Source organism: Brevundimonas sp., assembly GCF_036400995.1.
GTDB lineage: Bacteria > Pseudomonadota > Alphaproteobacteria > Caulobacterales > Caulobacteraceae > Brevundimonas.
Genome location: NZ_DASWWG010000070.1, coordinates 1 through 47541, shown reverse-complemented (window position 1 = coordinate 47541; position 47541 = coordinate 1). Strand labels below are relative to the sequence as shown.

At 68.5% G+C, this 47541-nt stretch carries 48 protein-coding genes and 2 tRNA genes; 25 read left to right on the top strand and 25 right to left on the bottom strand.

Annotation, left to right across the window (positions count from 1 at the left end; genetic code table 11):
• From VGE03_RS10555 to aroA, 5 genes are all read right to left on the bottom strand, one after another.
• On the bottom strand, positions 1-80 hold an 80-nt coding region (locus VGE03_RS10555; protein ID WP_331046440.1), incomplete at its 3' end, for an MscL family protein.
• Between the two features lie 19 nt (positions 81-99).
• Positions 100-390, bottom strand: a complete 291-nt coding sequence (locus VGE03_RS10550; protein WP_105562595.1) for an integration host factor subunit beta — start codon at positions 388-390, stop codon at positions 100-102.
• A 212-nt stretch (positions 391-602) separates the two neighbouring features.
• Positions 603-2306, bottom strand: a complete 1704-nt coding sequence (gene rpsA, locus VGE03_RS10545) for a 30S ribosomal protein S1 (protein ID WP_331046435.1) — start codon at positions 2304-2306, stop codon at positions 603-605.
• 159 nt (positions 2307-2465) lie between these two features.
• Positions 2466-3116 (bottom strand): (d)CMP kinase, encoded by a 651-nt coding sequence (gene cmk / locus VGE03_RS10540; protein WP_331046434.1) that lies wholly within the window; start codon positions 3114-3116, stop codon positions 2466-2468.
• A complete protein-coding gene (aroA, locus tag VGE03_RS10535) occupies positions 3113-4417 on the bottom strand; it encodes a 3-phosphoshikimate 1-carboxyvinyltransferase (protein ID WP_331046439.1) in 1305 nt (434 codons plus the stop codon). The genes cmk and aroA overlap by 4 nt, the downstream gene beginning before the upstream one ends.
• 136 nt (positions 4418-4553) lie before the next feature.
• On the opposite strand from aroA, the gene VGE03_RS10530 reads away from it, so the two are divergent.
• The 4 genes from VGE03_RS10530 to VGE03_RS10515 all read left to right on the top strand — a co-directional run bounded on the left by VGE03_RS10530 (position 4554) and on the right by VGE03_RS10515 (position 6200).
• Entirely contained in the window at positions 4554-5015 is a 462-nt protein-coding gene (locus VGE03_RS10530) for a TIGR02300 family protein (RefSeq protein ID WP_331046433.1), read from the top strand.
• Between the two features lie 181 nt (positions 5016-5196).
• Positions 5197-5272: transfer RNA gene (locus VGE03_RS10525), tRNA-Ala, on the top strand.
• A gap of 163 nt (positions 5273-5435) precedes the next feature.
• Positions 5436-5855 (top strand): Hsp20 family protein, encoded by a 420-nt coding sequence (locus VGE03_RS10520; RefSeq protein ID WP_331046432.1) that lies wholly within the window; start codon positions 5436-5438, stop codon positions 5853-5855.
• A gap of 84 nt (positions 5856-5939) precedes the next feature.
• Positions 5940-6200: a DUF1150 domain-containing protein gene (locus VGE03_RS10515; RefSeq protein ID WP_331046431.1), complete on the top strand. Its 261-nt coding sequence runs from the start codon at positions 5940-5942 to the stop codon at positions 6198-6200.
• A gap of 145 nt (positions 6201-6345) precedes the next feature.
• Here the strand turns inward: VGE03_RS10515 and VGE03_RS10510 are convergent, their stop codons facing one another.
• From VGE03_RS10510 to VGE03_RS10465, 10 genes are all read right to left on the bottom strand, one after another.
• Positions 6346-6813: a PTS sugar transporter subunit IIA gene (locus tag VGE03_RS10510; RefSeq protein ID WP_331046430.1), complete on the bottom strand. Its 468-nt coding sequence runs from the start codon at positions 6811-6813 to the stop codon at positions 6346-6348.
• 74 nt (positions 6814-6887) lie between these two features.
• Complete coding sequence (gene hpf / locus VGE03_RS10505) at positions 6888-7553, bottom strand: ribosome hibernation-promoting factor, HPF/YfiA family (protein ID WP_331046438.1); 666 nt, start codon at positions 7551-7553, stop codon at positions 6888-6890.
• A 156-nt stretch (positions 7554-7709) separates the two neighbouring features.
• Positions 7710-9218 (bottom strand): RNA polymerase factor sigma-54, encoded by a 1509-nt coding sequence (rpoN, locus tag VGE03_RS10500; protein ID WP_331046429.1) that lies wholly within the window; start codon positions 9216-9218, stop codon positions 7710-7712.
• 146 nt (positions 9219-9364) lie between these two features.
• Positions 9365-10711, bottom strand: coding sequence for an Hsp70 family protein (locus VGE03_RS10495; protein WP_331046428.1), 1347 nt, complete (start codon positions 10709-10711; stop codon positions 9365-9367).
• Between the two features lie 59 nt (positions 10712-10770).
• Positions 10771-11124 (bottom strand): DUF2200 domain-containing protein, encoded by a 354-nt coding sequence (locus tag VGE03_RS10490; protein ID WP_331046427.1) that lies wholly within the window; start codon positions 11122-11124, stop codon positions 10771-10773.
• A gap of 74 nt (positions 11125-11198) precedes the next feature.
• The gene (lptB, locus tag VGE03_RS10485) at positions 11199-11990 is read right to left on the bottom strand and encodes an LPS export ABC transporter ATP-binding protein (RefSeq protein ID WP_331046426.1); all 792 of its coding nucleotides are present in this window, start codon (positions 11988-11990) and stop codon (positions 11199-11201) included.
• A gap of 21 nt (positions 11991-12011) precedes the next feature.
• Positions 12012-12488, bottom strand: a complete 477-nt coding sequence (locus VGE03_RS10480) for an LptA/OstA family protein (RefSeq protein ID WP_331046425.1) — start codon at positions 12486-12488, stop codon at positions 12012-12014.
• Positions 12488-13144, bottom strand: coding sequence for an LPS export ABC transporter periplasmic protein LptC (lptC, locus tag VGE03_RS10475; protein ID WP_331046424.1), 657 nt, complete (start codon positions 13142-13144; stop codon positions 12488-12490). The genes VGE03_RS10480 and lptC overlap by 1 nt, the downstream gene beginning before the upstream one ends.
• 12 nt (positions 13145-13156) lie before the next feature.
• A complete protein-coding gene (locus VGE03_RS10470) occupies positions 13157-13771 on the bottom strand; it encodes a ribonuclease D (RefSeq protein ID WP_331046423.1) in 615 nt (204 codons plus the stop codon).
• A 276-nt stretch (positions 13772-14047) separates the two neighbouring features.
• Positions 14048-14134: transfer RNA gene (locus VGE03_RS10465), tRNA-Leu, on the bottom strand.
• 180 nt (positions 14135-14314) lie between these two features.
• Between VGE03_RS10465 and VGE03_RS10460 the strand changes: the two genes are divergently transcribed.
• Positions 14315-15283, top strand: coding sequence for a complex I NDUFA9 subunit family protein (locus tag VGE03_RS10460; RefSeq protein ID WP_331046422.1), 969 nt, complete (start codon positions 14315-14317; stop codon positions 15281-15283).
• A gap of 66 nt (positions 15284-15349) precedes the next feature.
• On the opposite strand, the gene VGE03_RS10455 is transcribed toward VGE03_RS10460, so the two are convergent.
• Both VGE03_RS10455 and VGE03_RS10450 read right to left on the bottom strand, forming a co-directional pair.
• The gene (locus tag VGE03_RS10455; RefSeq protein WP_331046421.1) at positions 15350-16150 is read right to left on the bottom strand and encodes an undecaprenyl-diphosphate phosphatase; all 801 of its coding nucleotides are present in this window, start codon (positions 16148-16150) and stop codon (positions 15350-15352) included.
• A 29-nt stretch (positions 16151-16179) separates the two neighbouring features.
• Entirely contained in the window at positions 16180-17334 is a 1155-nt protein-coding gene (locus VGE03_RS10450) for a citrate/2-methylcitrate synthase (protein WP_331046420.1), read from the bottom strand.
• Positions 17335-17470: 136 nt separating this feature from the next.
• Between VGE03_RS10450 and VGE03_RS10445 the strand changes: the two genes are divergently transcribed.
• Genes VGE03_RS10445 through queG form a run of 4 tightly spaced genes read left to right on the top strand, consistent with a single transcriptional unit; the run spans position 17471 to position 21257 of the window.
• Positions 17471-18418, top strand: coding sequence for a cation diffusion facilitator family transporter (locus VGE03_RS10445; RefSeq protein WP_331046419.1), 948 nt, complete (start codon positions 17471-17473; stop codon positions 18416-18418).
• Positions 18419-18454: 36 nt separating this feature from the next.
• Positions 18455-19138 (top strand): glutathione S-transferase family protein, encoded by a 684-nt coding sequence (locus VGE03_RS10440; RefSeq protein WP_331046418.1) that lies wholly within the window; start codon positions 18455-18457, stop codon positions 19136-19138.
• Between the two features lie 16 nt (positions 19139-19154).
• On the top strand, positions 19155-20213 hold the full coding sequence (locus VGE03_RS10435) for a hypothetical protein (protein ID WP_331046417.1): 1059 nt from the start codon (positions 19155-19157) through the stop codon (positions 20211-20213).
• Between the two features lie 9 nt (positions 20214-20222).
• Positions 20223-21257 (top strand): tRNA epoxyqueuosine(34) reductase QueG, encoded by a 1035-nt coding sequence (gene queG / locus VGE03_RS10430; protein ID WP_331046416.1) that lies wholly within the window; start codon positions 20223-20225, stop codon positions 21255-21257.
• Here the strand turns inward: queG and VGE03_RS10425 are convergent.
• A complete protein-coding gene (locus tag VGE03_RS10425) occupies positions 21254-21790 on the bottom strand; it encodes an FKBP-type peptidyl-prolyl cis-trans isomerase (protein WP_331046415.1) in 537 nt (178 codons plus the stop codon). The genes queG and VGE03_RS10425 overlap by 4 nt on opposite strands.
• A complete protein-coding gene (locus VGE03_RS10420) occupies positions 21771-22973 on the bottom strand; it encodes a threonine ammonia-lyase (RefSeq protein ID WP_331046414.1) in 1203 nt (400 codons plus the stop codon). Before VGE03_RS10420 ends, VGE03_RS10425 begins: the two co-directional genes overlap by 20 nt.
• Positions 22974-23112: 139 nt before the next feature.
• On the opposite strand from VGE03_RS10420, the gene VGE03_RS10415 reads away from it, so the two are divergent.
• From VGE03_RS10415 to VGE03_RS10405, 3 genes are all read left to right on the top strand, one after another.
• Entirely contained in the window at positions 23113-23628 is a 516-nt protein-coding gene (locus VGE03_RS10415; RefSeq protein WP_331046413.1) for a hypothetical protein, read from the top strand.
• Positions 23629-23684: 56 nt separating this feature from the next.
• Positions 23685-24329 (top strand): hypothetical protein, encoded by a 645-nt coding sequence (locus tag VGE03_RS10410; RefSeq protein WP_331046412.1) that lies wholly within the window; start codon positions 23685-23687, stop codon positions 24327-24329.
• A gap of 149 nt (positions 24330-24478) precedes the next feature.
• Positions 24479-24676: a hypothetical protein gene (locus VGE03_RS10405; protein ID WP_331046411.1), complete on the top strand. Its 198-nt coding sequence runs from the start codon at positions 24479-24481 to the stop codon at positions 24674-24676.
• Positions 24677-24882: 206 nt separating this feature from the next.
• On the opposite strand, the gene VGE03_RS10400 is transcribed toward VGE03_RS10405, so the two are convergent.
• From VGE03_RS10400 to rplU, 3 genes are all read right to left on the bottom strand, one after another.
• A complete protein-coding gene (locus VGE03_RS10400; RefSeq protein WP_331046410.1) occupies positions 24883-25416 on the bottom strand; it encodes a GNAT family N-acetyltransferase in 534 nt (177 codons plus the stop codon).
• Between the two features lie 164 nt (positions 25417-25580).
• The gene (rpmA, locus tag VGE03_RS10395; RefSeq protein ID WP_331046409.1) at positions 25581-25868 is read right to left on the bottom strand and encodes a 50S ribosomal protein L27; all 288 of its coding nucleotides are present in this window, start codon (positions 25866-25868) and stop codon (positions 25581-25583) included.
• Between the two features lie 90 nt (positions 25869-25958).
• A complete protein-coding gene (rplU, locus tag VGE03_RS10390; protein ID WP_331046408.1) occupies positions 25959-26462 on the bottom strand; it encodes a 50S ribosomal protein L21 in 504 nt (167 codons plus the stop codon).
• A gap of 427 nt (positions 26463-26889) precedes the next feature.
• Between rplU and VGE03_RS10385 the strand changes: the two genes are divergently transcribed.
• The 11 genes from VGE03_RS10385 to VGE03_RS10335 all read left to right on the top strand — a co-directional run bounded on the left by VGE03_RS10385 (position 26890) and on the right by VGE03_RS10335 (position 43520).
• Positions 26890-31518: a beta strand repeat-containing protein gene (locus VGE03_RS10385; RefSeq protein WP_331046407.1), complete on the top strand. Its 4629-nt coding sequence runs from the start codon at positions 26890-26892 to the stop codon at positions 31516-31518.
• A gap of 62 nt (positions 31519-31580) precedes the next feature.
• Positions 31581-32240: a hypothetical protein gene (locus tag VGE03_RS10380; RefSeq protein ID WP_331046406.1), complete on the top strand. Its 660-nt coding sequence runs from the start codon at positions 31581-31583 to the stop codon at positions 32238-32240.
• An 82-nt stretch (positions 32241-32322) separates the two neighbouring features.
• Complete coding sequence (locus tag VGE03_RS10375) at positions 32323-33318, top strand: cation diffusion facilitator family transporter (RefSeq protein WP_331046405.1); 996 nt, start codon at positions 32323-32325, stop codon at positions 33316-33318.
• Positions 33319-33474: 156 nt separating this feature from the next.
• Positions 33475-34593, top strand: coding sequence for a GTP-binding protein (locus VGE03_RS10370; RefSeq protein ID WP_331046404.1), 1119 nt, complete (start codon positions 33475-33477; stop codon positions 34591-34593).
• Between the two features lie 81 nt (positions 34594-34674).
• Positions 34675-35391, top strand: coding sequence for a hypothetical protein (locus VGE03_RS10365; RefSeq protein ID WP_331046403.1), 717 nt, complete (start codon positions 34675-34677; stop codon positions 35389-35391).
• Positions 35392-35429: 38 nt separating this feature from the next.
• A complete protein-coding gene (locus VGE03_RS10360; RefSeq protein ID WP_331046402.1) occupies positions 35430-36392 on the top strand; it encodes a WD40 repeat domain-containing protein in 963 nt (320 codons plus the stop codon).
• Positions 36393-36814: 422 nt separating this feature from the next.
• Positions 36815-37180 (top strand): TadE/TadG family type IV pilus assembly protein, encoded by a 366-nt coding sequence (locus VGE03_RS10355; RefSeq protein ID WP_331046401.1) that lies wholly within the window; start codon positions 36815-36817, stop codon positions 37178-37180.
• Positions 37177-38793 (top strand): TadG family pilus assembly protein, encoded by a 1617-nt coding sequence (locus VGE03_RS10350; RefSeq protein WP_331046400.1) that lies wholly within the window; start codon positions 37177-37179, stop codon positions 38791-38793. The genes VGE03_RS10355 and VGE03_RS10350 overlap by 4 nt, the downstream gene beginning before the upstream one ends.
• Before the next feature lie 40 nt (positions 38794-38833).
• Complete coding sequence (gene mtgA / locus VGE03_RS10345) at positions 38834-39541, top strand: monofunctional biosynthetic peptidoglycan transglycosylase (protein ID WP_331046399.1); 708 nt, start codon at positions 38834-38836, stop codon at positions 39539-39541.
• Between the two features lie 77 nt (positions 39542-39618).
• Entirely contained in the window at positions 39619-41505 is a 1887-nt protein-coding gene (locus tag VGE03_RS10340) for a M2 family metallopeptidase (RefSeq protein ID WP_331046398.1), read from the top strand.
• Positions 41506-41642: 137 nt separating this feature from the next.
• Positions 41643-43520, top strand: coding sequence for a ubiquitin-activating E1 FCCH domain-containing protein (locus tag VGE03_RS10335; RefSeq protein ID WP_331046397.1), 1878 nt, complete (start codon positions 41643-41645; stop codon positions 43518-43520).
• Between the two features lie 238 nt (positions 43521-43758).
• Here the strand turns inward: VGE03_RS10335 and VGE03_RS10330 are convergent, their stop codons facing one another.
• Positions 43759-44670, bottom strand: a complete 912-nt coding sequence (locus tag VGE03_RS10330; protein WP_331046437.1) for an isopenicillin N synthase family dioxygenase — start codon at positions 44668-44670, stop codon at positions 43759-43761.
• A 230-nt stretch (positions 44671-44900) separates the two neighbouring features.
• Here VGE03_RS10330 and VGE03_RS10325 point away from each other — a divergent pair, with 230 nt between their 5' ends.
• Together VGE03_RS10325 and VGE03_RS10320 are read left to right on the top strand one after the other, a co-directional pair.
• The gene (locus tag VGE03_RS10325; protein ID WP_331046396.1) at positions 44901-45575 is read left to right on the top strand and encodes an OmpA family protein; all 675 of its coding nucleotides are present in this window, start codon (positions 44901-44903) and stop codon (positions 45573-45575) included.
• A gap of 214 nt (positions 45576-45789) precedes the next feature.
• Positions 45790-45960, top strand: coding sequence for a hypothetical protein (locus VGE03_RS10320; protein ID WP_331046395.1), 171 nt, complete (start codon positions 45790-45792; stop codon positions 45958-45960).
• A 7-nt stretch (positions 45961-45967) separates the two neighbouring features.
• Here the strand turns inward: VGE03_RS10320 and VGE03_RS10315 are convergent, their stop codons facing one another.
• Both VGE03_RS10315 and VGE03_RS10310 read right to left on the bottom strand, forming a co-directional pair.
• A complete protein-coding gene (locus tag VGE03_RS10315) occupies positions 45968-47272 on the bottom strand; it encodes a UDP-glucose/GDP-mannose dehydrogenase family protein (protein WP_331046394.1) in 1305 nt (434 codons plus the stop codon).
• Positions 47273-47422: 150 nt separating this feature from the next.
• Positions 47423-47541, bottom strand: a 119-nt coding sequence (locus VGE03_RS10310) for a hypothetical protein (RefSeq protein ID WP_331046436.1), incomplete at its 5' end; no start/stop codon positions are given.

The following is a 47541-nucleotide window of genomic DNA, read 5'->3' as shown; positions in this document are numbered from 1 at the left end:
GCGCCGATGATGACGCCGACCGCCAGGTCGATGACATTGCCGCGCGCGGCGAATTCACGAAACTCGGTCAGCAGGCTCATTTCAACTCAGTCTTTCGGTTCAGGCGTCGCCGGACGCGTTCAGGCGTTCGCGAAGTTCCTTGCCGCTCTTGAAGAAGGGCACGGCCTTGGCGGGCACTTCCACCGTCTCGCCGGTGCGGGGATTGCGGCCGACCCGCGCAGGGCGGCTGCGCACGGAAAAGGCGCCGAAGCCCCGAAGCTCAACCCGTCCGCCGTCGGACAGAGCCTCGGTCATCTGACCCAGGATGACGTTGACGACCCGTTCCACCTCGGCGTGGGTGAGGTGGATGTTCTCGGCCGCCAGCTTCTCGATCAGTTCAGACTTGATCATTCAGGCCCCCGCCCGTGGCTGTTTCAGATGCAGTCGCTTCCGTTCAGGTCCGCACCCTAACCGTCTGACGCCACAGGAATAAAGAGGGCGCATCAGATTAAGAGCGATTCTCAAGGGGTAGCCTCGCCATTGGCGCGGGTTCTTGCCCGTCACGCAAGAAAAAAGGCGGCTGGATTGCTCCAGCCGCCCCATTTTCTGGTCGAAGAGGACGATTAGTCCTTCGAACCGGCCTTTTCGCGAAGCGCGGCGCCCAGGATGTCGCCGAGCGAAGCGCCCGAGTCCGACGAACCGAACTGTTCGATGGCCTCGGCTTCGTCCTTCATTTCCAGCGCCTTGACCGACACCGAGACGCGGCGCGTGGCCTTGTCGATGCCCGTGATCATGGCGTCGATGCGATCGCCGACGGCGAAGCGTTCCGGACGTTGCTCGTTGCGGTCGCGCGACAGGTCCGACTTGCGGACGAAGGCCGTGACCGGCGCGTCGTCTTCACCGAACTTGACTTCGATGCCGCCCGTTTCGATCGACGTCACGGTGACGGTGATCTGCTGGCCACGCTTGTAGACGTCGCCTTCCATCGGGTCGCCGCCGAGCTGCTTGACGCCCAGCGAGACGCGTTCCTTCTCGATGTCGACGTCCAGCACCTTGGCCTTGATCGTTTCACCCTTGCGGTAACGCTGGATGGCTTCTTCGCCCGAGACGTTCCAGTCCAGGTCCGACAGGTGGACCATGCCGTCGATGTCGTTGTCCAGGCCGACGAACAGGCCGAACTCGGTGGCGTTCTTGACTTCGCCCTCGACGGTCGAACCGATCGGGTGAGCCTCGACGAAGGCTTCCCACGGGTTGTTCTGGGCTTGCTTCAGGCCCAGCGAGATGCGGCGCTTGGCGCTGTCGACGTCCAGGACGATGACTTCCACTTCCTGCGAGGTGGAGACGATCTTGCCCGGGTGGACGTTCTTCTTGGTCCAGGACATTTCCGAGACGTGGACCAGGCCTTCGACGCCGGCTTCCAGCTCAACGAACGCACCGTAGTCGGTGATGTTCGTGATGCGGCCCGTGTACTTGGCGTTGACCGGGTACTTGGCTTCGACGCCGTCCCACGGATCCGACTGCAGCTGCTTCATGCCGAGGCTGATGCGCTGGGTGTCCGGGTTGATCTTGACGATCTGGACCTTGACGGTGTCGCCGACGGCCAGGACTTGCGACGGATGCGAGACGCGCTTCCACGACATGTCGGTGACGTGCAGCAGGCCGTCGATGCCGCCCAGGTCGACGAACGCACCGTAGTCGGTGATGTTCTTGACGACGCCTTCGCGGACTTCACCCTCTTGCAGCTGGCCGACCAGCTCGGTGCGCTGTTCGGCGCGGGCTTCTTCCAGGATGGCGCGACGCGAGACGACGATGTTGCCGCGCGGACGGTCCATCTTGAGGATGGCGAAGGGTTGTTCCTTGCCCATCAGCGGAGCGACGTCGCGCACCGGACGGATGTCGACCTGCGAGCCCGGCAGGAAGGCCGAGGCGCCGCCCAGGTCGACGGTGAAGCCGCCCTTGACGCGGCCGACGATGGTGCCGTTGACCGGCTGGCCGTCGGCGAAGACGACTTCCAGGCGGGTCCAGGCTTCTTCGCGGCGAGCCTTGTCGCGGCTGATGACCGCTTCACCCAGGGCGTTCTCGACGCGCTCCAGGTAGACTTCGACGTTGTCGCCGACCTTCGGGATCACGGCGCCTTCGCCGATGCCGAATTCGCGGGCCGGGATGCGGCCTTCGGTCTTCAGACCGACGTCGATGATCAGGATGTCCTTCTCGATGCCGACGACGCGGCCGTGGACGACCTGGCCTTCGCCGAGGTCACGACCCTGCAGTTGCTGGTCGAGAAGCGCGGCGAAATCGTCGCGGGTGGGGGAAAGGGTATCGGTCATGTAACTCTGGAGTTGGAGGAAAAGGTCTTGCGCGCGACCGGATGGTCCCGCGCAAAGGGGGTTCAAAAGAGGAAATCAGGTCGTCGGGATGCGAGGCTTCAACTCAGCCAGAGCGCCCGCGGAAGCCGAGGATGGGAGCGTTGGATTTGCGAGAGCGGTCTAGAGACCGTGTTTCGCGCGCGCCGCCTCGACGATACGGCGGGCCGCATCGAAGGCGGCTTCTATATCCATATCGGTCGTATCCAGCAAGACGGCGTCGTCAGCCTGCACCATGGGAGCCGCGCCCCGTCCGGCGTCACGCTCGTCCCGCTTGATGATGTCGGCCAGCATGGCCTCGAAGGCGATGTCGTGCCCGCGCGCGGTCAGCTGCTTCCAGCGCCGGGTCGCCCGCACGTGCGGGGTCGCGGTGATGAACAGCTTGGCCTGCGCCTCCGGCGCGATGACGGTGCCGATATCGCGCCCGTCGAGCACCGCCCCGCCCGCCTGGGCGGCGAAGGCCTTCTGGAAGGCCAGCAGGGCCGCGCGAACGGCGGGATAGCCGGCGATCCGGCTCGCGGCCTCTCCTGCTTCCCCGCTGGTCAGACGATCAGTGTCGGTCAGATCGGTGGCGTCCAGCCGCAGTGCGACCGCCTCTGCGGCGGCGGCGTCGTCCAGCGAGCCGCCGGCGTCGAGCACGCCCACGCCCACGGCGCGGTACAGCAGGCCGGTGTCCAGATGCGGCAGGCCGTAGGTGGCGGCCAGTCGTGCGGCGATGGTGCCCTTGCCCGAGGCGGCGGGTCCGTCGACGGCGATGATGAGGGGAGCGGTCATTGGCCTGCCGCGATATCGGCCCCGAGGCCGTTCATCAACTCAACAAAGCCCGGGAAGCTGGTGGCGATCATATCCGGATCGTCGACCGTGACCGGTTCCTCCGCCGCAAGGCCCAGCACCAGATGGCTCATGGCGATACGGTGATCGTGGGCGGTGTGCACCGTCCCGCCGCCCTTCACCGGGCCGCCGGTGACGAGGAAGCCCTCGGGCTCCTCCTCCACCGCGACGCCGCAGGCGCGCAGGCCGTCGACCATCAGCTTGATGCGGTCGCTCTCCTTGACCCGCATCTCCCCGACGCCGCGCATGACCGTGACGCCGTCGGCGAAGGCGGCGGTGGCGGCCAGGATCGGATACTCGTCGATCATCGAGGCGGCGCGCTCTTCGGGCACGACGACGCCCTTCAGCGCCGAGTGACGGGCCGTGATGTCGCCGACCTCCTCGCCCCCGGCCATGCGGCGGTTCGCGATGGTCAGATCCGCGCCCATCTCCAGCCAGGTGTCGAACAGGCCGGTGCGCAGCGGGTTCAACATGACGCCCTCGACCGTCACCGCCGAGCCCGGGACCACCAGCCCCGCCGCCAGCGGGAAGGCGGCGGACGACGGATCGCCCGGCACGGCCACGAAGGTCCCGGTCAGCGGCTGCCCGCCCTTCAGCGTGATCGTCCAGCCCTCGCCGTTGTCCTCGACGCCGACCTCGGCCCCGAAGGCGCGCAGCATCCGTTCGGTGTGGTCCCGGCTCTTCTCGGGTTCGGTGACCGTGGTCACGCCCCCGGCGTTCAGCCCCGCCAGCAGGATGGCCGACTTGATCTGGGCCGAGGCCACCGTCTGTACATAGTCGATGCCGGTCAGCGCCCCGCCGGTCAGGCGCAGGGGCACCCGGTCCTCGTCGGCCAACCATTCGAAGGTCGCGCCCATGTTCGCCAGCGGGCCCGTGACCCGCTTCATCGGCCGCTTCCGCAGGCTCGCATCGCCGTCGAAGGTCGCCGTGATCGGATAGCCCGCCGCCGCGCCCATCAGCAGGCGCACGCCCGTTCCGGCGTTGCCGCAGTCGATGACGCTGTCCGGCGACCGGAAACCGCCGGCGCCGGTGATGCGCCAGCGCCCTTCGCCGAGCCGCTCGACCGTCGCCCCGAAGGCTTCCGCGGCGCGGGCCGTGGCCAACACATCATCGCCTTCCAGCAGGCCTTCGACCTCCGTCACGCCGCTCGCCATGGCTCCGAAGATCATCGAGCGGTGCGACATGCTCTTGTCGCCGGGCGCGCGCACGGAACCGGTCAGCGCGGGGCTGCGGCGGGCGGTCAAATGTGTGGTGTTCGTCACCCAACGGTCTCCGAAAGGGCAGGGGCGGCGCGGGTGGCGCGGAGTTGGGTTTTGACAGCGGCTCCAAGGGGTGGCAAGGGACCCGCCCGAATTCCCCCTGAACGTGAGAGGCGCCTCCGTGGCTAATCCCGAACTGGGCCAGAAGCAGGTCTGCCCGAACTGCCAGGCCAAATTCTACGACCTGAACCGTCGTCCGGCTCACTGCCCCAAGTGCGGCACCGACTTTGATCCCGAAGAAGCCCTGAAGCTGCGCAACCGCCGCGGCCGTCCGGCCGGCTACCCGGCTGACGACGAGGCCGAGGATCAGGTCAAGGACAAGAACGCCGACGGTGACGAGGACGAGGACGAAAGCACCTCGACCCCGGAAATCGACGAGGAAGGCCACGAGCCGATCCTGACGCCGGACGATGACGACGACTCCCCGACCGACCCGACCGAAGAGCCCGGCATGGGCGAGGCCGGCGACGACGACGACGTCCTGGGCGACGACGACGATGACTCGGTCCCCTTCATCGAGGACGAGGACGATGACGACTCGTTCGAGGACGAGATCGGCAAGCCCGAGAAGGACGAGGACTGACCGAATTCCGGGCGGATCGGAGCCCTCTGATCCGCCCGGAAATCACCTTTCGAACAGCGTTCGAAAAAGGTGAAAATAAAAGGCGAAAACGGGCTTGATCATCAAACGGGCCTGACATAGTTTCCGCCGCCTCGCCGGGGGCCAACACCAACACCTCGGCGGACGAAACCGGCAACGGTTCGGGGCTTTAGCTCAGTTGGTAGAGCGCTTGCATGGCATGCAAGAGGTCAGCGGTTCGACTCCGCTAAGCTCCACCATGAAGGCCTCGCGGGACACCGCGAGGCCTTCTCCAATTCCGGCCCTGCCCCCGCACTGACCGTTGCACCGGAGACGGTTGCGCCCCATCTAGGAACCGAACCGGCGCCCTGCCGATCGCGGGGGGCGTGGACGGTTCGTCAGCCTGCTTCGGGGGCCAGAAAGATGACCACGCGCACCGTCCTGTTCGACAGCCCCTTCCTGCTGGGGTTTGACCATACCCGGGCCCTGATCGACCGGGCCCAGCGCGCGGCGGCGGACAGCTATCCCCCCTACAATGTCGAGCAACGCGGCGAGCGCGCCGTGCGCATCACCCTGGCGGTGGCGGGCTTCGGTCCGGACGACCTCGTGATCACCCTCGAGGGACGCCAGCTGGTCATCGCCGGCAAGCGTGAGGACGCCGGCAAGCCCGAGCAGGCCTTCCTGCACCGCGGCATCGCGGGACGCGGCTTCGTCCGCAGCTTCGTGCTGGCCGACGGGCTGGAGATCGACGAGGCGCGACTGGAGCACGGCCTGCTGCACGTCGACATGAGCCGTCCGGATGACGTGCAGGCCATTCGCCGGATTCCCATCACGACGGGCTGAACGCCGTCGTTTTCATCGGTCGCCTCTGAAGGGACCGAACCCATACGCCCCAGTGGCGTTAGTTGAGCGTAAGGAGGCGGTCGCATGACGCCGGAACAGAAGATGACCCGCCAGGACTTCGCCCATCTGGGCGCTCCCGACCTGGTCTATGTGCGCGAAATCCGCGCGGCCGATGTGCTGGCTGACACCCCGATGACGGCCATGCAGGGCCTGTCCGTGGACCCTGACGCCACTCTCTATGCCGTCCACGGCGCCGACGGCGAGCGACTGGCCATCATGATGGACCGCGAGACCGCCTTCGCGACCGCCGTCGCGCACGAGCTGGAGCCGGTGTCGGTTCACTGAGTTCTCATTAAGGGGCGCTAACGCTCGGCTCGCGGAGCCTCGCTTCTTGAGCGCCTGTGCGCCTTGCGCGCACCAGCCTCGCGCTCAAGCAATGAGCGCCCGCGGCGCGAGCGGTAGCGCCTTCGAGGAAATGAGATGGCGGCCGTCAGGCCGCGGTGGCCGGAGCGTGATCGCGAACGAACAGGGCGCGGATCGCGTCGACGGTGTGCGCCTGACGCAGTTGCTCGCGCATTTCCGACACGCGCAGCGCGCGCGAGACCGCGGCGAGGGCCCGCAGGTGGTCAGCGCCGTCGCTGGGCGGCGCGAACAGGGCGAACAGCAGATCGACCGGGCGGTCGTCCACCGAGCCATAGGCGACGGGGGTGTCCAGACGCACGAAGACCGCCGTCACCCGGCTGACGCCCTCCAGCCGCGCGTGCGGCACCGCGACGCCCGAGCCGAGCCCGGTCGAGCCCAGGGCCTCGCGCTCCAGCAGGGCCTCAAGGACCCGCGCTTCCGGCAGGCCGAGCGTCTGCGCCGCGACCTCAGCCACGGTATGAAGAGCCTGGCGCTTTGACGACGCGCCGCTGCGCAGGACGACACCGCCGTCCGCCAGCAAATCACCGATGTCCATTGGAACCCCGACTCTACTCGATCATCCCCGGTGGGCGGGCGCCCTTTAGAACACCCGCCCCCTCGTGGGAAGCACTATGACGTATGACCGTTTACCGAACCGTGTGCGGCGAGCGACACAGCCTTACGATCGGGGTCGATCCAGCCCACGTTGCCGTCAGGACGGCGGTAGACCACGGAGATGCCGCCATGGGCGGCGTTGCGGAACACCACGACCGGGTAGCCGGTCATGTCGAGTTCGGCGACCGCGCGCCCGACCGTGATCGTCCGGATCTCGGTCTGGTTCTCGGCGATGACCATGCCGACGGGCGGGGGTTCGCCCGGGGCTCCGGCGTCGCCGAAGGTCTCGTCCTCGACCTCATCGGGATTGCGCAGGACGATGCTTCGGGCGACCTCGCGCGCGGCGTTCTCGGTCTTCTCGGGCGACATGCGCTTGGGACCGATATGATGGTCCTTCAGTCGTCGCTTGTAGCGGCGCACCCGCTTCTCGAGCTTGTCGAGAGAGTCGGAGAAGGCGCCGTGGGCGTCGCCGCCCAGACCGGTCGTCACGATGGCCTGGCCTGATGCGAGACGGACCCAACAGTCCACCTTGAAACCGTGACCGTCCTTCGAGACGACGACCTCAGCATCCTGAGCGCCGCGTTCGAAGTATTTTCCGATCCCGTCTTCGAGTTCCTGGGAGATGCGCGAGCCTAACGCTTCGCCGACATCTACGTGCTTGCCGCTGACCTGGACTTGCATGCCGATAGAACGCGACCGAACGGGTTTGGTGTCAACGGAGAACACGGAAATCGACAGTCACGCTTGCGCGATTGGTCGCACGCATTTTCGCCGGGGCCGCGGGCAAAAGGCTCCGCCTTTTCAACCCGACGCGGCCTGGCGCTTCGCGCGCCGAGCTCAGCCCGCCTTGAGCATCCGCTTACGCTCGACGGACGAGGGAATTCGCAAGGCTTCCCGGTACTTGGCGACCGTGCGGCGGGCGATGTCGATGCCGGCCTCGCTGAGCAGTTCGACGATGCGGTCGTCCGACAGGACGTCGCCGTCGCGGCCCTCGCCGTCGATCATCGACTTGATCCGGTGACGGACGGCCTCGGCCGAATGGAGCGCGCCGCCGTCCGAGGACTGGATGGCGGCGGTAAAGAAGAATTTCAGCTCGAAAACACCCCGGGGGGTGGAGACGTATTTGTTCGAGGTGACCCGGCTGACGGTCGACTCGTGCATGCCGATGGCGTCGGCGACGGTCTTCAGGTTCAGGGGCCGCAGGAACTCGACGCCGAAGGCGAGGAAGGCGTCCTGCTGGCGCACAATTTCCGACGCCACCTTCAGGATCGTCTTGGCGCGTTGGTCGAGGGACTTCACCAGCCAGGAGGCCTGGGCGGCGCAGTCGGCGACGAAGGTCTTCTCCACCTCGGTGCGGGCGCCGGACGCCACCACCCCGTGATAGCGCTTGTCCATGATCAGGCGCGGCAGGGTGTCCGAGTTCAGCTCGACCTTCCAGCCGCCCGCCGGATCGGCGCGGACGTGGACGTCGGGGATGACGGTCTGGGCCGGCTCGCCGCCGAAGCCCGCGCCCGGACGCGGCGTCAGGGCCTTCAGCTCCGAGATCATCTCGACCATGTCCTCGGCGTCGACGCCGCACAGCTTGCGCAGGCCAGTCAGATCCCGCTTCGCCAGCAGGTCGAGATTGTCGAGCAGGGCCTCCATGGCCGGATCGAAGCGGTTGCGCTCGACCAACTGCAGCTTCAGGCATTCCGGCACCGAGCGGGCCATGACTCCGGTCGGCTCGAAGCCGTGACAGACGGACAGCACGCCCTCGACCCGGTTCAGCCCCACGCCGAGCCGTTCGGCCACCTCGGCCAGGTCGCCGCGCAGGTAGCCGCCCTCGTCGACCATATCGATCAGGGTCAGGGCGATGCCATGGTCCGCGGCGCTGAACCCTGCCTGGGACGCCTGGGCCTGCAGATGCTCCCACAGGGTGGCGTCGCGGCTGTCGGGCTGCTCGCGCCCCTCCCCGTCCGGCAGGCCGCCGCCGGATCCCGCGCGGGACCAGTCGGTCAGGCCGGGTTGGCCGTCGTCGGTGCGATCCGCCCCGCGTTCGCCCGGCGCCGCATCGCCGTAGACGTCGTCGCCGCGGGCATCGACCGAGTCGCCCCCGTCGGCGGCGCGACCATCCTCAAAGCTCATCTCGGCGCGATCGGCGACCTCGGCCCGTTCCGGCTGAAGTTCCCCGGCCTCGCCGCCCGGCTCTCCGTCCTCGCGCTGCAGCAGGGGGTTCTTCTCCAGCTCGGCCTCGACGAAAGCCTCCAGCTCAAGGTTCGACAGTTGCAGCAGCTTGATCGCCTGCTGCAGCTGGGGCGTGATGACGAGCCCCTGCCCCTGTCTGATCTCGAGCCTTTGACCGAGCACGCGATTTTCCCCTGCCCCGGCCGATGTGGCCCGGAACTTGCTACGGCGACCATGTCGCCGAACCGGTTAACGACGATTAAAGGGCTCGAAGCGCTTCCGGATGCGGTCCGGGACGGTCGCAGCCGACGGTTCACCGCCCGAAACGATCACGGGCTGACGGACGCCTGGGCCTCCGGAACCCGTCGCTCGCTCCAGACATCCAGATCCGCCTCACGCCCGATCATGGCCAGGCCCGAGGCGATGGATTCGAACTCGCCGCCGGTCTCGATGCGGTCCACGCCGAAGCGACGGTGGAAGATGTCGCGGACGGCCGGGACGAAGGAGGTGCCGCCGGTCAGGAAGACCCGGTCGATCTGGCCGGGCTCCAGCCCCGAGCGCTGCACGGCCTCGTCGACGGCGGCCTCGATGGCGGCGAGGTCGGGGGCGATCCAGCCCTCGAACTGCGCGCGGGTGACCGGCTTCTCGATGCGGATGGAGCCGGCGACGAAACTGAAATCCGCCTGTTCCTGGCCGGACAGGGCCATCTTGAGCGCGGCGACGGAGCGGTACAGGGCGTAGCCGTGGTTGTCGTCCAGGACCTCGATCATCCGGTCCAGCTTGTCCGGCTCCAGCGCGGTGCGGGCGAGGGCGCGGATGTCACGCATGTCCTTTGACGCGCGCAGCAGGGCCAGCTGGTCCCAGCGGGCGAAGGCGGCGTAGTAGCGCTGGGGGATGGGCAGGGTCTTGCCGAAGGTGCGGTACTCGCCGCCCTTGCCCAGTTCGGGCGACACCAGATGGTCGATGATCCGGTAGTCGAAGGCGTCGCCCGCCACGCCGACGCCCGACCGGGCCAGAGGGGTGGAGCGCAGGCCGTCAGGGCCGCGTTCGAACCGGACGACGGAGAAGTCGCTGGTGCCGCCGCCGAAGTCGGCGACCAGCACATTGGCGTCGGCCTGCAGCGTGCGGGCGAAGAAGAAGGCCGCGCCGATGGGCTCATAGGCGTAGCGGATATCGGTGAAGCCGAGCCGGGCGAAGGCGGTCTCGTAGCGGGCCAGCGCCAGTTGCTCGTCCGGCGAGCCGCCGGCGAAGGTGACGGGGCGGCCGACGATGACCCGGGCCGGGAGGTCGGCCATGCCCTCGCCCGCATGGGCGCGCAGGCGCAGCAGGAAGGCGCTGAGCAGGTCCTCGAACCTGTAGCGCCGCCCGTCGATCAGAGTGTCGGTAAAGGCGGCGTTGGCGGCGAAGGTCTTGAACGACTGGATGAAGCGGGTGTCGAGCGCGTCCTCGACATAGGCCTCGATGGCCCAGGGCCCGGCCTCGACGATCCGCTCCGGCGGCCGGCCGTCGACGGACGGCCGGATCTGGAAGCTGAGGGTCGAGCGGAAGGCGGTGACCCGGCCGGTCGGGGCGTCGAAGCGCAGGACCGTCGCCTCGCCGTCCCCGCCGGCGAAGGCGACGACGGTGTTGGTGGTGCCGAAGTCGATGCCGACGGTGGGCGCAATGTCAGAGGTCATGAGAGCGGCTCCCGGCGGTGGGCGGCGCTTCTAGCGCAGACGCCGCCAGGGCGGAACCGTCAGGCGGGCGCGCGCAGCACCTTCTCCATCGCCTTCCCCTTGGCCAGCTCGTCGATGAGTTTGTCGAGGTAGCGGATTTCCTGCATCAACCCGGGCTCCATGGCCTCGACGCGGATGCCGCAGATGGTTCCGGTGATCGACTGGCGGGCCGGGTTCAGGGCGGGGGCGTTGGCGAAGAAGGCCTCGAACGGGGTCTTGTCGGCGATCAGGGCGTCGAACTGCGCCTGAGAATAGCCGGTGAGCCAGAGGATGACCTGATCGACCTCGGCGCGGGTGCGGCCCTTCTTCTCGGCCTTGGCGATATAGGCCGGATAGACCGAGGCGAAGGGCATGGCGAAGATGCGGTGGGTCATGGATCGCTCCTGTATCCGGCGCCCCTCCACCGCCTTCGGCGGTCCCCCTCCCCCGTAGGGGGAGGAACGCCGCTCTAACCGTACATGTCGCCCAGATAGACCCGGCGGACTTCCGGGTCGCGGATGACGTCCTCGGCCTTGCCCTCGAACAGGACGGCGCCGCCCGAGATGATCGAGGCGTGGTCGATGATCTCGAGGGTTTCGCGGACGTTGTGGTCGGTGATCAGGACGCCGATGCCCTGCCCCGCCAGATAGCGGATGACCTGACGGATGTCGGCGATGGCCAGGGGGTCGATGCCCGCGAAGGGTTCGTCCAGCAGCATGAAGCTGGGGCGGCCGGCCAGGGCGCGGGCGATCTCGCAGCGACGACGCTCGCCGCCCGACAGGCCCGAGGCCGGGGCGTGACGCAGATGATCGATGCGCAGCTCCTCCAGCAGACGCGCGACCTCCTCGTCGATCGCCTTCTGGCCGGTGTGGTGCAGCTCGACCACGGCGCGGACGTTCTGTTCGACCGTCATGCCGCGGAAGATGGAGGCCTCCTGCGCCAGATAGCCGAGGCCCATTCGGGCGCGCTGGTACATCGGCTGGGCCGTGATGTCCTCGCCGTCCAGCCAGATCGAGCCGGAGTCCGGCGGGATCAGGCCGGTGATCATGTAGAAGCAGGTGGTCTTGCCCGCCCCGTTGGGACCGAGCAGGCCCGCGACCTCGCCGCGCTGGACGGTCAGGGAGACGTCGCGGACGACCTGACGCTGGCCGAACGCCCGGGCCAGGTTCTCGGCGCGCAGCCCGGTGGCGCGCGCAGCAGCGGCGGGCGCCGGGGCGGCGTCGTCATGGACGTTGAGGGCGGAGAGTTCCTTGCGGGCCACGCGTCGCTCCGAGCCGGAGGCTCAGTTCCCGCTCTGGGGATAGAAGACGCCCTGCACCCGACCGCCGGAGCCGCCTTCCATCTGCGCGGACTCGGTGCGGGTGTTGTAGACCAGCCGCGCGCCGGTGATGACGTTCTCGCCCTGGGTCAGGATCACGTCGCCGGTCAGGACGATGGTGTCATTGTTGGGCGTGTAGACGGCGCGGTCGCCGCGGATCGTCTGCTCCGGAGTGACGAAATAGACGCTGCCCGAGGCCTCGACGCGGGTCAGGGTCCCGCCGTTCAGACCGGCCTCGATATTGTCGGCGCGGATGCGGCTGTCGCCCTGGGTCAGCTCGGCCCGGCCCTGCATCGACAGGGTCGTGGTCGTGCGCGACACCTGATCGGCGCCCCACATGATGGGCTGTCCGCCCTGGAAGCTCTGAGCGTCGCCGATCGTCGGCAGGGCCACAAGGCCGAGGCCGAGCGCCGCGACGGTCAGGAGTTTGGTCTTCGTCATCAGTTCGACCTCGACGGGTTGATGGTCCCGCGCACCTTGTTATCGCCCGAGCCGCTGAACACGACCCGTTGGCCCTGTTCATAAATCGCATAGGACGAAGCGTTGATGGTTCCAAGAGGGCCGGAGCCCTGAACGCCCTTCGAACCGGTCACGACACCGGTCGAAGTGTTCACCACAGCCTCGGGCGTGACCAGCGTAAAGCCCGATCCGCCGTCGGAAATCCGCACGTTGGGACCGATCGTCACGGTCTTGGCCGCCTCGTTGTATTCGCCGCCGTCGGCGGTGAGGGTGGTGACCTTGCGGCCGCCCAGGTTCAGGCGCAGCGCCGGACCGACCAGACGGAAGCGGCCTGTGTTCGGGTCACGCACCGCGCCCTGGGCGCCGATGACGAAGCTGCGGCCCTGGGCGTCCTGACCATGGAACATGGGGTTGTCGAGGCGGACCTCGCGGCTGGTCCCGGCCTTGCGCTCGACGTCCGACATGACCGTGCGCAGGACGATCCAGCTGATGGTGCCGCCGGCGAGGATGAGGATGAGCACCGGCAACAGGCGGCGCAGCAGCTGGACCCGACGCGAGCGCGCGCGGAAGGCCGAGGCCGTCGCGGCGACGCGGGCCTCGTCCTCGGCCTTGCGGGTCTCAACCGGTTCCTCGGTCATCGGGCCTCAGTCTCAGGCGTGGGCGAAGATATCCTGCTCGTCCCAGCCGGCCAGATCGAGGGCGGCGCGGGTGGGCAGGAAGTCGAAACATTTGCGGGCCAGTTCGGTGCGACCCTCGCGCTCCAGCATCTCGTCCAGCCGCGCCTTGACGGCGTGCAGGTACAGGACGTCGGAGGCGGCGTAGTCGAGCTGGGCCTGGGTCAGGACCGGCGAGCCCCAGTCGCTGGACTGCTGGGCCTTGGAGAGCTCCACGCCGGCGCATTCGCGCACCACGTCCTTGAGGCCGTGGCGGTCGGTGTAGGTGCGGGCCAGCTTGGAGGCGATCTTGGTGCAGTAGACCGGGGCGGTATCGACGCCGAGGTGCAGCTGGAACATGCCGATGTCGAAGCGGCCGAAGTGGAACAGCTTGAGCACCTGCGGATCGGCCAGCACGCGCTTCAGGTTCGGGCAGTCATAGGCGGGACGATTCAGGCGCACGACATGGGCGTCGCCGTCGCCGGACGACAGTTGCACCACGCACAGGGGGTCGCGGCGGAAGCGCAGGCCCATGGTCTCGGAATCGACGGCCACCACCGGCCCCAGATCGAGGCCGTCGGGCAGGTCGCCTTCGTGAAGATAAACGGTCATGGGGAGTAGGTAGCGCCTTGGCCGTGGGGATGCGAGCGCAATCCCGTCTGACAGGGGCTCGAAAGTGGCTGGTGGCTAGTGGCCAGTGGCTGGCCAGCAGCCTGCGACCGCACGGTTTGCGCCGCCCTTCCGCAGGCGGTGACGCTGCAACAACTAGCCACTAGCCACTAATCACTTCGCCGCACTGACCCCGCCTGAGGGCCACCAGTATGCGTCGAGCCAAGGCCCAAAAGAGAAAAGGCGCCGCATCGGACGATGCAGCGCCTTTTCAATAATTGGTGCCCAGAAGAGGACTCGAACCTCCACGACCTTTCAGTCACTGGCACCTGAAGCCAGCGCGTCTACCAATTCCGCCATCTGGGCCAAACGTCCGTGCCGCGAGCGGCGTTTCCGTCTGGAAGGCGCGGACCTCTAAGGCAGTGCCCGGACCGGGTCAACAACCTTTTCCAGCATTTTTTGCGTTTGCGTTGCGAGCCCCCCCGCCATCGTCTAATCCGCCGTCGTGCAAGGGTATTCCCGCGCCGTCCGCATTGGAGTTCTGACATGAGCGAAGTCGCCCCCGGCCTGATCACCGTCTTCGGCGGCTCGGGATTCGTCGGCAGCCAGGTGGTGAGCGCCCTGGCCCGCAGGGGCTGGCGTATCCGCATCGCCTGCCGTCGTCCGGACCGCGCCTGGAAGCTGCAGACGGCCGGAACGGTCGGTCAGATCAAGACCATCCGCTGCGACGCGACCGACGCCGCCCAGGTGGCCGAGGCGCTGCACGGCGCGGACGCCGCGATCAATCTGGTCGGCATCCTGTACGAAGGCGGCGGCCGCAAATTCCAGGACCTGCATGTCGGCGTGTCGCGCACGATCGCCGAAGCCTGCGCCGCGGCGGACATCCGCCTGCTGCAGATGTCGGCCCTGGGCGCCAATCCGGAAAGCGCCTCCGACTACGCCCGCACCAAGGCCGAGGCCGAGATGGCGGTGCGCGAGGTCAAGCCGGACGCGATCATCGTGCGCCCGTCGGTCGTGTTCGGCGCGGGCGACGACTTCCTGAACAAGTTCGGCAAGATGGCCCAGACCGCTCCGGTCCTGCCGCTGATCGGCGGCGGCCAGACGAAATTCCAGCCGGTCTATGTCGGCGACGTCGCCGCCGCGATCGCCATCGCCCTGGGCCGCAGCGACTCGGCCGGCCAGACCTACGAGCTGGGCGGACCGGCGATCATGACCTTCGAGGATGTGCTGAAGCTGGTCTCGCGCGAGACCTATCGCACCCCGGGCCTCGTGCCCCTGCCCTTCTTCGTCGCGAAGCTGATCGGCGCCCTGGCGCAGATCCCGGCGATCATCGGCCTGAAGCCGGTCCTGACCGAAGACCAGGTCGAACTGCTGAAGAGCGACAACGTGGTCTCCGGCGGCGCCAAGGGGCTGGCCGACCTAGGCATCGAGCCGACGGGTGTCGAGGCGGTGGCCGCCAGCTATCTGTGGCGCTACCGCAAGGGCGGCCAGTTCGCGGAGCCGGTCGCGGCCTGATCCGCAAGGCAGACATGAAAAGGCCGGGCTGGAGCGATCCAGCCCGGCCTTTTTCGTTTCAGGCGATCAGTAGACCCAGAGCGCCATGAGGCCGACGACACCGACCACGATCCGCCAGATGGCGAAGGGGGTGAAGCCGTAGTCGGCGACGAAGCGCATCAGGAACCGCACCACGATCAGGCCGGCGACAAAGGCGCTGATGAAGCCCACCGCGATGACCCAGCCGAAACTGAGGTCCAGCTCGCCGCCGCTTTTGATCAGGTCGTAGGTGAAGGCGCCGACCATGGTCGGGATAGCCAGGAAGAACGAGAACTCCGCCGCCGCCGGCTTCTCCAGCTTCAGCAGCAGGCCGCCGGCGATGGTCGAGCCCGAGCGCGACACGCCGGGGACGAGGGCCAGGCACTGGAACAGGCCGATCAGGGCCGAGGTCTTCCAGGTCAGTTGCATGGCGTCGAAATGTTTGGGCATCGGCGCCCAGCGATCCAGCGCCATCAGCAGGAAGCCGCCGACGATCAGGCTGATGCAGATGATCTGGGGCGTCTCGAACAGATAGCCCTTGATGAAGTCGTACAGGAACGCCCCCGCCAGCAGGGACGGAATGAAGGCGATCAGGACGCTGATGGCGAAATGGCGGGCCTTGGGGTCCGTCGGCAGGCCGATCAGCACCTTCCACAGGCGACCGAAGTAGAGCAGCACGAGGGCCAGGATGGCGCCGAGCTGGATCATGACCACGAAGGAGGTCCAGCGGGCGTCGGTCAGCCCCAGCGCCTCGCGCAGAAGAAGCAGGTGACCGGTGGAGGACACCGGAATGAACTCGGTCAGACCCTCGATCAGGCCGAGGAGGATCGCCGCAAGCCAGTCAGCCATGGATTTCCCTTAACCCCGGGTCCGTCGCCTCAGTGCGCGCCCGGCTCCGGTCCCACATAGCGCAGGCGCGCCCGGATAGGCGAGCCGTCAAGACACTGGTCCAGCGCATGGGCCAGCAGACCGGCGAGGCGGCCGGTCAGGAGAATGTCCTGCGCCGCGTCGCGCGGCAGCTCCATCCGGCGCGTGGCCGTCGCCAGGGCAAGGGCGAAGGCGGGCGGCCGTCCGGCGGCGGCCTCCCCGTCCCGCAGCACCCGCTGCAGGTCGATCGGCAGGTCGGCGGCGGCCAGCAGGGCCTCGGCGCGGGGATCGCCTCCGGACCAGTCCGGGTCGCCGAACCCGGCCAGATCAAGATCGCGCAGCGTCTCGGCGGGGTGACGCCGTGCGGCGTTGACCCAGGCGGAGGCGCGCACGGCGCCCGCGACCAGCGGCGACGCGGCGGCCACGGTCAGTCCGGCGAGCGCCGCCGCCGCGAGGGAAGCGCCGCCGCCGGCGACCGCGCGGGTGGCGATCACGGCGGCGTCCATGCCGGCGTCGGCGGACAGGACCAGGGCCCGGCGGATCAACTGGGCGTCCCGCTCGGGCGCCTTCCAGAAGCGGGCGAGCCGCTGGTGCAGGAACAGGCGCGGGCCGGGGCCGGCGACGGCGTCGACGGCCTCGTCCAGCACCCGCGCGCATTCGATGCGCAGGGCCTCCGGGTCGCGGACCTTCGCTTCGGCGTCTTCGTCGGCGCGGCGCGACAGGGCGGTGAACAGACGGGCGCGCGCCGAGCCGCCGGGGGTGACGCCGACGCGCGGCTTGACCTGGGCGAAAGGATTGGCGGCGCGGGCGCTCCAGAGATGGCGGGCGACGTCCTCGAGCGTCGCGGCGTTCGACAACTGCACCGCGTCCATGCCGCGATAGAACAGCCGGCCCGAAGCGATGACGCTGACCGACGACTCCAGATCGGCCTCGCCCCGCGCGGCGGGGCCCCGTTCGATGGGACGGGCGGCCTCGTCTCCCGGGATCGGCGCCCCGGTCAGGCGGGCGATATCGCGGACGGCATAGAGGCTGCGGCGGGGATCGGCGGGATCCGGTCGCGCGGCGATCCGTCCACGACTGACGTAGGCGTAAAGCGTTTGCGCCTTGACCCCCAGCCGGCTGAGCGCCTCGCCGCGCCCGATCCAGCGTTCACCGAAGGTGTCCATCCCCGTCTCCCCCGGCTACTGCGACGCCCGGAAACCCTAACGGGGCGTGACCATGAGGCGGTTTCATGACGAACACGCTAACGCCGGTATGCGCGATCACTTGGCAGGCGCACGGGTTTCCGCGACAAGTCGCGACATGACCGCTTCCTCCCTCGAAGACGCTCACGCGGCCACGCGCGGCGTCACGCGCCTGTCGGTGGCCGTGGCCGTGGCGCTCATTGTGCTGAAGACCTTCGCCCTCGGGGCTTCGGGATCGGTGTCGATCCTCGCCTCGCTGGCCGATTCGGCGCTGGACCTGATCGCCTCGCTGGCCACCTTCTTCGCCGTGCGCTGGGCGGCCGCGCCGCCGGACGAGGACCATCGTTTCGGCCACGGCAAGGGCGAGGCCATGGCCGCGCTGGTGCAGGCGGGGCTGGTCTTCGCTTCGGCCGTCTTCATCGGCTGGGAGGCCATCCAGCGCCTGTTCGACCCGCGTCCGGTGACGGCGGGCTGGGCCGGCGTGACGGTGATCGCGATTTCCATGGCCCTGACCGGCTGGCTGATCTGGCAGCAGGGCCGGGCGATCCGGGCGAGCGGCTCGACCGCCGTCAGCGCGGATCGCGCCCATTACGCTTCGGACCTGGCGGCGAATGTGGTCGTTCTGATCGGGGTGATCTCGGGCGCCTTCCTGACCGCGCCGGGACTGGACGCCGCCGCCGGGCTGGTGGTCGCCGTCTGGCTGTTCTGGGGCGCGACCAGCGTGCTGAAGGGGGCTGCGGACGAACTGCTGGACCGGACCGCCTCGGACTCTGACCGGGCCTCGATCACCACTGCTGTCCTGTCCGACCCCCGCATTTCCGGCGTCCACCGGCTGCGCACCCGGCAGGCCGGGCCGGTTCTGATGATCCAGATGCACGTCGACATGGCGGCCGACCTGACCCTGGCTCAGGCGCACGACATCCTCGAGGCGGCGGAGAACCGGCTGACGGCGATGTGGCCGCACGCCGACATCATGATCCACCCGGACCCGCGCGGCCCGACGCCGGTCGTCGCGAAGCCGCCGAAAAAAGCCGCCGATACGGCCTCTCCCGGGGCGGATGACTAACGCGCGCTTAACGGCCTTGGGCGCATGGATCGGCCAATGTCGGTTTCGGTTCTCTTCCACTTCGCCTTCGACCCCGCCTCGCGCGCCGCGCGACTGGCGCTGGGCGAGGCCAAGGTCGCGTTCGAGGAGAACGCGGTAAAGCCGTGGGAGCCGGACTGCCCGGTCGCCACCCTGAATCCGTCGGGCATGACCCCGGTCCTTCAGACCACGGCCAACAGCCGGGTGCTGACGGTCTGCGAGCAGACGGCGATCCTGGGCTGGCTGGAGGACCGGACCAAGGACGCCTTCCTGATGCCGTCCGACCCGTTCGAACGGGCCGAGACCCGGCGTCTGGTCAGCTGGTTTGATCGCCGCTTCACCGACGAGGTGGACGCAGTGCTCCTGCACGAGCGGATGGAGAAGCCCCTGCTGCGGCTGGGCCCGCCGGAGGCCCGGGCCCTGCGCGCCGGGCGCGAGGCGCTGAAGCACCATCTGGTGATGATGGAGGCCCTGCTGGGAGAACGCGACTGGCTGGCCGGTCGGCGCATGAGCCAGGCGGACATCGTCGCGGCCGCCCACCTGTCGGTGCTGGACTATTTCAGCGAGATCGGCTGGGCGAACTATCCGGCGCTGAAGACCTGGTACATGAAGCTGAAGTCGCGGCCCTGTTTCCGCACCCTGCTGTCCGACCGCTTCCCAGGGGTGGCCCCGGCGGGCCATTATACCGACCTCGATTTCTGAGGCGGGGGCCGATTCCATGTTGAAGTTCCAGAAGACGGCCCTGCTGGCCGCGATGACGCTGTGCGTCGCGCCGATGTCGGCGGCGACGGCGGCGACGGCTCCGTCGGCGATGAGCGCGCCGCAGGAGCGCGAGGCGGCGGCCATGCAGGAATGGCTGGCGCGCACGGCCGCCTGGACCCGGGGCTATTCGGAACTGACCAGCCGCCGCGTCGACACCATCCTGTGGCTGACCGACGCGCCGAATACCCTGGTGACCAAGCTGAACGACCCGTCCAAGGCGCGCGCCCGCGAATGGGTGACGACCTGGGCGGCCGAGGCCCGGGCGCGTCTGGCCTCGGAAATGGACTTCTACCGCAGCCTGCCGACCGAGATTCCGCGCCCGGCCGCCATCGTGCCCCTGTCCGCCCAGAACGAGATGCGTCTGACGAGCATGGGGCGACTGGCCGACCGCACCGGGACCCTGATGATCTCCACCGGGCAGGCCTGCGAGGAATACATCCAGCTGATGGAAGCGGCGGCGTCGGGGCGACAGGAGGACCTGGTCCGTCTGGACGCCGGTTTCTACAAGCTGACGCTGGCCCATCTGCAGGCCGAGGTGGTGATGATGGAAGGCTTCGCGGAGGGTTCGACCGGCCCGGCGCGCGAGTTCGCCATGACCCAGGTCGAGAGCAACCGGGCGATCATCGTCTGGACCCAGCACCTGCACGACCAGTATTTCGGCAATGCCGACGGCGCGGCCACGGCGGTCCGGCTGCGGGGTCACGCGACGACGATGCGTGAGATCGTCGCCCGTCTGCGTGTCCAGCTGCGCGGGGTCGAGCGGGACCTGCGCAGCACCCCCGAGATGGCCGCGACACCCTTCGGCCAGACCATGACCCGCGTGATGGCCTCGATGCACGAGACGGCCGCGGTCGAGGAGCAGATCGCGGACGCCATCGACGCACTGGCCGACGCCGCCGCGCGCAATGACGAAGCGGCCGGGACCGCCGCCGCAGAACGGATCAGCGCCCTGGTGACGGAACGGATCCGTCTGGACGCCGTTCGCCGCGAGATGCTGGCCGGCGCCCAGAGCTGACGGAGGCCCATGGCCGACCCCCGCGACACCCTCCGCAAGGCCGCCGCCGGGCTGGGCTTCGACGTCTGCCGGTTCGCCTCGGCGTCGGAGCCGTGGAGCGCGGGCGAGCGGCTGGCGCATTTCGTCGAGGCCGGACGGCACGGCGAGATGGGCTGGATGGAGACCACGCTGGAGCGCCGGGCCCATCCGACCTCGATGTGGGACGGGGCCAGGACCGCCATCGTGCTGGGGCTCAACTACGGCCCCGGCCATGATCCGCTGCCGGAGCTGGCGGACCGGTCGGCCGGCTACATTTCGGTCTACGCCCGGGGCGACGACTATCACGAGGTGATCAAGGGCCGGCTGAAGACCCTCGCGGGACAGATCGCGGCGAAGACCGGCCAGGACGTGAAGGTCTTTGTCGACACCGCCCCCCTGATGGAAAAGCCGCTGGCGCAACGGGCCGGGCTGGGCTGGCAGGGAAAGCACACCAACCTGCTGTCGCGCAGCCACGGCAATTGGCTGTTCCTGGGGGTCATCCTGAGCGCGGCCGAATTCGAGCCGGACGCGCCGGAGACCGAGCACTGCGGCCGCTGCACCGCCTGTCTGGACGCCTGCCCGACCAATGCCTTCCCGGCGCCGTTCCAGCTGGATGCGCGGCGGTGCCTGTCCTACCTGACCATCGAGTTCGCCGGGTCGTGGCCGGAGGAGTTCCGCGAGGCGACGGGCAGCCGGATCTACGGCTGCGACGACTGCCTGGCGTCCTGCCCGTGGAACAAGTTCGCCGCCGAGGCCAGCGAAAGCCGGGTGCAGGCGCGCGACAGCCTGGTCTCGCCCCGCCTGGCCGATCTGGCGGCGCTGGACGACCCCTCGTTCCGGGCGCTGTTCACCAAGAGCCCGGTCAAGCGGATCGGGCGCAACCGCTTCGTCCGCAATGTGCTGTACGCCATCGGCAACAGCGGGGATGCCGGGCTGATCCCGTCAACCCGGGCGCTGCTGGACGATCCCGACCCCGTGGTGCGGGACGCGGCGGAGTGGGCGCTGGGGCGGCTGCTCGCGGCCTAGCCGTTGGCGGTCGCCGCGCGGCCGAGGGAGCCGTCACCCGGGTTGCGGGCGAGGTCCAGCAGCTTCAGGCGGAAGACCAGCACGCTGTTGGCCGGGATCTCGGGCGAGACCTGATCGCGGTAGCCCTTTTCGGCGGGCAGATAGACGATCCACTCGTCGCCGACCTTCATGTGCTGCAGCACCTCCGTCCAGCCGCTGACGACCTGATCGAGCGTGAAGACGGCGGGCTGGCCCTTTTCGTAGGAGCTGTCGAAGACCGAGCCGTCGATCAGCGAACCCTCGTAGTCGACGCGGACCAGATCGTTGCCGTCGGGGCTTTCGCCGCCGGCGGGACCAGACTGGACAACCTTGTACTGGATGCCGCCCGGCAGGGTGCGGACGCCCTCTTCCCGGGCGTTCTTCTCGAGGAAGGCCTGACCCGCCTTGAGGTTGGCCTCGGCGTCGCCGCCGCCGGCCTCGGGCGCGCGGTTGCAGGCGGCCAGCGCCGCGATCATGGCCAGCGCCGCGGCGCCCTTAACCCATCCGGAGTTCATAGCCCGCACCTTCAAGTCCCTGTCTGATTTCCTCGGCGTGCGCCTCGCCGCGGGTCTCGACCATGATGTCGAACTCCGCGCCCTTGGCCGGCACGTCCAGCGCCAGCCGGTTATGCACCACGTCGATGATGTTTCCGCCAAGCCCGCCGATGACGGCGCTCATTTTCGACAGCATGCCCGGGCGATCGTCGCCGAGGATGCGATAGACGATCAGCCGCTTCTCGCGGACCAGCTCGCGGTTCAGCACCACGGCCAGCATGCGGGCGTCGATATTGCCGCCGGTCAGCTCGATGCCGACCTTCAGCCCCTTGAACTTGTCCGGATAGGCCAGCATGGCGGCGAGACCGCCGGCGCCCGCGCCCTCGGCGACCGTCCGTTCCATGGTGGCGAGGAAGGCGACGCCCTTCTCGAAGTCGGCCTCCTGGCAGACGAGAACCTCGTCGATCAGACCGTCGGCGATGGCGAAGGGGATGTCGCCCACGGCCTTGATGGCGATGCCCTCGGCGATCGTCTGGCCGCCGCATTTCGGCGTCTCGCCCTGACGGCGGGCGTTGAACGAAGGGTACATGGCCGCCTCGACCCCGACGATGCGGATCGACGGCTTCAGCGTCTTGGCCGCCAGCGCCGAGCCTGCGATCAGGCCGCCGCCGCCGATGGGGATGATCAGGACGTCGAGGTCCGGCGCATCCTCCATGAACTCCAGCCCGCAGACGCCCTGACCGGCGACGATTCCCTCGTCATCGAAGGCCGACACGAAGACGAAGCCCTCCTCATCGCGCAGGCGATGGGCCTCCTCGGTCGAGCCGGAGAAATCCAGTCCCTTGATGACGACATTGGCGCCGTGCTGGCGCGTGCCGTCGATCTTCACGAAGGGCGTGCCCTCGGGCATGACGATGGTCACGGGCACGCCCAGACGGCCGCCGTGATAGGCCAACGCCTGCGCGTGATTGCCCGCGCTGGCGGCGACGACGCCGCGCTTGCGCTCTTCCGGCGTCAGCTGGAGCAGGCGGTTCAGCGCCCCGCGCTCCTTGAAGCTGCCGGTGAAATGCAGGTTGTCGAATTTGATCCAGACCTCGGCGCCCGTCAGCTGGGACAGACGGCGGGAATAGCGGACCGGCGTGCGGTCGACCTGGCCGGCGATCCGCTCCCGCGCGGCCAGAATGTCGTCAAACGTGACTGTCATGGACGTCCCCTATAGCCGGTCTCGCGCCGGATTTGTGGCGCGCTTGTGGACCACGGTCCAAACGGTCGCAACCTTGACCTTATGGCGGCGTTGAGCGTCTGATCGGATGTTCGACCCGAGCCCCCCAACGGAGAGAGCCATGTCCATCGCCCGGTCCCTTCAAACCCTCGCCGTCCTCACCGCCGCCGGCGCCGTCCTGGCCGGTTGCGCAACCGCGCCCGTGGCCCCGGTCGGCCCCTCGGGCCCGGCGCCGTTCAACATCGCCGATTTCAACTGGTCGTCCGGCACCGGTCGCGGCGCCATCGAGGGCCGAATCGACTATCGCCGCGAGGGTCAGGCGTACGCCTGCACCGGCTCGGTCGCCCTGACGCCCGACACCCCCTACACCCGCGCGCGCTTCCGCACCCTGTACGGCTCGACCGATCGCGCCGCCCTGCCGGAAGCCGTCGTGCGGGCCCGCACCGTCGCGGATCCCAACGCCGACTATCGCGGTTTCGTCCGGTCGGCTGTGTGCCGGGACGGCCGCTTCGAGTTCACCGGCCTCCCCGCGGGCGGCTGGTTCATCATCGCCCCGGTCAGCGCCGGCGGCGATCGCGTGGTGCTGATGCGTCACGTGGACACCCGCAGCGGACGGATCGCCGTCACCCTGCCCTGAAGCCTGCCAGTATCGTTTTTCGAGGCCGCGTATCGGGCCGCCCCGGAGAATTAACCATGCGAGCCGCCCCTGCCCTGATCGCCGCCGTCGGACTGGTCCTGACCGCCGCGCCCGTCGCCGCCCAGTCCTGGAACGAGGGCTATGGCTATGAGTACGGCAACAGTGGCTACAGCGGGGGCTACGACCCCGAGCCGTCGCGATACTACACCCCGCGCTGGCGCTCGAACGCCGTGCCGTCGAACTTCGACTGGCGCAGCCAGCTGGACCGGCCGGGCGACTATCGCTGCGACCGGTTCTGGGACGCGAGCCGGGACGACTGCGGCGACCGCTGGCGCGACCAGCGTCACCGGGTCAGCCCCCAGGCCCGCGCCGACTACCAGGCCCTGGCCGGCTACAGCTACGGCGGCGGGTACGGCCATGACCGCTACGGTCGCGGCTACGGCCAGGGGTACGGATATGGTCCGCGCCGCGGCTATGGCTCCCAATACTATGGCCACGGCTACGGCGGGTACGGCCAGGGCGGGACGACCTATGAAGGCGCCTACGGGCGGCCGGACGTCGTCTTCCCGGGCGGCGGGCATGGCTACGGCGGGGGCCGGGATGCGCGCCGCGTCGACTGGTGCCGGGCCAACTATCGGTCCTACGACCCGCGCAGCGGCTACTACAGGGCATGGAGCGGTCGGCTGGTCTGGTGCGGCTGAAACCGCCCGAAACAAGCTAAGCCATTGAAGAGCGGACATTGTTCATCCGATCACGGATGTGTGGGTGAGCAGCGTTCGCCATTTTTTCGCCCGCCCTCGCCCGCTTCGCTCCTCCCGGCCCCAAGCGGGCGTAGTCGAGGGGGAGCGTCATGTCCCAGCACAACATCTCGGGGTCCGAGGTCTTCGGCCCCAAACCGTTCGTCATCCTGCGCGGCGTGAGGTCCAGCGGCCTGCGTCGTCAGCGCAAGGCGCGGACCCTGCTCGCCTTCGTGGCCGGGGTGGTGGTCGCCGTGGCCGCGGGCGCCGCCGCCGTGGCGGCGATGGCGGGCCCGGCGCTCTTCGGCTGAACGCGCTCCTCGGCTGAAAGCCGAAGAGCGCATTTTTACTGGGCCGCGGTCGTCGGCCCTTCGGGACCTCCCGACCCGACGCGGCCTGGCGCTTCGCGCAGGCTGGACGTCGGGCGCCGTATCACGGTGGATCAGGATAGGGCGTGCGCGAAGCGCCAGGCCGCGTCGGGTCGAGAAGGCGGAGCCTTCTGACCGCGGCCCAAACTTCAGGCCAGCCAGACCATCCGGCGGGTACGGGCGTCCTCGCCGCGGGCGCGACTGAAGCCGTTGCGGACCTCGCCCGTGTACAGGAAGCCCGCCTTCTCCAGCACCCGACCCGAGGCGGGGTTGTCGGAGAAGTGGCCGGCGACCAGCGCCCGGCGCTTCCACTTGCGGCTGGCCCAGGCGACGCCGGCCTCCAGCGCCTCGGTCGCATAGCCCCGCCCCCAGAAGGGACGGCCGATCCAGTAGCCGACCTCCGGCGCGACATCGCCGTCCTCGAACAGGCCGATGACGCCGACGGGGCCGTGGTCCTCGTGCTCGATCAGGAAGGTGCGCGACCGGGCGGGATCCTGCCCCTGAACGTTCAGGACGAAGGTCTCGGCGTCGAAGGTGGAATAGGGATACGGCATCCGCAGGGTCATCCGCGCGATGTCGGCGTCGTTCGCCAGGGCGGCCAGACGGGTCACGTCCTGGGCCTGCGGGGCGCGCAGGGCCAGACGCCGCGTCTCGACGACGGGGGAGGGTTCGATCACGCACATGACACGCCTCATTCGCAATCCACCGCCTCCTTGGAGGGCTCGGGCGGTGTTCGAGGCGGGGAAACGAAAAAGGGAGCCTGGTGATCCAGACTCCCCGCGGAATATTTCCCTTGGTCCGGATCGGGGCCCTTGGGCCGACGCGATCCGGGGATTTCCGTTTCGCGTTACTCGGCGGCCGCGGCCTGCTGGGCGTCGTCGTTGGCGGCGAGAATCGACACGTAACAACGACCACCGCGTTTGGTGGTGAACTGCACGGCGCCGTTGGTCAGGGCGAAGAGGGTGTGGTCACGACCCATGCCCATGTTCTCACCCGGGTGGAACGTGGTGCCGCGTTGACGCACGATGATGTTGCCGGCCAGCACGCGCTCGCCGCCGAACTTCTTCACGCCGAGGCGCTTCGACTCGGAGTCGCGACCGTTGCGCGACGAACCGCCGGATTTCTTGTGAGCCATCGTAACTCTCTTCGGTTTGCACCCGGCGCCCTCAGGCGCCCGGTACGATCATTCTAGCACAGTCGCGCCGGGAGGGCGCGTTCGGAACTCTTAGGCTTCGTCGGTCGAAGCGGCGGCGGCCTTCTTGGCCGGGGCCTTCTTCGCGGCGGGAGCCTTGGCGGCCTTGGCCGGCTTGGCTTCTTCAGCGGCGGCCTCGACGCGCGGGGCCAGGCCACGGGCGCGGGCGTTCATTTCCGCCTTGGTCAGGGTCTCGACCTTGCCGTCCCACTTGGCCTTCTCGCCGGCGCCTTCGATGCCGGTGATGCGCAGGACCGATTCCATCTGACGATGGCCGTTGGTGCGGCGGTAGCCCTGACGACGGATCTTCTTGAAGATCTTGATCTTCTCACCCTTGCGGGTCTCGACCAGCGTCGCGGCGACCGAAGCGCCGTCGATCAGCGGAGCGCCGACGGTGACGCCCTTGTCGCCGCCCAGCATGAGAACTTCACCGAAGTTGACGGCAGCGCCGGCTTCGCCGTCGAGCTTCTCGACAACGATCACGTCGCCCGGTTGGACCCGGTACTGCTTGCCGCCGGTCTTGATCACCGCGTACATGTTGAAGCCTCAGCGTAACGCAAAAAGAATAGCGCCCGCGGGGACCCCCGGCGGGCGAAGAGCGGCGACATATACGGAAGGCCTCCCCGGAGTCAACGCGGACGGGGAAAAAACCCCGACGCCGCCTTGCAGGCTCAAGCCACGCCGGAAAGCCGAAGCCTCCATCACCTTGATATATAGGCGATCCCCGGCCGGAGCCGCCCGGCGCCGGGCGGCCGGCAATGCCCCGCAAGTGGAACACAACCTTAAGAATACCCTCCGTTTACCGAACCAAATTCTTCGCAGACGCGAAAGCCCGGCTTTTTCAATCGGAAAACCGAATCCAAGGTTGCGAAGTCGAGCCGCTTAAGGTTTAGGTAAGAGTACCTAACGCTCGCCAAGAGCGTGTCAGACTGCGTTCCGCGCGCATCGTCCTGGGGAGGGACACATGCCGACGACCTGGACGACCACCACCGACCCTATCGGCGACACCGGCTCTTTCGACAGCCGGATGATCTTCGGCGACTTCGACGGCGATGGCGACATCGACATCCTTTACCAGAACGGCAACACGGCCGGGTCGGGCATCGGGTATCTGCGGAACGACGGCGGGACCTTCACCAACTTCACCGACGCGACGGCGGCCGGATCGATCTTCGCGGGCGTGGACTTCAGCGGGCGCCAGATCAGCCCGGCGAGCTTCTTCATCTTCGATTTCGACAGCGACGGCGATCTCGACATCCTCGACCGCACGTCAGGCTCGACCACCTTCTTCCGGAACAACGCCAACGGCGGCTTTACCCGCATCACCGACCCGGTGCCGGACACCGGGGCGTTTGACCAACGCATGGTGTGGGGCGACTTCGACAACGACGGCGACGTCGACGCCCTCTATCAGAACGGCAACACCGCGGGCTCCGGGATCGGCTTCCTGCGCAACGACGGCGCCCTGACCTTCACCAACTTCACCGACGCCTCCGCGGCGGGCACCCCGTTCACGGGCGTCAGCTTCGCCGGCCTGCAGGTCACCACATCCACGTTCGTCGTCGACGTCGATGACGACGGCGACATGGACATCCTGGATCGCGGCGCGACCCAGGTTATGTACCGCAATGACGCCGGCACGATGGTGCGGACCACCGACCCGCTGGCCGACATCGGCGCGTTCGACGCCCGGATGATCTTCGGCGACTTCGACAGCGACGGCGACACCGACGCCATCTACCAGAACGGCAATACCGCCGGGACCGGCTTCGGCTATTTCCGCAATGACGGCGGAACCTTCACCAACTTCACCACCCTGACCGGCACGCCGTTCGCGGGCCTGGATCTGGCCGGCCAGCAGCTGACCACCTGGACCGCGGTGGACATCGACGATGACGGCGATGTGGACATCGTCGACCGCGATCAGGCCGCCGGCGGCCTGGTGCTGTACCGCCAGAACGGCGCCCCGCCGACCCTCGTCTCCTCGACCCCGTCGGACAACGGCACGGGCGTGGCGTCCTCCGCCAACATCACCCTGACGTTCAGCGAGAGCGTGTCGAAGGGCAACGGCAATATCTATATCTACCGGGGCGACGGCACCCTGATCGAGACGATCAGCGTGAACTCCGTGCAGGTCAGCGGGTCCGGCACGACCTGGACGATCGATCCCTCGGTCACCCTGCAGGGCCTCACCAACTATTACATCCTGATCGACCAGGAGACCTTCGCCGACAGCGAGGGCGCGGTCTTCGCGGGCATCAGCAACGCCACCACGCTCAACTTCACCACGGCAGCGGTCAACACCGCGCCGACCTTCGGCAACCTGAACGGCGACGCCGCCGCCCACACCGAGAATGTGGCGGTGCGGTTGGATGTCGGGGGCAACGCCACCGTCGCGGACGCCGAGAGCGCCAACTTCGACACGGGCACGCTGACGGTCTCGATCACCGGCAACGGCCAGTCCGGGCAGGACGTGCTGAGCATCGCCAACATCGGCAACGGGGCGGGCCAGATCGGCGTCTCCGGCGCGGCGGTTTTCTATGCGGGCGTCCAGATCGGCACCTTCACCGGCGGCAGCGGGGGGGCCAATCTGGTGATCACCTTCGACGCTGACGCCACGCCGGCGGCGGTGCAGGCCCTCGTGCGGGCGCTGCAGTACAACAACACCTCCGACGCCCCGAACACCGCCACCCGCACGGTGACGGTCGTCCTGACCGATGGCGACGGCGGCACCAGCACCACCCAGACCACGACGGTTTCGGTGACGGCGGCCAATGATCCGCACACGGGCGGAGTCTCCGTGTCCGGTACGGCGACCGAGAACCAGACCCTGACGGCCGTCTCCACCCTGGCCGACCCCGACGGCCTGGGCACGCTGCATTATGACTGGCAGCGCGACACCGGGTCGGGCTTCGTCTCCATCGGCGCGGCCGATCAGCCGACCTATACCCTCGGCGACGCCGACGTCGGCGCCGTGGTGCGCGTGGTCGTTACCTACACCGACGCGGGCGGCACGAGCGAATCGTCCACCAGCGCCGGCACGTCCGCGGTCGCGGCCATCAACGATCCGCACACCGGCGGAGCCTCGATCACCGGCACGACGACCGAGGACCAGGTCCTGACCGCGGTTTCGACCCTGGCCGACGTCGATGGACTGGGGACGCTGCACTACGACTGGCAGCGCGACACCGGCTCGGGCTTCGTCTCGATCGGCGCCGCTGACCAGGCCACCTACACCCTCGGCGACGCCGACGTCGGCGCCGTCGTGCGCGTGGTCATCAGCTACACCGACGGGCAGGGCTTCAGCGAAAGCGCCACCAGCGCCGGCACAGCGACCATCGCCAACGTCGACGACGCCGCCGTGGCGGTCGATGACGTGAACAACACCGGCGAAAGCTCGGCGGTGAGCGGCACGGTCTTCGGCAACGACAGCGACATCGACGGCCCGGCCCTGACCGTTGCGGCGGTCAACGGATCGGCGGCCTCGGTCGGAACCCAGATCACCCTGCCCTCGGGCGCCCTGCTGACGCTGAACGCCGACGGCACCTACTCCTACGACCCGAACGGCGTGTTCCAGTATGTGCCGGGCCCGTCCTCGGGCTCGCCCAACCAGACCGCCACCGACAGCTTCACCTACACGCTGGCCAACGGCAACACGGCCACGGTGACGATCACCATCAACGGCGAGGACTCCGAAGGCGACGTCGTCACCGGCGGCGGCGGCGACGACGTGCTGGTCTCGGGCGACGGCGACGACACCCTGCAGGGCAGCGCCGGCAACGACACCCTGACCGGCGGCGCGGGCAACGACACCGCCGACTACAGCGGCGCCTCCAGCGGCGTCCAGGTGCGCCTGGATCGGGGCGACACCCCGACCGACGGCGACGGCGGAACGGACACCCTGACGGACATCGAGAACGTCACCGGCTCGGCCTTCAACGACGTGCTCGGCGGCAACAACGGCGCCAATGTGCTCAGCGGCGGCGGCGGCTTCGACGTCCTCGTCGGCCGGGACGGCAATGACGTGCTGCACGGCGGGTCCGGCGCCGCCAACCAGCTGATCGGCGGCACGGGCGACGACACTTATTATGTCGACGCCAACGATACGATCGTCGAGCTGCTCAACGAGGGCTACGACACGATCAACACGACGCGCAGCACCTTCACCCTGCCGGCCAACGTCGAGGCCCTGACCTTCGTCGGCGCGGGCGCCTTCACCGGCATCGGCAACGGCCTGGACAACACCCTGACCGGCGGCGCGGGCGATGACTTCCTGCGCGGCGGGGCCGGCAACGACACCCTGCGCGGCGCGGGCGGCAGCGACACCGCCGACTACCTGACCGCGACCGGCGCGGTGACCGCCAACCTGACCGGCGGCACGGCCAGCGACGGCCAGGGCGGAACCGACAGCTTCCAGAGCATCGAGAACCTGCGCGGCGGGGCGTTCAACGACACCCTGTACGGTGACGCCAACGCCAACATCCTGGACGGCAGCGACGGCAACGACACCCTGGTGGGCCGCGGCGGCAATGACACCCTGCGCGGCGGCGCCGGGACGGACACCGCCGACTACAGCGACTCGACCTCGGGCATCGTCGCCCGCCTGAACACCGGCGTCATCACCGACGGTGAAGGCGGCACCGACTTCGTCACCTCGATCGAGAACGTGGTCGGCGGCGCCCACAACGATGTCATCATCGCCAGCACGGGCGACAACGTCCTGTGGGGCGGCGGCGGCATGGACATCCTGATCGGCGGCGTGGGGAACGACACCCTGCACGGCGGCGCCGGCACGGCGAACGAGCTGTACGGCGGCATCGGCGACGACACCTATGTGGTGACGGCCTACGACACCCTGGTCGAGCTGTCCGGCGAAGGGACCGACCTGGTCCAGACCACGCTGAACAACTACTTCCTCGCCGCCAACATCGAGAACATGACCTTCACCGGGACCGGCAATTTCGCCGGCGCGGGCAATGACCTGGCCAACGTCCTGACCGGCGGAGACGGGGCGGACACCCTGACCGGGGGCGGCGGCAACGACACCCTCAACGGCGGCCTCGGCCGCGACACGGTCGTCGTGAGCGGCGCCAGCTTCGAGTACACGATCGAGTATCTGGGCGGGACCCAGTACCGGATCACCGACAACGTCGGCGGCCGCGACGGGATCGATATCCTGAACGGCATGGAGGAGGTCCGCTTCTCGAACGGCATCACCGCGGTGCTGAACGGCGGCGTCTCCGGCGCCCTGTTCGTCGACAAGGAGGCCGGCGCCCCGCTGGTCCGTCCGGCGACGACCGGGGACCTGTTCATGGACGACGACAGCCTTGTGCTGACCCTGCCGCCGCTGGATGGCCTGAAGGACGTCGATGCGCCGCTGGTCCTGCCGGGCCTGACGGACGACGACTTCCTGATCAAGACGTTCGAAGGCGGGCCGCAGGTCCTGCCGCGGATCGAGGACATCCTCGCCGGTCCGGCCGGGATCCGGGGTCACGACGCCGGGCTCGGACTGCTGCCGGTCGACCGGACCGTGCACCTGGACGACCTCGGACTGGCCGGCGGCCTCCACGGCCACGACGACTGGCTGCTGTAGGGACGGAAAAAAGCGCAGGATCGGGCTCGACTGTTATAAAGTAACACGCTACAGGACCGGCGATGTCGCTGTCCGATCTCGAGCAACCGATCCTGCTGTCCCTTCTGGGCACCGGCTTCGCGACCGCCTTCCTGCACGCCGCCCTGCCGACTCACTGGCTGCCGTTCGTGCTGGTCGGTCGCGCGCAGCGGTGGAGCCTGTCGCGCCTGCTGGGCGCGGTGGGCGCCGCGGGACTGGCCCACATCGCCACCACCGCCCTGGTCGGCGGCCTGATCGTCGTCGCCGGACTGGCGCTCGACCAGTGGATCTCGGGCCTGCTGCCCTGGCTCTCGGCGGGCCTGCTGTTCCTGTTCGGCGCCTTCTACCTGGCCCGCGCCACCCTGCGCCGCCCCCAGACCGCGGGTGGCCCGCAGATCGACCTGCCCGAGCCCAGCGTCTCGCACGCGGCTGCCTTCTGGGGCCTGGTCGCGATGATGGCCGTCTCGCCCGGCGAGGTGCTGCTGCCGATCTACCTGTCCCAGGCCAAGGAAGGCCTGCTGGTGCTGGCCGCCCTGACCCTGGCCTTCGCGGCGGGCACGGTGGCCGGCATGTCCGTCTTCACCCTGCTGGCCCGCGCGGGCTGGTCGGTGCTGCGGCTGGAGCGCTGGGCGCGCTATGAAGGCGCGGTGCTGGGCGTCGCCCTGATCCTGATCGGTCTGCTGGTGGTCCTGCACCAGCACTGACCTGAAAGGTTATATATTTACATTCAAGGACTTAAGTCCACGCCACGTTGACCGTCGCCGCGGCGAAGCCTAGGACTGCCCGATGGCCCACGATCACGCCCACGACAAAGCCCACGCCGCTCATGATCACCACCATGATCATGACCACGGGCATGATCACGCCCACGACCACCATCACGGCCACAGCCACGGCCTTGGAGGGCACCACCATCACGGACCGGTGGACACCGGCGACTGGCGCTATGCGGTCGGCCTGACGGTCAATCTGGCCTTTGTCGCCGTCGAGTTCGGCGCCGGGGTTCTGAGTGACTCGACGGCCCTGATGGCCGACGCCGGACACAATCTGTCGGATGCGCTGGGGCTGGCCATGGCGGGCGGCGCGGCCTGGCTGGCGCGACGCGCGGCGGGAACGGCCCGCACCTACGGCTACGGCAAGGCGACGGTGCTGGCCGCCCTGTTCAACGCCCTGCTGCTGATCTTCGCCTGCGGAGCCATCGCCTTCGAGGCGGTCCGCCGCTTCGCCGAGCCCGCGCCCGTCGGCTCGACCACCATCATGATCGTCGCCGGCATCGGCTTCGTCATCAATCTGGGCACCGCCCTGCTGTTCATGAAGGACCAGCACAAGGACCTGAACGTCCGCGGCGCCTATCTGCACATGATGGCCGACGCGGCGGTGTCGGTCGGGGTGGTGATCGCGGGCGGCGCCATCCTGCTGACCGGCTGGTCGATCATCGACCCGATCGTCAGCCTGTTGATCGTGGCCGTCATCATGATCGGGACCTGGGGCCTGCTGAAGGACTCCGTCAATCTGGCGCTGGACGCCGCCCCGCGCGGCGTGGACGTGACCGCCATCCGGACCGCCTTCCTGGGACTGCCGGGAGTCACCGCGGTGCACGACCTGCACGTCTGGGGCCTGTCGACGACCGACACCGCCCTGACCGCGCATCTGGTGCACGACCGCCCCGACGCCGACGCGCTGCTGATCGAGGCCCAGACCCTCGCCCGCAAACGGTTCGAGATCAGCCACACCACGCTGCAGCTGGAGAGCGGCGTCCTGCCGGATTGCCCGGATTGCTGAGAGAGAGGCAGTAGGGAGTAGGCAGTAGGCAGTAGGGAGGTCTGGCACCGCCGCCCCCTTCGCGCGACCCTACTGCCTACTGCCTACTGCCTACTGCCTACTGCCTACTGCCTCCCCGCCCTTCACAAAACCGCCCCGACACGCCATTTGCCGCCCATGACCGACACCGCCTCCGCTTCCGACAAGATCCCCGTCACCGTGCTCACCGGCTATCTCGGCGCCGGGAAGACGACCCTGCTGAACCGGATCCTCACCGAGGACCACGGCAAGCGCTACGCCGTCATCGTCAATGAGTTCGGCGAGATCGGCATCGACAACGATCTGGTGGTCGGCGCCGACGAGGATGTGTTCGAGATGAACAACGGCTGCGTCTGCTGCACGGTGCGCGGCGACCTGATCCGTGTGGTCTCGGGCCTGATGAAGCGCCAGCGTCCGGGCAAGCCGGCGTTCGACGCCATCATCGTGGAGACGACCGGTCTGGCGGACCCCGGCCCGGTGGCCCAGACCTTCTTCGTGGACGACGAGGTCAAGGCCAAGACCCAGCTGGACAGCGTCACGGCCCTGGTCGACGCCAAGCATGTGATGGCCCGCCTGACGGACTCCAGGGAAGCCCGCGAGCAGGTCGCCTTCGCCGACCGCATCATCCTGAACAAGGTCGATCTGGTCTCGGGCGAGGAGCTGGCCGAGGTGGAGAGCCGCCTGCGCGCGCTGAACCCGCTGGCCCCGATCACCCGCGCCGAGCGCTCGAACGTGCCGCTGGATCAGGTGCTGGGCGTGCACGGCTTCGACCTGGAGCGGATCACCGAGGTGCGCCCGGACTTCGTCAACCCGCCGCACGGCGCCGACGGCCATGTGCACGACGAGCACTGCGGGCACGACCATCACCATCATGACCACGACCATGATCACCACGATCATGACCATGGCCACGATCACGGGCATGACCACCACCACGGTCCGCGCGGCCATGCGCACCAGGACGACATCAAGGGCATCGCCCTGTCGCTGGACCGCCCGCTGGACGGCCAGAAATTCACCAAATGGCTGGACCAGCTGCTGGGCGAGCAGGGCCAGAACATCCTGCGCGCCAAGGGCATCATCGATGTCGCCGGCGAGGACCGCCGTCTGGTCTTCCAGGCGGTGCACATGATTCTGGAGGGCGACCTTCAGAAGCCGTGGGGCGACAAGGAGCGCCGCTGGAGCCGCGCCGTCTTCATCGGCCGCGATCTGGACGAGGCCGCGCTGAAGGCCGGGTTCGAGGCCTGCGCGGCCTGAGACTGACGAGACCTGACGGCGCCGGGACGGGGATCGCCCCGGCGCCCTAGCCTCCCCCGATCATTTCAGGGGAGTTCGTCGATGAGATCGCTGGTTCTGGCCGCCTGTTGCGCGGCCCTGCTCGCCGGTTGCTCCAGCTACCGGACGCCGGGCACCGGGGTGGCGCTGGGGGCGATCACCGAAACGGATATCGCCGCCGCCTTCCAGCGCGAGCCCGCCGTCCAGTTCCCGGCGCGCATGGCGGTGACCCGCGTCGCCGGATCGGGCTACTGGAGCCGGTCCAACAGCGGCTATGGCGGCGGGGCCTTCAGCATCCTGACCGCCCGCGACATAGAGACCGAGGAGAGTCTGGCCCGTCTGGGCCGGATGCCCCGCATCGCCGCCGTCGCGCCGGTCAGCCGCCTGCTGGTCCCGGTCCAGCTGGAGAGCACGCGCGACCTGCGTACGGCGGCGGCCCAGCTGCGGGCCGACGTGCTGCTGATCTATACGATCGACACCCGCTTCCGCACCGAGACAACCGAGCTGGGGCCGCTGCAGACGGTGGCGCTGGGCTTCCTGCCCAGCAAGAAGGCGGTGGTGCATTCGACCTGCGCCTTCATGATCGTCGATGTGCGCACCGGCTTCGTCTACGGAACCGGCGAGACCACGGCGACCGAGGACCAGCGCAGCAACATCTGGGGCGCCGAGAGCGCCATCGAGGAGGCCCGGCTGAGGGCCGAGCGCCGCGCCTTCGAGGAGGGGCTGGGCGAGGTCGAGACCCTGTGGGCCGGGATCGTGGCGCAGCACGGCGCCGCCTGACGCTCGATTTTCCCGGCGGGAGCGATATATGAGCGCCCATGCCCAGCTTCTCCTTCGACGCCCAGCCCACCGCCGCCCTGTTTGAAAAGGACGGCGCCGTCTTCGCCCTCGGCGACGGGGCGGTGCGGTTCGAGGACGGGTCCTTCAGCATCGCCCATGACGGCGCGATCCTGTGCGCCTGCGTCCACCCGTCGGGCGAGGGGATCGTCACCGGCGGCGATGACGGCCGGGTGATCTGGCACCGCAAGAGCGAGGCCGGCCTTCTGGCCACGGCCAAGGGCTGGATCGACGCCATCGACGCCTCGGCCGAGAGCGGGCTGATCGCCTTCTCCTCCGGCCGGACACTGTCGGTGATCGACGCGAAGGACGCGACCTTCCGCCGGGACTTCCAGCACGAGCGCACGGTGTCGGGCGTGGCCTTCGAGCCCAAGGGACGGCGGATCGCCACCTCGACCTACGGCGGCGCGGCCCTGTGGTTCGCGCGGATCGCCGACCAGAAGCCGACGCTGCTGAAATGGGCGGGGTCGCACGTCGGTGTCGCCTTCTCCCCGGACGGCGCCTTCATCATCACCTCGATGCAGGACAACCAGCTGCACGGCTGGCGCATCAAGGACCAGAAGAACCTGCGCATGGGCGGCTATCCCGGCAAGGTAAAGTCAGTGAGCTTCCTGTCGAAGGGCCAGCTGATGGCCACCTCCGGCGCCCAGGGCGCGGTGCTCTGGCCGTTCGTCGGCGCCAACGGCCCGATGGGCAAGGAAGCCACCGAGATCGGCTATGACGAAGGCAGCCTGATCGCCCTCGTGGCCTCCACCCCGAAATCGGGACTGCTGGTCGCCGGCCTGAACGACGGACGCGTGTGGCTGGCCGACCCCGCCGGACAGGGCCTGAACTTCCTCAAGGCCGACAAGGGCGCGTCCATCGTGGCCCTGGCGATGAGCCCTGACGCGAAACATGTCGCCTGGGCCGATGAGGACGGTCACGCAGGCGTGTTCACGCTCTGAGTCGCGTTCAGGGAAAAAATTTCCACAACCCTTTCCGGTTGCAACAATTAGCCACCTAAGTAACGCCGTTCCGTGACCAAAACTACCATTTTTGCGGGTAGATATTTGATCCACCCGTTCAGGATGTATTAGCCTTCCTCCGGTAGTACGGATGGCATGACGCACTCCAAGCCTGTTCCTGGTTTCCTGGGACTGGAAGTCCCGCCCCGCAGCGAGACTGTCGCGCGCGTCCGGCCCACACCGGTCGCCATGGCAGACCTGTCGCCGGAGGAGTGGCGCATCATCGCCCTGGCCGAATGTCCGAAAACTCGCCGGACCATGGCCGACATGATCGCCAACTCACCCCCCGGCGTCGGAAAGGCGCCGCTATGTCGACAACGCTGAAGCGCACATTTCTGGGATGCCGCCGCGGGGGCGCCGCGGTGGAGTTCGCCATCCTGGCGCCCGCCCTGCTGGCGCTTGTCGCGGGGGGCATCTTCTACAGTCGCTGGTTCACCGTCGCCTCGCAGACGCAGAACCTGGCCAGCGACGGCGCCCGCGCCGCGGTCGCCGGACTGGATGACGATGAACGTCGCCAGATCGTCGACGGCCTGATGACCGGCGCTGTGGTCACCGTACCGCTGGAAAAGGGATCGACCCGCACCTGGCAGGTGTCGCGCGACGGCGACCTGTACAGCGTCTCGGTCACCACCGTCCTGCCCGACTATGACCTGGCGAAGCTGGTGCCGATGCCGGACCGCAACGTCACCCGGGCGGCGGTCGTGATCATTCCGGAGCCGGCGTCGTGATCCGCTTCCTGAAGCGGTGGGCGAAGGATCAGCGCGGCGGGGTCGGCGCCCTGTCGGTGCTGGTGACCGTTCTGGTCATCACCGCCACCGCCGTGACCATCGATGTCGCCTCGGTGCAGTTCCGCGCCCGCGCCCTGCAGGGCCTCGCAGACACCGCCGCCGTCTCCGCCGCCGGGGACCTGACCACCGCCGAGCCGACGGTCCGCCGCGTCCTGGCCCTGAAAAGCTCCGAGGCGCGCGTCCACGGCGTGGCGCTGGGCGAATATCAGGCGCGGGCGGATGTCCCGATCGCCGACCGGTTCAATCCGTCAGGCGCGCTGCCGGACGCCGTCCGGGTGGTGCTGGAGGAGGACGTGCGGCTCTTCTTCGGCTCGGTGCTGGGCATCGACTCGATCCGGGTGCGCAAGACCGCCGTGGCCATCCGGCCCGCCCGGGACGCCGCCGCCTTCTCGATCGGTTCGCGCCTGCTGACCCTTGACCCCGCACTGGTCAACGCCCTGCTCTCGCAGTTGACCGGCCGCCAGATCCAGCTGACCGCCCTGTCCTACGACAGCCTGCTGAGCTCCAGCCTGGACGTCGACGACCTGCTGCAGGAACTGGCGACCAGCCTGTCGGAAGACGACAGGGAAACCCTGCTGACCCGCACCCTGTCGACCCGGCGACTGGTGGACGCCATGGCCAGCCAGACCACCGGCCAGACCCGGGTGGCGCTGAACAACATCTCGACCTCGCTGGGTTCGGGTCAGGACCGGAACCTGCGCCTCGACACCCTCATCGACGTCGATCCGGCCGTGAAGGGCGAGGTCAACGCCAAGGTGCCGGTCTGGGACCTGCTGAACGCCGCCCTCGGCGAGGCCGCCGGCCCCCAGACCATCGATCTGAACGCCACCGTCAGCGCCCCGGTCACCGCCAAGGTCCGGCTGGCCATCGGCGAGCGTGAACAGAAGTCGCCCTGGCTGACCATCACCAGGGATGGCCAGACCATTGTGCGCACCGCCCAGGCCCGGGTGCACGTCGACGTCACCACCGCCAATCTGGCGGGACTGGGCCGGGTCCATCTGCCGGTCTATGCCGAGGTGGCCAGCGGCAAGGCGGCGCTGGCCTCCATCGACTGCCGCAACGACGCCTTCAACGTCACCGCCCGCTCGGGCGTGGCCAGCGTGGCGCTGGGCGAGATTGAGTCCTCACGCCTCTCGGACTTCTCGCGCGACGCCGCCCTGACGCCCGCCGCCGTGCTGGACACCAGCGCCCTGAAGGTCCGCGCCTCGGCCCGGATCAATGTGGCGGACTCCGGCGACCGGAACCTGCGCTTCAGTCGACAGGACGTGACCGACCTGAAGGCCCAGACCATCGGCTCCAAGAGCATCCTCGGCTCGACCCTGACCAGTCTGGTGTCCAACGCCAATCTGGACATCCAGGTGCTCGGACTGGGCATCGCCCTGCCCGGCCTGCCGACCCAGATCCGCGACATCCTCGCCGGCATCGCCGCGCCGCTGGACGCCGTGCTGGAGGAGGTGCTGACGCTGGTCGGCGTAGGCATCGGCGAGGCCGACGTGAGGGCCAACGGCCTGATCTGCGGTCACGAGGGCTCCCCCCCGACGCTGGCGGCCTGAGCCCCTTGCATCGTCGCGGCCGGCGGCCCTACATCGGCGCATGACGGGGGCTCCCAGAAAGACACGGCGACGGCCGATCCTGACCGTGCTGTCGGTGCTCGGCATCCTCGTGTTCGGGGGCGTGGCGCTATACCGCTTCCTGCCGCCGCCCCAGACCTGGCTGATGACCCTCCGGCTCACCCAGGGCGAGGGCCGCGACTATCGCTGGCGTTCGCTCGATGACATCTCGCCCCGGCTGGTCGACGCCGTGATCGCCTCGGAAGACGCCACCTTCTGCGCGCACAGCGGCTTCGACATGAAGGCCATCGAGAAGGCGCTGAGAGACAACGCCCGGGCCGAAAAGCGCGGCAGCGGACGCATCCGCGGCGGCTCCACCATCAGCCAGCAGACCGCCAAGAACGTCTTCCTCTGGCCGGGCCGGGACTGGGTCCGCAAGGGGCTCGAAGCCGGCTACACCGTCCTGATCGAGACCGCCTGGGGCAAGCGCCGGATCATGGAGGTCTATCTGAACGTCGCCGAGTGGGGGCCCGGGATCTACGGGGCCGAGGCGGCCGCGCGCCACTGGTACGGCAAGAGCGCCCGCGATCTGACCGCGCGCGAAGCGGCGCGACTGGCGGCCATCCTGCCCTCCCCGCGCCGTTACAAGGCCGCCTCGCCCGGCCCCTACGTCCGCCGCCGCGCCTCGCGCATCCAGGCGGCCATGGGCACGGTCCGCAATGACGGACTGAACGCCTGCGTGACCGGTTAACAGCGCCGCTTGACCTTACGGCCCCGCTCCGGTCCCTTGCCGCGCGAGACGCGGCGGGAGGCCGCGAGGAGGACCCCATGAAGCGTTCCCTTTTGACCGCGACCGCCGTCTGCGCGCTCGCCTTCGGCGCGGCCGCCTGTATGGCGCCCGGCTATTTCGACCAGCCCGAAACCCCCGCGGGCGGCCTGCAGGCGCGCCCCCTGACCAGCGGCGATCTGGTCAACGGGGCCCCCACCGCGGCCGAGGCTGTGAACTTCGTCGCCGACGCCGAACGTCAACTGGCGGAACTGAGCGAGGAGGCGTCGCGCATCGCCTGGACCCGCGCGACCAACATCACCTACGACACCATGTGGCTGGAGAGCCGCATCAACGCCCAGATGACCGAGCTGCAGGTGCGGCTGGCCGGTCAGGCCGCGCGCTTCAATGATGTCGAAGTCCCCGCCGACGTCCGTCGCAAGCTGAACCTGCTGCGGCTCGGCATCGTCCTGCCGGCCCCGAGCCGCGCCGGCGCGGCGTCCGAACTGGCCGACATCACCACCCGCCTGGACTCGACCTACGCCACCGGCAAGTTCCAGTACCAGGGCCGCGAGATTACCCTGGACGAGGCGAACATCCTGATCGCCGAGAGCCGCAATCCGGCCGAGACCAAGGCCCTGTACGAAGGCTGGCGCACCGTGTCGCCCGCCATGGCCGGCGACTATGCCCGCATGGTCGAGATCGCCAACGAGGGCAGCCGCGAGCTCGGCTTCGCCGACACCGGCGCCATGTGGCGGGCCGGCTATGACATGGACCCGGACGCCTTCGCCGCCGAGACCGACCGCCTGTGGGAACAGGTGAAGCCCTTCTACGAGAACCTGCACTGCTATGTGCGCGGCCGCCTGAACGCCAAATACGGCGACGCCGTCCAGCCGGACCACGGCCCGATCCGCGCCGACCTGCTGGGCAATATGTGGTCGCAGCAGTGGGGGAACATCTATGACGTGGTGGCCCCGACCGAGGGCGGCGCCTCCAGCTATGACCTGACCGACCTGCTGACCTCGCAGCAGTATGATGCGGTGCGCATGGTCCGCACCGGCGAGGGCTTCTACACCTCGCTCGGCCTCGATCCCCTGCCCCAGACCTTCTGGGAACGGTCGCAGATCACCCGCCCGCGCGACCGCGAAGTGGTCTGCCACGCCTCGGCCTGGGACCTGGATAATCGAGACGACATCCGCATCAAGATGTGCACCCAGGTGAACGGCGACGACTTCTACACCGTCCACCACGAGCTGGGTCACAACTACTACCAGCGCGCCTACAAGGATCAGCCGTTCCTGTTCAAGAACGGGGCGAACGACGGCTTCCACGAGGCGATCGGCGACTTCATCGGCCTGTCGGCCCTGACCCCGACCTATCTGAACCAGATCGGCCTGCTGCAGACCACGCCGGGCGCGGAGGAGGACATTCCGTTCCTGCTCAAGATGGCGCTCGACAAGATCGCCTTCCTGCCGTTCGGCCTGATGGTCGACCGCTGGCGCTGGGACGTCTTCTCGGGCGAGACCAGCCCGGCGGAGTACAACGCCGCCTGGTCGGCCGACATGCTGAAGTACCAGGGTCTGGTCCCGCCGGGACCGCGCCCGGACAACGCCTTCGACCCGGGCGCCAAGTACCATATCCCGGGCAACACGCCGTACACCCGCTACTTCCTGGCCCACATCTACCAGTTCCAGTTCCACCGCGCGGCCTGCCGCCAGGCGGGCTGGAACGGCCCGCTGCATCGCTGTTCGATCTACGGCAACGAAGAGGTCGGCCAGCGCTTCAACGCGATGATGGAGATGGGCCAGTCGCGGCCGTGGCCGGAGGCCATGCAGGCCTTCACCGGCGAGCGCGGCAACGACGCCTCGGCGGTGGCCGACTACTTCGCCCCGCTGAACGAATGGCTGATCCGCCAGAACCGCGGCAAGGACTGCGGCTGGGACTCCTGATCCGCCGATGACAGGGACGCCCGGCGGTTCGTCACCGCCGGGTTAACCCTCGCCGTTGAGCCTTCCCTTAACCGAACCCGGTCATGATTGATCGACAACGGTGGGGCCCTGCGCGCCCGGCGCGGGACAGGACGACGATGACCTTCGGACGACGGATCAGCGGCATCATGCGCGACGGCCGGGCCTTCCTGCGCCGTCTGGCCGGCGAAACGCGCGGCAATGTGGCCATGATTTTCGGCCTCAGCCTGCCCGTCCTGATCCTGATGACCGTCGGCGGCGTGGACATCCACCGCGCCTCGACCGTGCGGGTGAACCTGCAGGACGCGCTGGACGCCGCCGCCCTGCACGCGGCCCGCTCGCCCTACACCTCGAACACCGACATCCAGCGCGTCGGCCTGGCCGCCCTGAAGGCCAATCTGAAGGCCTATCCGCAGATCCGCCTGCGCGAGGCGGACACCACCTTCGTGCTGAACAGCGACGACGTGGTCATCGCCAACTCCAAGGTCGACGTGAAGACCCTGGTCGCCAACATCTTCCTGCCGCCCTACGGCAAGTTCATGGACGACTACATCGCCGTGGGCGCCCACTCGGAGGTGGACCGGTCGTCGCGGAACGTCGAGGTGGCGCTGGTGCTCGACGTCACCGGCTCGATGGCGCTGGACAACCGGATCGTCGACCTGAAGGCCGCCGCGAAGGACCTCGTCGATATCGTCGTCCAGGACGTCCAGAGCCCCTACTATTCCAAGGTCGCCATCGTGCCGTACTCGATGGCCGTCAACGTCGACACCTATGCGAACGCCGCGCGAGGGTCGATCATCGGCTCGACCAACATCACCGGCGCCGCGATCAACCTGACCGGCCCGCAGCGGACCATCACCGCCGCGACCAAGGCCCGACCGGTCGTGATCACCTCGAACGGCCACGGCTTCGTCAACGGCGACGTGGTCTGGGTGACCGGCGTCAACGGCATGACGGCCCTGAACAACAAGGCCTTCCTCGTTGCCAACAAGACGACCAACACCTTCGAGCTCTACACCCTGTCCGGCAGCCGGGTGGATGGGCGGAACTACAGCACCTACTCGAGCGGCGGCCGCGTCCAGAAGTGCCAGAACAACGACTGCTCGATCACCATCACCTCGAACAGCCACGGGCTGTCGAACAACGAGTACGTCTACATCACCGACGTCGGCGGCATGACGGAGATCAACAACCAGACCTATCTGGTCGGCAACGTCACCACGAACACGTTCACCATCGACCCCAACGCCTCGTCGCTGACGCCCTACACCTCGGGCGGCAAGTCCTGGTGCGCCCGCTACGGCTGCACCTACTACACGTTCGAGAACGTCTATGACGACCTGCTGACCCACCGCGTCAGCACCTGTGTGACCGAGCGGACCGGCGGCAACGCCTATACCGACATTTCGCCGAGCTCATCGCGGGTGGGGCTGAACTACCCGTCCACCTCCAATCCCTGCCTGGCCAGCACCGTCCGCCCGCTGTCGAGCACCAAGTCCACGATCAAGTCGAACATCGACGCCCTGGTCGCCTCCGGCTCGACCGGCGGGCACGTCGGCGTGGCCTGGGGCTGGTACACCCTGTCGCCGAACTTCAGCCTGTTCGGATCGGCCACGGCGGCGCCCTACAACACGGCCGATACGCTGAAGGCCGTCGTGATCATGACCGACGGCGAATACAACAGCGGCTACTGCAACGGCGTCATCGCCCGCAACTCGACCAGCGGCTCGGGCTCGGACACCCTGCACATCAACTGCGACGCGCCCAACGGCCACCCCTTCGACCAGACCCTGGCCATGTGCGCGGCCATGAAGCGGGCGGGCGTCGTGGTCTACACAGTGGGCTTCAAGGTGGTGGACGACGAGCGTGCGCGCCGGATGGTCAACGAGTGCGCCACCTCGGCCAGCTACGTCCACATGGCCAACAGCGGCACCGCGCTGAGCGAAGCCTTCCGGGCCATCGGCCGCGACATCACGCAGCTGCGCATTTCGAAGTAGCGGGCGGCGCCATCGGCGGTCGCGCTGTCTGCGGCGGGGTCGGTGGATGGGACGTGATTGGTGATTGGTGATTGGTGGCTGGCCAGCAGACTGCGACGGCAGTTGCGGCGCTGCGCCCCGCCGCCAGCGGAAGGGCGGCGCACATGGCTCCCGCCACTGGATGGCGGCCAGCCACCAATCACCAACCACCAATCACCGGCAGTGCGCCCGCCGTACGAGCGCACCGCCTCCGGCTGCCTCAGATCAGGCGGATTTCCTTCAGGCGCTGGGTGAGGAAGTCCTCGGCCATCAGCGGCTGCCCGGCGTAGCGGTCCGGGTTCTCCGGGGTCACGGTCGAGGGCAGGCTCTCGATCATGAAGTCCGGGTTGAAGTGCAGGAAGAAGGGCGTCGAGTAGCGGGCGAAGCTGGCCCGGTCCGGCGCCGGGTTGATCACCCGGTGGCTGGTCGACGGCAGGACGTGGTTGGTCAGACGCTGCAGCATGTCGCCGATGTTGACCACCAGCGCGCCCGGCGGCGGGGCGACGTCCAGCCATTCGCCGTCGGCGTCCTTGAGCTGCAGGCCGGCCTCTTCGGCGCCCAGCAACAGGGTGATGACGTTGATGTCCTCATGCGCGCCGGCGCGGACGCCCGGGGCGCCCGCCGGGACCGGCGGATAGTGCAGCATACGCAGGATCGAGTTGCCCAGCTGGACCTTGTCCTCGAAATAGTCGTCGCCGAGCTGGAGGTAGCGGGCGATGCCGCGCAGGACCTTGGCGCCCAGGGCGTCCATGGCGCTGAACATGCCATACAGGTGATCCTTAAAGCCCTCGACCTCGGTCGGCCAGACGTTGTCGCGCATGTATTTGCGGTAGGGGTGCCCCTCCGGCAGCTCACGGCCGACGTGCCAGAACTCCTTCAGGTCGACGGTGGCGGCGCCCTTGGCGGCCTCGACGCCGAACGGGGTCAGGCCGCGCGCGCCGCCGGTGCCCGGTTGGTGGTACTGGCGCTTCACGTCTTCCGGCAGGGCGAAGAAGGCCTTGGCGTCATCGATCGCCGCCTCGATCACACCCTCATCCAGACCATGGTCCGAAATAACGGCGAAGCCATACCGCTTGAACGACGCGCCGAGCGCATCGGCGAAGGCCTGGAAGTCCTGATCGTACAGTTTCATCGACACCGGCTCGAGGGCGCGGGTCGGGGTGGAGGCGGGGGCGTCTGCGGTCACGAGGGAACCCTTGTCAATAATCTGGCCGTTTCCATACGCCCTGCGACCCGATCTTGGCAAAGCGTGGGCGCCCATGCGCTGAACAGCCGGCGGCCGTTCAGGAACCGTACAGGCAGGAACCTTGACCATAAGGCCGCGTTTGAGAGGCAGAGGCCTCACCGTCGAAAGGAATCCCCATGCGCGCCAAACTCATCGTCACCGGCGTCAGCATCGCCGCCCTGCTGGGCGCCGCCGCCTGCACCACCACCGATCCGTACAGCTCGACCCCGCGCCGCAACAACACCGGCACCGGCGTCATCGCGGGCGCCCTGGGCGGCGCCCTGCTGGGTTATCTGACCAACACCTCGAACTCCGAGGAAGGCCGCAAGAACGCCCTGATCGGCGCCGGCATCGGCGCCTTGGGCGGCGCGGCCGTGGGCGCCTACATGGACCGCCAGCAGCGCGAACTGGAAGCCGAACTGTCGGGCACCGGCGTCGGCGTGGCGCGTCAGGGCGACAACCTGATCCTGCGCATGCCGTCGGATGTGACCTTCGCCACCAACCAGTCGTCGATCAACAGCCGCTTCTACGCGACGCTGGATGACGTCGCCGCGGTCCTGAACCGCTACGACCAGTCGATCGTCGACATCATCGGCCACGCCGACGCCGACGGTTCGGACGACTACAACCTGAACCTCTCGCGTCAGCGGGCCTCGTCGGTGGCCCAGTATCTGGTCCAGCGCAACGTGCTGGCCGACCGCCTGTACGTCGACGGTCGCGGCGAAAGCCAGCCGATCGCCTCGAACGACACGGCCTCCGGCAAGGCGCAGAACCGTCGCGTCGAGATCCTGATCCGTCCGTTCCGCGGGTGATGCCTGGCTCCGGCGGCGGTGCTCGGTGCACCGCCGCCGGTGGCTGGCAAGTGGTTGGTGGCTAGTGGTTAGTCGCCACTAGCCACTTTCCGGCAGGGGCTGCCCGACCAGCGGGGCGCCGCTCTCGACGTCTTTCGGCGTCACACACCGTTCCGTGACTTGCGAACCCGTCTCCCGAAATGCTCGATAAGGGGCGTTCGACTCGGGGGAGCGTTTGCGTCCGGATCATCAGGAATTCGTCGACAGCGCCAGGCTGGCCGCCATCGCCGTGCTTTCGGCCGTGGTGACGGCGACGGCTGTCATCGGCGCCGGACGCGCCCTGCTGCCCCGGCCTGACCCTGTCGCCGAGGCGCAGGTCCAGCTGGTCCGGACCATGTCTCGCTAGGCGGGACTCAGGCGCGACCGATCGAGGTGTAGCGGAAGCCGCGGGCCCGCAAGTCGTCCGGGCGATAGACGTTGCGCAGATCGACCATGACCGGCTGCTTCAGCAGCAGCTTGACCCGGTCCAGATCCAGCGCGCGGAACTGGTCCCACTCGGTCAGGATCACCACCACATCGGCGCCCTCGACGGCGTCGTAAGGCCCGTCACGGAACACCACGCCGTCCAGCAGCTTGGCCGCCTCGTGCATCCCCTCGGGATCATAGGCCTGCACCGTCGCGCCGGCGGCCAGCAGGGCCGGGACCACGTCCAGCGACGGGGCGTCGCGCATGTCGTCGGTATTCGGCTTGAAGGTGACGCCCAGCAGGGCGACCGTCTTGCCCTTCAGGTCGCCGTCCAGAGCGGACGAGACCCGGCCCGCCATGGCCTTCTTGCGAGCGTCGTTGACCTCGACCGTGGTCTCGATCAGGCGCACGGGCGTGCCGGCGTCGACCGCCGTACGCACCAGCGCCAGGGTGTCCTTCGGGAAGCAGGAGCCGCCGTAGCCGGGGCCCGCATGCAGGAATTTCGAGCCGATCCGGTTGTCCAGGCCGATGCCGCGCGCGACCTGCTGCACGTCGGCGCCGACGGCCTCGCACAGGTCCGCCATCTCGTTGATGAAGGTGATCTTCATCGCCAGGAAGGCGTTGGCGGCGTATTTGATCAGCTCCGACGTGCGGCGGCCGGTGAACAGGATCGGCGTCTCGTTCAGGTTCAGCGGGCGGTACAGCTCGCGCATCACCTGGCGGGCGCGCTCGTCATCGGTGCCGACGACGACGCGGTCAGGACGTTTGAAGTCCTCGATGGCCGCGCCTTCGCGCAGGAACTCCGGGTTGGAGACCACGGCGAACTCGGCGTCCGGACGGCGTTCGCGGATGATGCGCTCGATCTCGTCGCCCGTGCCGACCGGGACGGTCGACTTGGTCACCACGACGGTGAAGCCCTCGATCAGGCCCGCGATCTCCTCCGCCGCCGCATAGACGTAGGACAGGTCGGCGTGGCCGTCTCCCCGGCGCGAGGGCGTGCCCACGGCGATGAAGACGGCGTCCGCGGTGCGGATGGCCTCGGCGCCGTCCAGGGCGAAGGACAGGCGTCCGCCGCGCACGTTCGAGGCCACCAGATCGTCCAGACCCGGCTCGAAGATCGGGATCTCGCCCTTCTCCAGCCGCTCGATCTTGGACGGGTCCTTGTCGACGCAGGTCACCACGTGACCGAAGTCGGCGAAACAGGCCCCTGACACCAGGCCCACATAGCCGGTTCCGATCATCGCCACGCGCATGTGGGTCCACCCCGTTCAGACAGGTCGTGGAGATAGCGAGCGGGCGCGCCTTTGACCACCCCGCTGCAAATTCGTCACGCAAAGCAAAACCGCCGGCCTCCTTTCGGAGACCGGCGGCTCTGTTGTCAGCCGTCTCGGCGACTTCCGGGTTTAGCGGAAGTTGATGCCGATGGTGGCGCGACGGTTCAGCGGCTCACGCACGCCGTCGGCGGTCGGGCGGGCCAGCTCGGTTTCACCCTTGCCGTCCAGCGAGATCACGCCGCCGTTGA

What these genes read in the sequence shown, in the direction of transcription:
- VGE03_RS10375 (WP_331046405.1), top strand. Translation starts at nt 32,323, where the DNA reads ATGGCCCACGATCACGCCCACGACAAAGCCCACGCCGCTCATGATCAC.
- VGE03_RS10335 (WP_331046397.1), top strand. Translation starts at nt 41,643, where the DNA reads ATGACCTTCGGACGACGGATCAGCGGCATCATGCGCGACGGCCGGGCC.
- VGE03_RS10490 (WP_331046427.1), bottom strand. Translation starts at nt 11,124, where the DNA reads ATGACCCACCGCATCTTCGCCATGCCCTTCGCCTCGGTCTATCCGGCC.
- VGE03_RS10370 (WP_331046404.1), top strand. Translation starts at nt 33,475, where the DNA reads ATGACCGACACCGCCTCCGCTTCCGACAAGATCCCCGTCACCGTGCTC.
- VGE03_RS10520 (WP_331046432.1), top strand. Translation starts at nt 5,436, where the DNA reads ATGACCACGCGCACCGTCCTGTTCGACAGCCCCTTCCTGCTGGGGTTT.
- rplU (WP_331046408.1), bottom strand. Translation starts at nt 26,462, where the DNA reads ATGTACGCGGTGATCAAGACCGGCGGCAAGCAGTACCGGGTCCAACCG.
- VGE03_RS10460 (WP_331046422.1), top strand. Translation starts at nt 14,315, where the DNA reads ATGAGCGAAGTCGCCCCCGGCCTGATCACCGTCTTCGGCGGCTCGGGA.
- hpf (WP_331046438.1), bottom strand. Translation starts at nt 7,553, where the DNA reads ATGCAAGTCCAGGTCAGCGGCAAGCACGTAGATGTCGGCGAAGCGTTA.
- VGE03_RS10325 (WP_331046396.1), top strand. Translation starts at nt 44,901, where the DNA reads ATGCGCGCCAAACTCATCGTCACCGGCGTCAGCATCGCCGCCCTGCTG.
- VGE03_RS10380 (WP_331046406.1), top strand. Translation starts at nt 31,581, where the DNA reads ATGTCGCTGTCCGATCTCGAGCAACCGATCCTGCTGTCCCTTCTGGGC.
- VGE03_RS10480 (WP_331046425.1), bottom strand. Translation starts at nt 12,488, where the DNA reads ATGACGAAGACCAAACTCCTGACCGTCGCGGCGCTCGGCCTCGGCCTT.
- rpsA (WP_331046435.1), bottom strand. Translation starts at nt 2,306, where the DNA reads ATGACCGATACCCTTTCCCCCACCCGCGACGATTTCGCCGCGCTTCTC.
- VGE03_RS10495 (WP_331046428.1), bottom strand. Translation starts at nt 10,711, where the DNA reads ATGACCTCTGACATTGCGCCCACCGTCGGCATCGACTTCGGCACCACC.
- lptC (WP_331046424.1), bottom strand. Translation starts at nt 13,144, where the DNA reads ATGACCGAGGAACCGGTTGAGACCCGCAAGGCCGAGGACGAGGCCCGC.
- VGE03_RS10550 (WP_105562595.1), bottom strand. Translation starts at nt 390, where the DNA reads ATGATCAAGTCTGAACTGATCGAGAAGCTGGCGGCCGAGAACATCCAC.
- VGE03_RS10330 (WP_331046437.1), bottom strand. Translation starts at nt 44,670, where the DNA reads ATGAAACTGTACGATCAGGACTTCCAGGCCTTCGCCGATGCGCTCGGC.
- VGE03_RS10385 (WP_331046407.1), top strand. Translation starts at nt 26,890, where the DNA reads ATGCCGACGACCTGGACGACCACCACCGACCCTATCGGCGACACCGGC.
- VGE03_RS10410 (WP_331046412.1), top strand. Translation starts at nt 23,685, where the DNA reads ATGCGAGCCGCCCCTGCCCTGATCGCCGCCGTCGGACTGGTCCTGACC.
- VGE03_RS10470 (WP_331046423.1), bottom strand. Translation starts at nt 13,771, where the DNA reads ATGACCGTTTATCTTCACGAAGGCGACCTGCCCGACGGCCTCGATCTG.
- VGE03_RS10445 (WP_331046419.1), top strand. Translation starts at nt 17,471, where the DNA reads ATGACCGCTTCCTCCCTCGAAGACGCTCACGCGGCCACGCGCGGCGTC.
- queG (WP_331046416.1), top strand. Translation starts at nt 20,223, where the DNA reads ATGGCCGACCCCCGCGACACCCTCCGCAAGGCCGCCGCCGGGCTGGGC.
- rpmA (WP_331046409.1), bottom strand. Translation starts at nt 25,868, where the DNA reads ATGGCTCACAAGAAATCCGGCGGTTCGTCGCGCAACGGTCGCGACTCC.
- VGE03_RS10400 (WP_331046410.1), bottom strand. Translation starts at nt 25,416, where the DNA reads ATGTGCGTGATCGAACCCTCCCCCGTCGTCGAGACGCGGCGTCTGGCC.
- VGE03_RS10435 (WP_331046417.1), top strand. Translation starts at nt 19,155, where the DNA reads ATGTTGAAGTTCCAGAAGACGGCCCTGCTGGCCGCGATGACGCTGTGC.
- VGE03_RS10450 (WP_331046420.1), bottom strand. Translation starts at nt 17,334, where the DNA reads ATGGACACCTTCGGTGAACGCTGGATCGGGCGCGGCGAGGCGCTCAGC.
- VGE03_RS10440 (WP_331046418.1), top strand. Translation starts at nt 18,455, where the DNA reads ATGTCGGTTTCGGTTCTCTTCCACTTCGCCTTCGACCCCGCCTCGCGC.
- VGE03_RS10515 (WP_331046431.1), top strand. Translation starts at nt 5,940, where the DNA reads ATGACGCCGGAACAGAAGATGACCCGCCAGGACTTCGCCCATCTGGGC.
- VGE03_RS10510 (WP_331046430.1), bottom strand. Translation starts at nt 6,813, where the DNA reads ATGGACATCGGTGATTTGCTGGCGGACGGCGGTGTCGTCCTGCGCAGC.
- VGE03_RS10420 (WP_331046414.1), bottom strand. Translation starts at nt 22,973, where the DNA reads ATGACAGTCACGTTTGACGACATTCTGGCCGCGCGGGAGCGGATCGCC.
- VGE03_RS10365 (WP_331046403.1), top strand. Translation starts at nt 34,675, where the DNA reads ATGAGATCGCTGGTTCTGGCCGCCTGTTGCGCGGCCCTGCTCGCCGGT.
- VGE03_RS10455 (WP_331046421.1), bottom strand. Translation starts at nt 16,150, where the DNA reads ATGGCTGACTGGCTTGCGGCGATCCTCCTCGGCCTGATCGAGGGTCTG.
- cmk (WP_331046434.1), bottom strand. Translation starts at nt 3,116, where the DNA reads ATGACCGCTCCCCTCATCATCGCCGTCGACGGACCCGCCGCCTCGGGC.
- VGE03_RS10405 (WP_331046411.1), top strand. Translation starts at nt 24,479, where the DNA reads ATGTCCCAGCACAACATCTCGGGGTCCGAGGTCTTCGGCCCCAAACCG.
- VGE03_RS10425 (WP_331046415.1), bottom strand. Translation starts at nt 21,790, where the DNA reads ATGAACTCCGGATGGGTTAAGGGCGCCGCGGCGCTGGCCATGATCGCG.
- VGE03_RS10315 (WP_331046394.1), bottom strand. Translation starts at nt 47,272, where the DNA reads ATGCGCGTGGCGATGATCGGAACCGGCTATGTGGGCCTGGTGTCAGGG.
- mtgA (WP_331046399.1), top strand. Translation starts at nt 38,834, where the DNA reads ATGACGGGGGCTCCCAGAAAGACACGGCGACGGCCGATCCTGACCGTG.
- VGE03_RS10415 (WP_331046413.1), top strand. Translation starts at nt 23,113, where the DNA reads ATGTCCATCGCCCGGTCCCTTCAAACCCTCGCCGTCCTCACCGCCGCC.
- VGE03_RS10340 (WP_331046398.1), top strand. Translation starts at nt 39,619, where the DNA reads ATGAAGCGTTCCCTTTTGACCGCGACCGCCGTCTGCGCGCTCGCCTTC.
- VGE03_RS10360 (WP_331046402.1), top strand. Translation starts at nt 35,430, where the DNA reads ATGCCCAGCTTCTCCTTCGACGCCCAGCCCACCGCCGCCCTGTTTGAA.